Origin of the sequence: Flavobacterium crassostreae (genome assembly GCF_001831475.1) — a bacterium.
GTDB classification, from domain to species: domain Bacteria; phylum Bacteroidota; class Bacteroidia; order Flavobacteriales; family Flavobacteriaceae; genus Flavobacterium; species Flavobacterium crassostreae.
Window position 1 is genome coordinate 57,672 of record NZ_CP017688.1, and the last position, 57,671, is coordinate 115,342.

Annotated in this window: 55 protein-coding genes and 2 tRNA genes (2 of these 57 cut by a window edge); 29 read left to right on the plus strand and 28 right to left on the minus strand. The window is 36.7% G+C overall.

Features of this window, described 5'->3' with window-relative positions:
* From hemL to LB076_RS00300, 5 genes are all read right to left on the minus strand, one after another.
* Positions 1-924, minus strand: partial view of a glutamate-1-semialdehyde 2,1-aminomutase gene (hemL, locus tag LB076_RS00280; RefSeq protein WP_066332669.1) — the 5' portion only. Its footprint begins 363 nt before the window's first position; the window shows 924 of its 1,287 coding nt (coding positions 1-924); its start codon is at positions 922-924; its stop codon lies beyond the left edge, outside the window.
* Positions 925-948: 24 nt separating this feature from the next.
* A complete protein-coding gene (locus tag LB076_RS00285) occupies positions 949-1,845 on the minus strand; it encodes a glucosaminidase domain-containing protein (protein WP_066332671.1) in 897 nt (298 codons plus the stop codon).
* Positions 1,838-2,734, minus strand: a complete 897-nt coding sequence (locus LB076_RS00290) for a 1-aminocyclopropane-1-carboxylate deaminase/D-cysteine desulfhydrase (RefSeq protein WP_066332673.1) — start codon at positions 2,732-2,734, stop codon at positions 1,838-1,840. The genes LB076_RS00285 and LB076_RS00290 overlap by 8 nt, the downstream gene beginning before the upstream one ends.
* A gap of 83 nt (positions 2,735-2,817) precedes the next feature.
* Entirely contained in the window at positions 2,818-4,614 is a 1,797-nt protein-coding gene (locus LB076_RS00295) for a T9SS type A sorting domain-containing protein (RefSeq protein WP_078055250.1), read from the minus strand.
* Between the two features lie 250 nt (positions 4,615-4,864).
* Positions 4,865-5,191, minus strand: a complete 327-nt coding sequence (locus LB076_RS00300; protein WP_066332676.1) for a hypothetical protein — start codon at positions 5,189-5,191, stop codon at positions 4,865-4,867.
* Between the two features lie 154 nt (positions 5,192-5,345).
* Here LB076_RS00300 and LB076_RS13935 point away from each other — a divergent pair, with 154 nt between their 5' ends.
* From LB076_RS13935 to LB076_RS00330, 6 genes are all read left to right on the plus strand, one after another.
* Entirely contained in the window at positions 5,346-5,522 is a 177-nt protein-coding gene (locus LB076_RS13935; protein WP_176699274.1) for a C1orf53 family protein, read from the plus strand.
* 143 nt (positions 5,523-5,665) lie between these two features.
* On the plus strand, positions 5,666-7,702 hold the full coding sequence (hutU, locus tag LB076_RS00305) for a urocanate hydratase (protein WP_066332678.1): 2,037 nt from the start codon (positions 5,666-5,668) through the stop codon (positions 7,700-7,702).
* A gap of 35 nt (positions 7,703-7,737) precedes the next feature.
* Positions 7,738-8,277: a DUF4136 domain-containing protein gene (locus LB076_RS00310; protein ID WP_066332680.1), complete on the plus strand. Its 540-nt coding sequence runs from the start codon at positions 7,738-7,740 to the stop codon at positions 8,275-8,277.
* Positions 8,278-8,604: 327 nt separating this feature from the next.
* The gene (ilvA, locus tag LB076_RS00315) at positions 8,605-9,849 is read left to right on the plus strand and encodes a threonine ammonia-lyase IlvA (protein ID WP_066332683.1); all 1,245 of its coding nucleotides are present in this window, start codon (positions 8,605-8,607) and stop codon (positions 9,847-9,849) included.
* A gap of 61 nt (positions 9,850-9,910) precedes the next feature.
* Entirely contained in the window at positions 9,911-10,294 is a 384-nt protein-coding gene (locus LB076_RS00320) for a group III truncated hemoglobin (RefSeq protein ID WP_066332685.1), read from the plus strand.
* Between the two features lie 620 nt (positions 10,295-10,914).
* A complete protein-coding gene (locus tag LB076_RS00330) occupies positions 10,915-12,675 on the plus strand; it encodes an aromatic amino acid hydroxylase (protein ID WP_066332689.1) in 1,761 nt (586 codons plus the stop codon).
* 133 nt (positions 12,676-12,808) lie between these two features.
* Here LB076_RS00330 and LB076_RS00335 read toward each other — a convergent pair whose 3' ends face one another.
* Genes LB076_RS00335 through alaS form a run of 3 tightly spaced genes read right to left on the minus strand, consistent with a single transcriptional unit; the run spans position 12,809 to position 17,067 of the window.
* The gene (locus LB076_RS00335; RefSeq protein ID WP_066332691.1) at positions 12,809-13,429 is read right to left on the minus strand and encodes a DUF4230 domain-containing protein; all 621 of its coding nucleotides are present in this window, start codon (positions 13,427-13,429) and stop codon (positions 12,809-12,811) included.
* A 2-nt stretch (positions 13,430-13,431) separates the two neighbouring features.
* Entirely contained in the window at positions 13,432-14,379 is a 948-nt protein-coding gene (locus LB076_RS00340) for a GSCFA domain-containing protein (protein WP_066332698.1), read from the minus strand.
* 51 nt (positions 14,380-14,430) lie between these two features.
* Entirely contained in the window at positions 14,431-17,067 is a 2,637-nt protein-coding gene (gene alaS, locus LB076_RS00345) for an alanine--tRNA ligase (RefSeq protein WP_066332701.1), read from the minus strand.
* 384 nt (positions 17,068-17,451) lie between these two features.
* Here alaS and LB076_RS00355 point away from each other — a divergent pair, with 384 nt between their 5' ends.
* From LB076_RS00355 to LB076_RS00375, 5 genes are all read left to right on the plus strand, one after another.
* Positions 17,452-18,429, plus strand: a complete 978-nt coding sequence (locus LB076_RS00355; RefSeq protein ID WP_066332705.1) for a M23 family metallopeptidase — start codon at positions 17,452-17,454, stop codon at positions 18,427-18,429.
* A gap of 38 nt (positions 18,430-18,467) precedes the next feature.
* The gene (locus LB076_RS00360) at positions 18,468-18,800 is read left to right on the plus strand and encodes a MerR family transcriptional regulator (RefSeq protein WP_066332706.1); all 333 of its coding nucleotides are present in this window, start codon (positions 18,468-18,470) and stop codon (positions 18,798-18,800) included.
* A gap of 50 nt (positions 18,801-18,850) precedes the next feature.
* Entirely contained in the window at positions 18,851-19,438 is a 588-nt protein-coding gene (locus LB076_RS00365) for a LemA family protein (protein ID WP_066332707.1), read from the plus strand.
* Positions 19,439-19,557: 119 nt separating this feature from the next.
* Complete coding sequence (locus LB076_RS00370; RefSeq protein ID WP_066332708.1) at positions 19,558-19,995, plus strand: TPM domain-containing protein; 438 nt, start codon at positions 19,558-19,560, stop codon at positions 19,993-19,995.
* Between the two features lies 1 nt (position 19,996).
* Complete coding sequence (locus tag LB076_RS00375) at positions 19,997-20,803, plus strand: TPM domain-containing protein (protein ID WP_066332710.1); 807 nt, start codon at positions 19,997-19,999, stop codon at positions 20,801-20,803.
* 114 nt (positions 20,804-20,917) lie between these two features.
* On the opposite strand, the gene der is transcribed toward LB076_RS00375, so the two are convergent.
* A complete protein-coding gene (gene der, locus LB076_RS00380; protein WP_066332714.1) occupies positions 20,918-22,225 on the minus strand; it encodes a ribosome biogenesis GTPase Der in 1,308 nt (435 codons plus the stop codon).
* A gap of 107 nt (positions 22,226-22,332) precedes the next feature.
* Here der and LB076_RS00385 point away from each other — a divergent pair, with 107 nt between their 5' ends.
* Positions 22,333-22,830 (plus strand): hypothetical protein, encoded by a 498-nt coding sequence (locus LB076_RS00385; protein WP_066332717.1) that lies wholly within the window; start codon positions 22,333-22,335, stop codon positions 22,828-22,830.
* Positions 22,831-23,145: 315 nt separating this feature from the next.
* Here the strand turns inward: LB076_RS00385 and era are convergent, their stop codons facing one another.
* A complete protein-coding gene (gene era / locus LB076_RS00390; RefSeq protein ID WP_066332720.1) occupies positions 23,146-24,027 on the minus strand; it encodes a GTPase Era in 882 nt (293 codons plus the stop codon).
* A 120-nt stretch (positions 24,028-24,147) separates the two neighbouring features.
* Here era and LB076_RS00395 point away from each other — a divergent pair.
* Both LB076_RS00395 and LB076_RS00400 read left to right on the plus strand, forming a co-directional pair.
* A tRNA-Met gene (locus tag LB076_RS00395) sits at positions 24,148-24,220 on the plus strand.
* A gap of 33 nt (positions 24,221-24,253) precedes the next feature.
* Positions 24,254-24,326: transfer RNA gene (locus LB076_RS00400), tRNA-Met, on the plus strand.
* A 95-nt stretch (positions 24,327-24,421) separates the two neighbouring features.
* Here LB076_RS00400 and LB076_RS00405 read toward each other — a convergent pair.
* The 5 genes from LB076_RS00405 to LB076_RS00425 all read right to left on the minus strand — a co-directional run bounded on the left by LB076_RS00405 (position 24,422) and on the right by LB076_RS00425 (position 27,223).
* Positions 24,422-24,955, minus strand: a complete 534-nt coding sequence (locus LB076_RS00405) for a transposase (RefSeq protein WP_232505660.1) — start codon at positions 24,953-24,955, stop codon at positions 24,422-24,424.
* Positions 24,948-25,745: an ISAon1 family transposase gene (locus LB076_RS00410; protein ID WP_425598064.1), complete on the minus strand. Its 798-nt coding sequence runs from the start codon at positions 25,743-25,745 to the stop codon at positions 24,948-24,950. The genes LB076_RS00405 and LB076_RS00410 overlap by 8 nt, the downstream gene beginning before the upstream one ends.
* Positions 25,746-25,914: 169 nt before the next feature.
* Positions 25,915-26,277 (minus strand): ISAon1 family transposase N-terminal region protein, encoded by a 363-nt coding sequence (locus tag LB076_RS00415; protein ID WP_070786662.1) that lies wholly within the window; start codon positions 26,275-26,277, stop codon positions 25,915-25,917.
* 33 nt (positions 26,278-26,310) lie between these two features.
* Positions 26,311-26,877 carry an ISAon1 family transposase gene (locus LB076_RS14015; RefSeq protein WP_083319324.1) on the minus strand — a complete coding sequence of 189 codons (567 nt, stop codon included), beginning with the start codon at positions 26,875-26,877 and terminating at the stop codon, positions 26,311-26,313.
* Positions 26,861-27,223 (minus strand): ISAon1 family transposase N-terminal region protein, encoded by a 363-nt coding sequence (locus LB076_RS00425; protein ID WP_070786662.1) that lies wholly within the window; start codon positions 27,221-27,223, stop codon positions 26,861-26,863. Before LB076_RS00425 ends, LB076_RS14015 begins: the two co-directional genes overlap by 17 nt.
* 191 nt (positions 27,224-27,414) lie before the next feature.
* Between LB076_RS00425 and LB076_RS00430 the strand changes: the two genes are divergently transcribed.
* On the plus strand, positions 27,415-28,311 hold the full coding sequence (locus LB076_RS00430; protein WP_066336403.1) for an IS1595-like element ISFlsp4 family transposase: 897 nt from the start codon (positions 27,415-27,417) through the stop codon (positions 28,309-28,311).
* Positions 28,312-28,342: 31 nt separating this feature from the next.
* On the opposite strand, the gene LB076_RS00435 is transcribed toward LB076_RS00430, so the two are convergent.
* Positions 28,343-28,732 (minus strand): hypothetical protein, encoded by a 390-nt coding sequence (locus tag LB076_RS00435; RefSeq protein ID WP_066336400.1) that lies wholly within the window; start codon positions 28,730-28,732, stop codon positions 28,343-28,345.
* A gap of 298 nt (positions 28,733-29,030) precedes the next feature.
* Here LB076_RS00435 and LB076_RS00440 point away from each other — a divergent pair, with 298 nt between their 5' ends.
* Positions 29,031-30,137, plus strand: coding sequence for a peptidogalycan biosysnthesis protein (locus tag LB076_RS00440; protein ID WP_232505661.1), 1,107 nt, complete (start codon positions 29,031-29,033; stop codon positions 30,135-30,137).
* 6 nt (positions 30,138-30,143) lie between these two features.
* On the opposite strand, the gene LB076_RS00445 is transcribed toward LB076_RS00440, so the two are convergent.
* The gene (locus LB076_RS00445; RefSeq protein WP_066336395.1) at positions 30,144-31,028 is read right to left on the minus strand and encodes a diacylglycerol/lipid kinase family protein; all 885 of its coding nucleotides are present in this window, start codon (positions 31,026-31,028) and stop codon (positions 30,144-30,146) included.
* A 62-nt stretch (positions 31,029-31,090) separates the two neighbouring features.
* Here LB076_RS00445 and LB076_RS00450 point away from each other — a divergent pair, with 62 nt between their 5' ends.
* Complete coding sequence (locus LB076_RS00450; protein ID WP_066336393.1) at positions 31,091-32,059, plus strand: App1 family protein phosphatidate phosphatase; 969 nt, start codon at positions 31,091-31,093, stop codon at positions 32,057-32,059.
* A gap of 161 nt (positions 32,060-32,220) precedes the next feature.
* Here the strand turns inward: LB076_RS00450 and abc-f are convergent, their stop codons facing one another.
* Positions 32,221-34,128, minus strand: a complete 1,908-nt coding sequence (abc-f, locus tag LB076_RS00455) for a ribosomal protection-like ABC-F family protein (RefSeq protein WP_066336392.1) — start codon at positions 34,126-34,128, stop codon at positions 32,221-32,223.
* A gap of 65 nt (positions 34,129-34,193) precedes the next feature.
* Between abc-f and LB076_RS00460 the strand changes: the two genes are divergently transcribed.
* Complete coding sequence (locus tag LB076_RS00460) at positions 34,194-34,589, plus strand: DUF983 domain-containing protein (RefSeq protein WP_066336391.1); 396 nt, start codon at positions 34,194-34,196, stop codon at positions 34,587-34,589.
* Positions 34,590-34,594: 5 nt separating this feature from the next.
* Here the strand turns inward: LB076_RS00460 and LB076_RS00465 are convergent, their stop codons facing one another.
* The 7 genes from LB076_RS00465 to topA form a co-directional block, all read right to left on the minus strand.
* The gene (locus tag LB076_RS00465) at positions 34,595-35,647 is read right to left on the minus strand and encodes an NAD(P)/FAD-dependent oxidoreductase (RefSeq protein WP_066336388.1); all 1,053 of its coding nucleotides are present in this window, start codon (positions 35,645-35,647) and stop codon (positions 34,595-34,597) included.
* Positions 35,648-35,735: 88 nt separating this feature from the next.
* Complete coding sequence (gene porN, locus LB076_RS00470) at positions 35,736-36,629, minus strand: type IX secretion system ring subunit PorN/GldN (protein ID WP_066336439.1); 894 nt, start codon at positions 36,627-36,629, stop codon at positions 35,736-35,738.
* 43 nt (positions 36,630-36,672) lie between these two features.
* Positions 36,673-38,214, minus strand: a complete 1,542-nt coding sequence (gene porM / locus LB076_RS00475; RefSeq protein ID WP_066336382.1) for a type IX secretion system motor protein PorM/GldM — start codon at positions 38,212-38,214, stop codon at positions 36,673-36,675.
* Between the two features lie 50 nt (positions 38,215-38,264).
* Positions 38,265-38,912, minus strand: a complete 648-nt coding sequence (gene porL, locus LB076_RS00480; protein WP_066336379.1) for a type IX secretion system motor protein PorL/GldL — start codon at positions 38,910-38,912, stop codon at positions 38,265-38,267.
* Between the two features lie 52 nt (positions 38,913-38,964).
* Positions 38,965-40,359 carry a T9SS ring complex lipoprotein PorK/GldK gene (porK, locus tag LB076_RS00485; RefSeq protein WP_066336376.1) on the minus strand — a complete coding sequence of 465 codons (1,395 nt, stop codon included), beginning with the start codon at positions 40,357-40,359 and terminating at the stop codon, positions 38,965-38,967.
* Between the two features lie 237 nt (positions 40,360-40,596).
* Positions 40,597-41,748, minus strand: a complete 1,152-nt coding sequence (locus LB076_RS00490; RefSeq protein WP_066336373.1) for a formimidoylglutamase — start codon at positions 41,746-41,748, stop codon at positions 40,597-40,599.
* 1 nt (position 41,749) lies between these two features.
* Positions 41,750-44,281 carry a type I DNA topoisomerase gene (gene topA, locus LB076_RS00495; protein ID WP_066336370.1) on the minus strand — a complete coding sequence of 844 codons (2,532 nt, stop codon included), beginning with the start codon at positions 44,279-44,281 and terminating at the stop codon, positions 41,750-41,752.
* A gap of 252 nt (positions 44,282-44,533) precedes the next feature.
* Between topA and LB076_RS00505 the strand changes: the two genes are divergently transcribed.
* The 9 genes from LB076_RS00505 to groL all read left to right on the plus strand — a co-directional run bounded on the left by LB076_RS00505 (position 44,534) and on the right by groL (position 53,724).
* Positions 44,534-45,754, plus strand: a complete 1,221-nt coding sequence (locus tag LB076_RS00505) for a hypothetical protein (protein WP_066336366.1) — start codon at positions 44,534-44,536, stop codon at positions 45,752-45,754.
* Positions 45,755-46,837 carry a hypothetical protein gene (locus LB076_RS00510; RefSeq protein WP_066336363.1) on the plus strand — a complete coding sequence of 361 codons (1,083 nt, stop codon included), beginning with the start codon at positions 45,755-45,757 and terminating at the stop codon, positions 46,835-46,837.
* Positions 46,838-46,995: 158 nt separating this feature from the next.
* Positions 46,996-48,441: a tRNA (N6-isopentenyl adenosine(37)-C2)-methylthiotransferase MiaB gene (gene miaB / locus LB076_RS00515; protein WP_066336361.1), complete on the plus strand. Its 1,446-nt coding sequence runs from the start codon at positions 46,996-46,998 to the stop codon at positions 48,439-48,441.
* A gap of 81 nt (positions 48,442-48,522) precedes the next feature.
* Positions 48,523-49,782 carry a sigma-54 interaction domain-containing protein gene (locus LB076_RS00520; protein ID WP_066336355.1) on the plus strand — a complete coding sequence of 420 codons (1,260 nt, stop codon included), beginning with the start codon at positions 48,523-48,525 and terminating at the stop codon, positions 49,780-49,782.
* Positions 49,783-49,818: 36 nt separating this feature from the next.
* Positions 49,819-50,322, plus strand: a complete 504-nt coding sequence (locus tag LB076_RS00525) for an LptE family protein (protein WP_066336353.1) — start codon at positions 49,819-49,821, stop codon at positions 50,320-50,322.
* A gap of 25 nt (positions 50,323-50,347) precedes the next feature.
* The gene (locus LB076_RS00530) at positions 50,348-51,199 is read left to right on the plus strand and encodes a tetratricopeptide repeat protein (RefSeq protein WP_066336352.1); all 852 of its coding nucleotides are present in this window, start codon (positions 50,348-50,350) and stop codon (positions 51,197-51,199) included.
* 3 nt (positions 51,200-51,202) lie between these two features.
* Positions 51,203-51,532, plus strand: a complete 330-nt coding sequence (gene secG / locus LB076_RS00535; protein WP_066336350.1) for a preprotein translocase subunit SecG — start codon at positions 51,203-51,205, stop codon at positions 51,530-51,532.
* 142 nt (positions 51,533-51,674) lie between these two features.
* Positions 51,675-51,950 carry a co-chaperone GroES gene (locus tag LB076_RS00540; RefSeq protein WP_047778409.1) on the plus strand — a complete coding sequence of 92 codons (276 nt, stop codon included), beginning with the start codon at positions 51,675-51,677 and terminating at the stop codon, positions 51,948-51,950.
* A gap of 142 nt (positions 51,951-52,092) precedes the next feature.
* On the plus strand, positions 52,093-53,724 hold the full coding sequence (gene groL, locus LB076_RS00545; RefSeq protein ID WP_066336348.1) for a chaperonin GroEL: 1,632 nt from the start codon (positions 52,093-52,095) through the stop codon (positions 53,722-53,724).
* Between the two features lie 104 nt (positions 53,725-53,828).
* On the opposite strand, the gene gldC is transcribed toward groL, so the two are convergent.
* Complete coding sequence (gldC, locus tag LB076_RS00550) at positions 53,829-54,167, minus strand: gliding motility protein GldC (protein ID WP_066336342.1); 339 nt, start codon at positions 54,165-54,167, stop codon at positions 53,829-53,831.
* Complete coding sequence (gldB, locus tag LB076_RS00555) at positions 54,167-55,123, minus strand: gliding motility lipoprotein GldB (RefSeq protein WP_066336339.1); 957 nt, start codon at positions 55,121-55,123, stop codon at positions 54,167-54,169. Before gldB ends, gldC begins: the two co-directional genes overlap by 1 nt.
* Positions 55,124-55,223: 100 nt before the next feature.
* Between gldB and nadE the strand changes: the two genes are divergently transcribed.
* Entirely contained in the window at positions 55,224-56,027 is an 804-nt protein-coding gene (gene nadE / locus LB076_RS00560) for an NAD(+) synthase (RefSeq protein WP_066336336.1), read from the plus strand.
* A gap of 91 nt (positions 56,028-56,118) precedes the next feature.
* Positions 56,119-56,748, plus strand: a complete 630-nt coding sequence (locus tag LB076_RS00565; protein WP_066336333.1) for a response regulator transcription factor — start codon at positions 56,119-56,121, stop codon at positions 56,746-56,748.
* On the opposite strand, the gene dnaG is transcribed toward LB076_RS00565, so the two are convergent.
* Positions 56,749-57,671 carry the 3' portion of a DNA primase gene (gene dnaG, locus LB076_RS00570; protein WP_066336330.1) on the minus strand. It continues 1,045 nt past the right edge of the window, so only the last 923 of its 1,968 coding nucleotides appear in the window; its start codon lies beyond the right edge, outside the window — the gene reads right to left on this strand; the stop codon is at positions 56,749-56,751.

Below are 57,671 nucleotides of genomic sequence, written 5' to 3' on the forward strand. Positions count from 1 at the left end.
TGCCATTGCCAATGGATTTCCGGACAAGGTTCCGGCTTGATACACCGGCCCTAGAGGTGCTAGATAATCCATTATTTCATTACGTGCTGCAAAGGCGCCCACTGGCAAGCCGCCTCCGATTACTTTTCCAAAACAAACCAAATCTGCTTGGATACCAAATAGTTCTTGCACACCTCCTTTGGCTAACCTAAAACCAGTCATTACCTCATCAAAGATTAGTAAAATTCCGTGTGCGGTACATAATGTTCTCAAACCTTCTAAAAAATCTTTTTGAGGAGGAATACATCCCATATTTCCGGCTACTGGTTCCAAAATAATAGCCGCAATTTCGTTTGGATTGGCCTTAATTAATGTTTCAACATTAGTCAAATCATTATACGTAGCAAGTAAAGTATCTTTGGCGGTTCCGGCGGTTACACCAGGACTATTAGGAGATCCAAAGGTCACGGCGCCACTACCGGCTTGGATCAAAAAAGAATCCGAATGCCCATGGTAGCACCCTGCAAATTTTATTATTTTGTCTCTCTTAGTATAGCCACGAGCCAAACGTACGGCACTCATACAAGCCTCTGTACCTGAGTTTACAAAACGTATTTTATCTACATTAGGAACCATCTGTACTGCCAAGGCAGCAATTTGAGTTTCTAACTCCGTAGGCATTCCAAACGACGTTCCTAATTTAGCTTTCTCAATAACAGCTTGTACTACTGGCTCAAAAGCATGACCCAAAATCATAGGCCCCCATGAATTGATGTAATCTATCAAACGGTTTCCGTCTGCATCATACAAGTAAGCTCCTTTTGCTCGTTCTACAAAAATAGGAGTTCCTCCTACGGCTTTAAAAGCTCTTACGGGAGAGTTTACTCCTCCTGGTATTACTTTTTCCGCTTCAGCAAAAAGCTGACTACTTCTTTGGTATCGCATTCTATTTGGTGTTTTTGGATATAATTAATTTACAATGAGTTTTTGCCCTATAGAAATCGTATTTTCTAAAAGATTGTTTTTTTGCTTTAGAGCCGTAATTGGCACTTGGTATTTTTTAGAAATAGAATACAGCGTATCGCCTTTTTGCACCTCATGATACACTGCATTTGGATCATACACCATAGCACTGTTGTTAATTCTGATTGCTGTGTTGTTCTCCGTAGGAATGTAATTATTCCCGAGCACAAAAGCATCATACTGTCCTAAATCATACCGTTCTATATACGATATTAATTTTTCTGGATAACGCGGATCTGTAGCATATCCGGCTTGCCTGAGCCCTTTGGCCCAAGAACGAAAATCATCTTTATCTAAAGAAAACAAATTAGAATAACGGCTTCTTCCGGTCAAAAACAACGAATGGTCTTTGAAGGATTCTGCGGCTTCGGTATATTTTCTAAAACATTCTTGACTTGCATCGTCATCATGCCTTACACTATCTCCAGTCCAACCAGTATGGCATTTTATCCCAAAATGATTGTTAGCCGTTTGTGCTAAATCACCCCTTCCGGCTCCCGATTCTAAAATACCTTGCGCCAAAATTATACTTGCCGGAATTCCGTACGTTTTCATATTATTCATGGCAATGTTTTTGTACTGCAAGATATAATCTCCTATAACATCATTAGATACAACAGTTCTAGAAGTCGATTGAATGACTTCTGTATGGGTGTTTTTTTGAGCTGTCCTCTGTGGGCTTCTGGATGGCGTTTGTCTGGTGCTAGTATGGGTTCTAACATTCCTTGTTACTGGTTTTTTTGCGGATGCAGCTGCTGTTTTTGTAGTCTTTATTGGTGACTTTGTTGCAGTACAACTCATTAAAGTCACTAGGGTTAAAACAAGAATAATTTTTTTAAACATGGCTCTCTATTAGGGGTAATTGTTTGTTTTTTAATGTATTGTTCATTCCTTGTATTCCTTGTAATCCTCCGGTATGAATTAATAAAATTTTGGATTCTGGCGGAAAATAGTTGTTTTGAATCCTTTCTATAACGCCAAAAAACAACTTTCCGGTATAAATGGGATCTAACGGAATGTTATTTTCTTTAAAAAATTGGTTTATAAAATGTATTAATGCTTCGTTTACCTTTGCATACCCTCCAAAATGGTATTCTTCAATTAATTCCCAATTGTTTTTTTTTGCAAAAATACAAATTTCATCCTGTAAAAACGCGCCTTTGAGAGCCGGAAATCCTAAAACTTTTTGATGCGGCAAACTACTATTGATAATTCCAGAGATGGTACCTCCGGTGCCTACAGCGCAACAGATATAATCAAAAGCGGCATCCTCTTGTGTCAAAATTTCTTGGCACCCCTCTACTGCCAACGCATTGGTGCCTCCTTCAGGAATAAGATAAAAATCGCCCCATTTGGCTTGTAATTGGGCTATAAACTCTGCAGAATTTTTATTTCGATATGCTTCTCTTGAAACAAATTCTAGCTGCATACCGCAAGCTTGAGCAAACACTAAGGTAGGGTTTTGTGCTATCTTGTCTCGCAACTCATCTCCTCTAATAATACCAATACTTTGCAGGCCGCTCTCTTGAGCTGCATAGGCAACAGCAGCAATGTGGTTAGAAAAAGCGCCGCCAAAGGTAAGCAAACACCCTTTGTTTTCTTTTTCGGCTTGCAGCAAATTATACTTGAGTTTTCGGAATTTATTGCCCGAAACATACGGATGAATTAAATCTTCGCGTTTGACCGTTACGGTAATACCCAAGGGAAAGGAGGTGGTTATTTGTTGATTCAACTTTTTTTACAAAGATAAAACTTATAAACAAAAAAATGCAATCCATTTAAAGATTACATTTTTTGGAGATTGTTTTAAATAGCTTAATTATGGATACTAATTTTTTGAGTGCTACGGATTTTATCTTTGGTTTCCAACTGAACAATATAAATCCCATCACTCCATCCTGAGCTAGAAAAAGTATAGTTTAAATCCGCTCCCAATTTGGTTTTACTAAAAACAAGTTTTCCTACAATATCATATACCGCGCAAGAAACAAGTTCTTTTTGAAGCGGATTATTAATCGTAATGTTTTTAGTTTCGTTGTTTTGATACATTACAAAATCTTGTTTTGCAAGCTCATTCACCGCTAAAACCCGATCCGTCTTGAAGGTAATTTCAAACTGGGTTTTATTTACACCTGCGGGCAATACCACCTCAAAAAAATTCTCTTTAATATCCAAATACGTATCGGCTATTTTATCATGCAAATAAACCGCATCTAGTTGGTCTAGGTTAAGAATTTGATTTACGCTAATTTTAAAATTGGCCTGCATATTGTTAGAAAACTCCAGCGGAATTTTTTTGTCTAAATCAAACGGTAGTGCATTAACTACTAGCTCATTATCGGCTACTACAAAACAAACATCTGCCACCACATTTAAACCTGCTGGCGCTGCATCCATGGCATGGTCCATACCGTCGGTAGCATTTGGCGCAAATGCGAGTACTATTTGACGCACTCCTTGGTTGTTTAGCAAAGCATTAAACCGGATTTGTGGTGTTATCGCATCGGCGATGGCGGTATCTGTAGCATTCTTTTTTGGGGTTTTGTTTGCGTTGGCATTTCTTTCAAATTCAGACAGATTGGCTTTGGCCTCCTTTACATACTTTCGGTAACTATTTTTCATTTCTACCACACCATCAGCACTACCTCGGATCATAAAGCCTTGTCCAATTGGGGCAAATTTTCTTTCATAAACAGCTCCCATACCAGTTGCAGCAACAGGATTTCCATACCCATCATAAGAATAAAAAGTAGCAGGTGTGTAGACACCGTTACCCGAACCTCCCATGGGAGAATAAGTACCGTAGCCCCCCAAATAATTAGCAATATAATGAGATGCATTGGTTTTATCTTGCTCCCAGTAGTAGGCAATACCTGTTGAATTAGTAGCATCCGTTAAAAATGCTGCCAAATCAATTGCTGAGGGATATGGGTTTCCGGTAAGGACCAGTTGATCCAACAAAACAGGAATAGCTATGGTTCCATCATTGGGTTTTCCTCTAAAGTCATACCGTTGTTTGGCACCAGGATTGTTTTGTACCCCATTAACGGTGTTGGTATTGGTACCTGAGGTTCCTTTCATGGTAAATCCTTCGCCCGCTTGTAGCGTATTGCTAGAACCTACAAATACCCAATTGGAACTTGTTGAAGGGAGTTTCCAAATCCAGTAAGGTGCTATTGCTAACGGCGAAGCAGTTCCGTCATAGTTATTAGAAGCCAAAATAGTCACCGGAGTACTGTTTGTTACAGAAGCCACATCCATTAATTGGGTAATTGTAAAGCCAGAATTTCCTGCCGTAGCCACATTGCCTCCTACAGGAGAGCACCAGTAATTATATTGGTAATTATCACTACTACCCTCTTGGTAAACCGATAGACTTCCGAGTCCTTGGTTGGCACTCAAGGCAGGAGTGGCTTGTACTAATTGCCCATCTTTTCTTAAATAAAAATGGCTAGTAGCCGCATTTAATTCTAAAGCTTGCTGGATATAAACTACTTGATTGCTAACATAAACGCTACTATTTGGGCTAACAAACATTTGAGAACTTGCCGCCGAAACTACAAACAGAAATGGTAAAAGCAGGTACATTGAAGGAGGTAAATTTGTTTTCATAAGCGTAAAATATTTAGTTTACTTAAATTATTTTAATGTTAGAAACCATTCCAAAAAAACTACCCTAAAAAAACAAAAATGCTTCTTTATTGGGTTCTACTAATTTACAAATAATAAACCCAAAAAAATAAAAACACCCAGATAAAGAACGTATTTAAGAGACAAAAAGCATGTTTTTAAAATAAAAATACTATTTATCTTACTTTTTTAATACAAAAAAAATATAATTTCTCTTTTATTTATTCTTTTATTACAAATACTTTAAAAATTCTAAAAATTTTCTGTTTTTTAAGTAATTAAGATCCGTTTCATTACGATATGCCTCTCGTTCAAAACTAAGGTTCAAATAAGCCAATTCCGCATTTTTGTATTGCAGCAATCGAAACAAAAACTCAAACAAATACCAAACAAAAAAAGGAATGATCAGCAAATCCGTCTGTTGGCGTAAATGTATTTTTTCGTGGTTGACAAAAACAGCATCTCCCTTATCTAATTTGCATTTTACAAATACAAAAGGATACATAGTCCATCCTCTAAACCCTTTGGGCACCATCCATTTTACAAACACTAAAAACATACTATTACTTTAAATTTCAGGACTAAATGTACTAAAAAATCCAACATTCTTTCCATTAAATAAATCCGGATACTACGGTACATTGCGTATAAAAGTATAAATTTGTAGGTAGAAACTTCTTTAAAAAAAATAACCAGCCGTTTTATATACCATCATGCCAGAACCAGAGAATCAAAACAAAGTAACCCAAGGAGAGGATTTTTACTACACGCCCGAAGGCTACAAATGTTTTACAGAAAAATACCATTTAAAAAGAGGGTATTGTTGCAAGAATGGTTGCCGTCATTGTCCGTATGGATATGATAAAAAAACCGGGGATTTTAAAAAATAAAAATGGATAGTTTTTCGCAAAAATTTAGGATTGCTATTTACAAATCCTATCATCGGTCGGATATTCGTTATCCTTAACCCTCTTAAAAACAATACCTAAAAAGGCAAGAGGCTTACTAATTATGCACCCAAAACACCCACTACATGAATCCGAAATCTAATTCCATCCCAAACACTACTTTTTCAGACACCGACAAAGCCCTTTTTAAAGAACAAATCCAGCAGGGCATTCCGGCAATATTGCCACAACCAAAACCCTTTGAGTCCAACATAAATCATGCACCCAAACGAAAAGAAATTTTGAGTGCGGACGAAAAAAAACTAGCCCTACGCAATGCCCTACGCTATTTTGACCCCAAAGACCATGCGGAGTTGTTGCCCGAATTTAGAGCGGAGCTAAACAACTATGGCCGTATTTATATGTACCGCCTTCGTCCGGATTACCAAATGCGAGCCCGCCCCATAGACGAATATCCAGGCCAATGCCAGCAAGCCAAAGCCATTATGCTAATGATACAAAACAATTTGGACTATGCCGTAGCCCAGCATCCGCATGAGTTAATTACTTATGGAGGTAATGGTGCCGTGTTTCAAAACTGGGCACAATACCTTCTGACCATGCAGTACCTCAGCCAAATGACCGAAGACCAAACCCTGACCATGTATTCGGGACATCCAATGGGATTATTCCCTTCGCATAAAGAAGCACCAAGAGTAGTGGTTACCAACGGAATGGTTATTCCGAATTATTCCCAACCAGATGATTTAGAAAAAATGAATGCCTTGGGCGTATCCCAATACGGACAAATGACTGCCGGAAGTTATATGTACATTGGACCACAAGGCATCGTACACGGAACTACAATTACGGTTCTAAATGGTTTTAGAAAAATCAAAAAAACACCCCAAGGCAGTTTGTTTGTGACCTCTGGATTAGGCGGCATGAGTGGCGCACAACCCAAAGCTGGAAATATTGCGGGATGCATCACCATTTGCGCCGAGGTAAATCCCAAAATGACACACATTCGTCAGAGTCAAGGTTGGATTAACGAAGTTATTGAAAACTTAGACCAATTGGTTAGCAGAGTTACTTTGGCCAAAGCCAATAACGAAGTGGTATCTCTTGCTTATCTTGGCAATGTGGTAGATGTCTGGGAAAAACTAGACCAAGAAAACATCCATATAGACCTAGGAAGCGACCAAACCTCACTACATAACCCTTGGGCTGGCGGCTATTATCCGGTAGGTATTAGTTTTGAAGAAGCCAATACCATGATGGCTCAAAATCCTGAGTTGTTCAAACAAAAAGTACAAGAAAGCCTACGCCGTCATACGGATGCCATTAATAAACACACCGCCAAAGGAACCTATTTCTTTGACTACGGAAATGCTTTTTTGCTAGAAGCTTCGCGCGCTGGTGCCGCTATTATGGCCAAAAACGCTGTCGATTTTAAATACCCAAGCTACGTGCAAGACATCATGGGGCCTATGTGTTTTGACTATGGATTTGGTCCTTTTAGATGGGTTTGTGCCTCCGGAAAACCAGAGGATTTACAAAAAACAGATACTCTAGCTTGTGCCGTTCTAGAAGAAATGGCCAAAACAGCCCCTACCGAAATTCAGCAGCAAATGCAGGACAACATCACCTGGATCAAAGGCGCACAGGCCAACCAACTAGTGGTAGGTTCACAGGCCCGAATATTATATGCTGATGCCCAAGGACGCGTAAAAATTGCCGAAGCATTCAATCAGGCTATAGCCAAAGGACACATAGGCCCAGTTATATTAGGCCGAGACCACCATGATGTATCCGGAACAGACTCCCCATACAGAGAAACTGCCAACATCTATGACGGCTCGCGATACACTGCAGATATGGCAATACAAAATGTAATTGGAGATAGTTTTCGAGGCGCCACTTGGGTATCTATCCACAATGGCGGTGGCGTAGGCTGGGGAGAAGTAATTAACGGCGGATTTGGTATGGTTCTTGATGGATCTAAAGAAGCATCAAAACGCTTAGCATCAATGCTTTTCTGGGATGTCAACAACGGTATTTCAAGAAGAAGTTGGGCCCGAAATGAAGGAGCTATTTTTGCTATAAAAAGAGCCATGGAAAACGAACCTTTATTAAAAGTAACCTTGCCAAATAGTGTTGCAGATGCTTTATTAGATTTCTAAAACACAAACCCACTTTAACACAAACCCTACGAATTATGAAAGCAATCAAACTTTTTTCGTTAGTATTTATTTTGCTACTAGGATCTTGCAGCAGCATTAGAGTAAATGCAGACTATGATACTCAGGCAGATTTTAGTAAATACAAAACCTATGCCTTCCATAAAAAAGGTATAGACAAAGTGCCCATTTCAGAATTTGACAAAAAAAGAATTCTGCGTGCCATTGATCAAGAACTCAGCAAAAAAGGAATGACAAAAAGTGAAAATCCAGATTTATTAATAAACATCCTTACCAAAGAAAGAGAAAAACTAGAAGTAAGCCAATTTAACGCCACTTGGGGATATGGATGGGGATTTGGATGGAATCCTTACCTATGGGGAGGCCGCAATTACGTAAGTTCCTCGACCGAAGGCACGCTATACATTGACCTAATTGACGCCCAAAAACAAGAATTAGTCTGGGAAGGAGAAGGCGTGGGCTATTTAACCGAAAACAGAGCCAACAAAGAAGCCATAATTACCGATTTTGTAACCAAAATTCTAGCACAATACCCGCCTTTGCCCTCAAAAAAATAGTTTTTTTAAATCCCCTCCTATCCAAAAAAATACTACATTTGTTATCTTAAAAAACACCAACCATGAACCATTTATTACGTATTATTTGCACTACTAGTATTATTTTACAATAACAGCGAGGGCAGCTATAAATACTTATTTTACGATACATTTATGAAACCTCCCATCAACAGGAGGTTTTTTTAATGCCAAAAAACAACCAAACAGAAAAACAAACCATATTGGTATTCCAAAAAAGAAAAAACATTTTATTATCCTAAAAACATTCTGGAGGATCTCATTTTTTAAATTCCAAAATTAGAATTAAAAAATATAACAAATTAAACCATGACTATATTTAAAGAAGTTGAAAAAGCAAAAAAACAATTAGAAGGAGTTGTAACCCCAACGCCTTTGACAATAAACCTAAATCTTTCGGAAGAGTTTGAAGCAACTATTTTATTAAAAAGAGAAGATTTACAAATTGTTCGTTCTTACAAAATAAGAGGTGCCTACAACAAAATGAGTTCTTTAACCACTGCCGAAAAAAGCCACGGCGTAGTTTGTGCCAGTGCCGGAAATCACGCACAAGGAGTTGCCTACTCTTGTAATTTACTGCAAATACAAGGCAAAATTTACATGCCCAAGACTACCCCAAAACAAAAAATAAAACAAGTAAAACTCTTTGGTAAATCTTTTGTAGAAATTGTACTAACAGGAGACACCTTTGATGATGCATACCTCACAGCAATTGCAGATGCCACCCAAAACAACAAAACATTTGTACACCCCTTTGATGACGCCAAGGTAATAGCAGGACAAGGCACCGTAGGTTTGGAGATTTTAGAATCTTTTTCAGAGCCCATAGACTATGTTTTTGTACCCATAGGCGGGGGCGGATTAGCCTCTGGACTCTCTGAGGTTTTCCAACATTTGAGCCCCAACACCAAAATTATAGGTGTAGAACCCCTAGGCGCACCCTCTATGAAAACAGCTATTGCTCAAGGCAAAAACACCCCCTTAGAAACCATTGACAAATTTGTAGATGGAGCTGCAGTAAAACAAGTTGGAGACCTCACCTTCAAAATATGCCAAAAAAACCTAACCGATATTATCCTAGTTCCAGAAGGAAAGGTCTGCACCACCATTTTGCGTTTGTATAACGAAGAAGCCTTGGTAGTAGAACCCGCAGGCGCCCTAACCATTGCCGCTTTGGATTTTTATAAAGACCAAATAAAAGGCAAAAACGTGGTTTGTGTAGTCAGCGGAAGCAACAACGATATTGAACGAACTGCCGAAATCAAAGAACGCTCTTTGCTCTACGAAGGCTTAATGCACTATTTTATGATTCAGTTCCCGCAGCGTCCAGGTGCCCTAAAAGAATTTGTAAGTGACATCCTAGGTCCAGATGATGACATTACCTATTTTCAATTTACGCGCAAAACCAGCAGAGAAGTAGGCCCCGCCATTGTAGGTCTAGAACTAAAAAACCAAGAAGATATTTTATCCATCAAAAACAAAATGACAACCAAGGGATTTGAATACCAATACCTCAATGACAAACAAGACTTATTCACCCAACTAATTGGTTAATTTTTTTTCAAATACTAATTAATGGCCTACCTTTGAGTAGGCTTTTTTTATACCCTAAACTATGACTAATCGTACCGACATAACCACCCTCGAAGACATTAAATTATTAGTAGACCAATTTTATGCACGGGTTCAAAAAGACCCTTTTATAGGCCCCATATTCCAACAAAAGATAGCAAACCACTGGCCAGACCATCTAGAAAAAATGTACCGTTTTTGGCAAACCATCCTATTAGAAACCCACACCTACTCCGGCAGCCCCTTTCCGCCACACAAACACCTGCCTATAGACCACGAACATTTTGAGCGCTGGATGCATTTATTTACCCAAACAGTAGACCATTTGTTTGCAGGAACCATTGCCGAAGAAGCCAAATTCCGAGCCAAAAACATGGCCGAGATGTTCCATCACAAAATAACTTATTTTAGAGATAACGCCCAATAACACCAAAATACAACCCACAAAAGCATACAATTGATCGCCCAAAAAAGCAATTACAAATCCTTTGGGCGTGACCCAAAGTAGCTTGTCGTTCCTCCTTACCACTTTGGGTCGGGCTTTCTGTTCCCGCTTTTTTTGGCACCTTCAAAAAAGGCGCCAAAAAAGAGCTCCACTACAATCCCTCACGCAAATCGCCCTAGCGGGGCAGTGGTTTTATTTTCAATACATTGTTTTTCTATACATTCTATTATTATCAAATTAGCATTAAGGATCAAATAAAGCATAAAATATACTCCAGTTGCGGTCTAATTAAAGCATTTTTGGTTTGTAACGAGTCTAATCCAACAGACCGTTAGTATCAAAGACATTACGATATCCTAAATTACCAATTGCTGAATTATTAAAAAAAAAGCCCATCAATCACCACGCTTCCCTAGCCCCGATTGCAATGGAAAGCTTTTTGAGAAGGCCGTTTTTTGTTTTTCTAGGTGCAGCAGAGCGACCGCAGGAAGCTCCTGATGGAACTTTAGAAAAACAAACGGGCAAACAAAAACTTGGAATGAAAAGCGGGAAATGGCTTCTAAAAATTGTACTTTTATGCTTTAAACTACAATGTTTGTTACATGAACGCAACTTTTGAAAACAATCTCTTATTGGACCGATTGCCTAAGCATTTAAAGCAATTTATCAAACCTCAGGATTATAACAACTATACTCCTATAAATCAGGCAGTTTGGCGTTATGTTATGCGCAAAAATGTGGCATACTTATCTCAGGTGGCGCATCGTTCTTACTTAGAGGGGCTGCAAAAAACGGGTATTGAGGTAGATACCATACCTAGCATGTATGGCATGAACCGTATTTTGACCGAAATAGGTTGGGCTGCTGTTGCGGTAGATGGGTTTATACCGCCCAATGCGTTTATGGAGTTTCAGGCATACAATGTTTTGGTGATTGCATCGGATATTCGGCAGCTGGAACATATTGAATACACACCGGCTCCGGATATAATTCATGAAGGTGCTGGGCATGCGCCTATAATTGCAAATCCAGAATATGCAGAATATTTGCGTCGTTTTGGCCAAATTGGTTGCAAGGCTATTTCGTCTAGCAAAGATTATGAGATGTATGAGGCGATCCGGCTGTTGTCTATTGTTAAAGAAGCTGAAGGAACGCCACAAGCTACTATTGATGCGGCCGAAAAGGCGGTGGAAGACCTACAGAACAATATGGGTGAATTGTCCGAAATGGCACAAATACGTAACCTGCACTGGTGGACGGTGGAATATGGTTTGATTGGAACTATAAAAAACCCTAAGATTTATGGCGCTGGCTTGTTGTCTTCTATTGCCGAGAGTGCCTATTGTATGACTGAAAAAGTGACTAAAATTCCGTATGATATAACTGCTGCATACCAAAATTTTGATATTACAAAATTGCAACCGCAGCTGTATGTCACTCCTAGTTTTGCGTATCTGAATTTGATTTTAGAGGAGTTTGCCAACAAAATGGCATTGCGCACCGGTGGCTTGTCTGGCATTGAAAAGCTCCTGAACTCTGCTGCCTTGGGTACCATTGAGTTGAGCACGGGCTTGCAAATTTCTGGTGTTTTTAGTAAGGTGATTGCCCACCAAGGCAATCCTATTTATGTACAAACTACCGGAAAGACCGCTCTGGCTTATCGAGAAAAAGAATTGGTTGGGCATGGTGCTTTGACCCATCCGGATGGCTTTGGTAGCCCTATAGGAAAGTTACGAGGCATCAATTTGGCTATTGAAGATATGAGCCCTAAAGATTTGGAGGCCTATTCTATCTTAGAATCGGAAACGGTTAAATTGGAGTTTGAAGGCGGTATTACCGTCGAGGGACAAATTGTTACGGGTTCTAGAAACTTGCCAGGAGAGATTGTCTTAATCCGTTTTAAAAATTGTACGGTGACGCATGGCGAAACGGTTTTGTTTCAACCAGAATGGGGCGTTTATGATATGGCAGTGGGCAAAAAAGTAGTTTCGGCTTTCTCGGGACCTGCGGATGCCAGTAGTTTGGATTGGATCACACCGCTTCCGTTGAGTAGCACCATTAAAGCGCAACCAACTGCAGAACGGGATGATTTGGAGGTTTTGTACCAATCGGTGCGAAGCATCCGAAACGCTAAAGACACTACGGCTTGTTTGGTTATTATTTTTGAAGATTTAAAACAAAACCATCCCAAAGATTGGTTGCTTATGGTAGAAATTGCGGAGCTCCTGAATGACCGACAGGATGTGGTTTTTCTATCGGAAGTTTTGGCCCATTTGGAACAATTAAAAACAAACAGACCCGAGATTGCACACTTAATAACTGGTGGTTTGGAATTAATTTTCAACAACAACACCAATGCGTAAATACGGGTATCCGACAGGGTTGGTTACAGGAATTCATAAGCCAACAAAAAACCGCAAATTGAGCTTTAATTTCAGCTTATTTGCGGTTTTTTGCAGCTATTTTGTAGCTATTTTTGGAAAGCAAAAAAACTACTTATAGTTTAATTTGTTGGTCTAGGGCTTTATCATTTGCAATTACATTGCCTTGGTATTTTAAGGTCCAACCTAAATTAGTGGTGGTAAGTAATAGTTTGGATAATTCACTTATTAATCTGTTTTGAGCATTACTCTTTAGGGTAGATTTTTGTATTTTTTGAGTAAGATTTGCCTTTACGGATTTGTTTATTTTATTGTAATCATCTCCTGTAAAAGGATTTAGTTTGCTTTGTTCTACGTCATAAAATTGTATATCTGGACTAATTTTTATTTCTTCTTTTGGGATAGAAACAATGGATATGATTTTGTTTATGGGGTCTATGTCGTATTTCATTTTATGTAAATCATAGGCTACGGTTACATCGGCATTGACAACAATTAATGCTTTTTTGTCAAAAGAAACCATTCCCATCAAGTATTTTTCTTGATTTTTGTAGGTGATCACTTCTGAGAAATGTCCTTCGGTTACAATTAATTTGCCCACGTTTAGAATTTGCTGTTGTATCAAACCCGCACTATCTATGGTGGTGGTGTCAGCTTCTTTTTTGAAATCACAAAACCTAAACCCCAGCACTACTAGTGCTAGTAAACTTACAAAAAGAACGATTTTTTTTATCATAATTAAAATTTCATGTAGGAATATTGCAAAACCATTTGGGCTATTTTGGCCTGTAGATTGGCTTCAAATTTTTGATGGCTTTCTGATGTTGGATTAAATGGGCGGTGTTGTAATGCTTTTTGGATGGTTGCTACAGCCTCTATAGTTGCATAAGCGGATAAATCGATATGGGTTTCTTTAAAACGATCCCAAATATAATTTATTGCTAGCTCGGAGGGGTGTAGCATGTCTTCTTTGTAAAATCGATAATCCCGTAGTTCGTCCATCATGATTTCGTAACTCGGAAAATAACGCATTGGCAAACCTTCAAAATCTAATGCATGTAATGCGCTAATTAAATGGGCTTTGCTGCGTTGGTTCTCTACAAAACCATCTTTGATGTGCCGCACCGGCGAAACGCTAAAAATAAATTTTACCTCTGGATTGATGGATTGTATTTGTGCAATGGTAGCGGCAATACTTTGTGTAATTGTGGCTATGGTTAGCAACTCCTTGCAGAATTGTTTTTGGGATACTTTATGGCAATTGGCTACTATCTCATTGGTTGCAATGGCACGATACACCCAGGAGGTACCATAAGTTATAAGAATATGCGAGGCATGCTGTAGCTGCTGCTTGGTGGTTTTTAAAATGGTATTTAAATGGCGCAGCAATGCTTCTTTGTTAGCAGTGCTTAAGTCCGAGTGGGCATCAAAACAATGCCAACGGTCGTTCTGAAAAAAAACATCTTTTTCGGTGTATTCTTTATCCAAAACTGCAAATCGAACCAGTTTTTCAATTGCTAATGGATGAAACAAAATCCCAAACGGATTGCAATTGTTTTGAAACTTAAAATAATCCAGTTTCTCGGCCATATTTACTGCAAAACAAGAACCCAAAGACACCACTCTTGAAGTATAATCTATCGGATTATTTGTTTTAGAAATGGGTATTTGGGTTCTAAATTGCATTGGTTCTTTTTTTGATACTAATTTTTTAGCTTTTTTTGAAGGGATTTTTAATTACTTCAAAAAATCTTTTGCTTTCTCTAAAGCTGCTGCAATTCCTTCGGGGTTTTTGCCTCCAGCGGTTGCAAAAAATGGTTGCCCACCTCCACCACCTTGGATGAATTTACCTAATTCACGAACCACTTGCCCTGCATTTAGGTTTTTATCGGCTACTAATTCTTTCGAAATATAACAACTCAACATGGGTTTATCTTCTTGGGCGGTAGCCAAAACTAAAAACAGGTTGGTTCCTAACGTTCCTAATTCATAGGCTAAATCTTTGGCTCCTTCTGGGTTTAAATCTACTTGTTTGGCCAAAAACTGCACGCCGTTTATTTCTTGGATTTCTTTAGCCAAGTCGCCTTTCATGTTTTTAGCTTTGTCTTTTAGCAAAGCTTCTACTTGTTTTTTCAGCTTTGCGTTGTCTTCTTGCAGAGCTACCACTGCTTTTAAAGCATCTTGTGGATTTTTAAGAGATAGTTTGATTTCGGCCAACAAACCTTCTTGGTTTGCAAAATATTTCTTAACAGCATCTGAAGTAATTGCTTCAATACGACGGATTCCTGATGCAACTGCTCCTTCCGAAACAATCTTGAAAGACCAAATTTCGGCGGTATTCTTCACATGGATTCCTCCACATAACTCCATACTGTCTCCAAATTTAATAGCCCGAACAGTATCTCCATATTTTTCGCCAAACAATGCCATAGCGCCTTCTTCTACCGCTTGCGCGAAAGGGATGTCTCTGCGTTCTATCAGGGGCAATTGTTGTTGGATTCTTGCATTTACAAAATCTTCAACTTGTTGTAACTCATCATCGGTTACTTTTGCAAAATGCGAAAAGTCAAAGCGTAAATTATTTGGATTTACCAAAGATCCTTTTTGCTCTACATGCGTTCCTAAAACCGTGCGCAACGCCAAATGCATTAAATGGGTTGCCGAGTGGTTTTTGGCAGATGCTGCTCTTAAATCCATATTTACCTTGGCTACAAAAGGTGCATTTAGGTTTTCAGGTAATTGCTTTGTTAGCAATAAAATTAGGTTATTTTCTTTTTTGGTATCTATAATTTGAATGGTCTCGTTGGCCGAAACTAATGTCCCTCTATCGCCTACTTGCCCTCCTCCTTCTGGATAAAAGGGACTGTTGTCAACAACAATTTGGTATAGAACACCGTCTTTTTTAGAATCTACTTTACGGATGCGAGTGATTTTTACATCTGCTTGTGTTTGATCGTATCCTACAAAAGTTTCTGTGTTTCCTTGCACTAGTATTTTCCAATCGTCCGTCGAAACTTCGGAGGCAGCACGAGAACGGGCTTTTTGTTCTTGCATGGCAGTATCAAAGCCAGCTTCGTCTAGTTCTAGCCCTCTTTCTCTTAAAATCAAGGCCGTTAAATCTTTCGGAAAACCAAAAGTATCATACAATTCGAATGCTTTTGTTCCCGAAACTTCGTTTGATTTAGTTTCGCTAATTACATTTTCAAGCAATTGTAATCCTTGATCTAAGGTTCTTAAAAAAGAAGCTTCTTCTTCTCTAATCACGTTAGTGACTAAGTTTTGTTGCGATTTTATTTCTGGAAAAAAAGCTCCCATTTGCTCTGCCAAAACAGCAACGAGTTGGTAAATAAAAGGTTCTTTGGTGTCCAAAAAGGTAAATCCGTAACGAATAGCACGACGCAAAATACGACGGATTACATAACCTGCACCAGTATTGGATGGCAACTGTCCATCGGCTATGGCAAATGCTACTGCTCGCACGTGATCTACAATAACACGTATGGCTATGTTGGTTTTGTTTTGCTCTTCAGAAATGTTTTTTACTGCATCTGAAGTGTAGTTTAAACCGGTAATTGCCTCTACTTTTTGAATAAGTGGTGTAAAAACATCCGTATCGTAGTTGGAGGTTACGTTCTGGATGGCCATACACAAACGCTCAAATCCCATTCCGGTATCTACGTGTTGGGCGGGTAGCTTTTCTAGAGAACCATCGGCTTTACGGTTAAATTCCATAAATACATTGTTCCAGATCTCTACTACTTGAGGGTGGTCTGCATTGACTAGGCTTGCGCCACTTACTGCAGCTCTTTCTGAATCCGTACGTAGGTCTATATGAATTTCGGAACAGGGACCGCAGGGGCCTTGGTCTCCCATTTCCCAGAAATTGTCTTTTTTATTTCCAAGGATGATGCGATCCTCTGGCACAAATTGTTTCCAGATAGCAAATGCTTCTTGGTCAAAAGGAACATTTTCCGCTTCGTTGCCTTCAAAAACCGATACATACAAACGGCTTTTGTCTAGTTTTAAAACTTCGGTCAAAAACTCCCATGCAAATGGCAGGGCTTCTTTTTTGAAATAATCTCCAAAGGACCAATTGCCTAGCATTTCAAACATGGTGTGGTGGTAGGTGTCAAAACCTACATCTTCAAGATCGTTATGTTTTCCGGAAACTCGTAGGCATTTTTGGGTATCGGCTATTCTGTTACTTTTGGGTGTGGCATTACCCAAAAAATATTCTTTAAATTGTGCCATTCCGGAGTTGTTAAACATCAAGGTAGGATCGTCTTTAAGAACAATGGGTGCCGAGGGAACGATTAAATGTCCTTTGCTTTGAAAAAAATCTAGAAATTGTTTGCGTACGTCTTGTGATTTCATTTTTTTAATTTAATTATTTAAAGATTAAAAAAAGGAAAGAGTATTTCAGTTTTAAAATCATGCAACTTTGTGTTTTTATTTATGCCCCAGATTGTCTCACAGGTTCTTAATTTCATCGGAGTTTCCGGAACACTTTGTGTTTGCAAGTGGAAAGCCTTGAAGTTTTGCTGTCTGTTTTTTTTGAGGTCGGTGGCTGAGCGTCCAAAGAAAGCTCCTGCCAGCACTGTAGAAAAAAAAAGATTGCAAGACCAGAACTTGGAACCAATAACTGGAATAGGCACATTATTTTATTTATTCTGCAAAAAGGAGGGTAGCAAATGAAACATTTATTAAATTTGTTCCCCTAACACTTTTATAATGTGCAAAAATAGGGTATTTTAAAATATGGCGAAAGTAAAATATTATTACGATTCTGAAAATCTAGCGTATCGGAAAATTAAAACGAAAAAGAGATGGAAATTTGGCTTTGCTGCACTATTTGTGGTAGCTTCTGCCTTGTTTGGTTTTATCTGTTTTGTGGTTTTACTCAATACTCCGTATTTTAAAACGCCCAAAGATTTGATTCAGGCTCGAGAGATTGAAAATTTGAAATTGAATTATTCTTTTTTAAACAAAAAAATGGACCAATTGGAACATGTAGTTGAGGCTATTGAAGATCGGGATAACAACCTATACCGTACCTATTTTAATACGGCTGCCATTCCAGAACAAGACAGAAAGTCTGGTTTTAAGGCCACGGATCGGTATGCTGCTCTGGAGGGCTATAACAATACGCAGCTGGTGTTGAATACTACTAAAAGAATGGATGTATTGTCTAAGCAATTGGCAATTCAGTCTAAATCTTTGGACTATATTTTGAAATTAGCCCAAGAAAAAGACAAGTTATTGAGTGCTATTCCGGCAATTCAGCCTGTAAAGAATGAGAATTTAAAGCGAATGGCTTCGGGTTTTGGATACCGGACAGATCCTTTTACAAAAGCTCGAAAGATGCATGAAGGCATGGATTTTACGGCCAACACGGGCACTCCTATTTATGCCACTGGAGATGGTGTGGTGGCTAGAGCAGACAATACGGCTTCGGGTTACGGAAACCATGTAGTAATTAGGCATGGTTATGGCTATGAAACCTTGTATGCACATTTGAGTAAATACAATTGTAGGGCCGGAAAAAGAGTTAAAAGAGGCGACATAATAGGATATGTAGGCAGTACTGGTAGATCAGAGGGGCCTCATTTGCATTATGAAGTACATAAGGATGGCAAGGTGGTAAATCCGCTTAATTTTTATTACGGAAATATTTCGGCGGTGGAATATGTTGCCATATCTAAATTAGCAAACCAAGAAAACCAATCTTTGGACTAAAGTGTGGGGTTGTTTAAATTAAAACCAGTACGTATATCATGCACATTGAATTACCTAAAGATAAAAGATATTATAGTATCGGCGAGGTTGCTAAGGCCTTTGGTGTGAATGCTTCGTTGATTAGGTTCTGGGATAGTGAGTTCGCTATTTTAAAACCAAAAAAAAATGCTAAAGGAAATAGGTTGTTTACTCCAGAGGATGTGACTAACTTGCAATTAATTTATCATTTGGTTAAAGAAAGAGGGTTTACTCTAGAAGGAGCCAAAACACATTTGAAGGAAGGTCAAAAAAAGACCCTAGACAAATTTGAAATTATTAAAAAACTAGAAGGTATTAGAGCCCAATTAACAAACATTAAAGAACAGCTTTAAAACGCTACAAATACATTAAAACTAAATATTAAATTTAAAATCAAATAAACATGAAAAGATTTTTGCCTTGGATTATTGGAGCCGTTGTTATTTTAGGAATCTACAGCTGGGCATCCGGAATTTACAATACTGCCGTTACGCTAGATCAAGATGTTAAAGAAAGCTGGGGTAATGTCAATACTGCTTACCAAAGAAGAAACGACCTTATACCAAATATTGTTAGCACCGTAAAAGGCTATGCCGAACACGAAAAAGGTACTTTGACCGCTGTCATTGAAGCTAGAGCTAAAGCAACTGCAGTAACGATAGACCCATCTAATGTAACTCCAGAGCAATTGGCAGCGTTCAACTCTGCGCAATCTGGTGTTTCTTCTTCTTTATCTAGATTATTAGTTAGTGTAGAACAATACCCTAACTTAAAGGCCGACGCAAGTTTTATGAAATTGCAAGATGAACTAGCAAGTACCGAAAATCAAATACTAACTGCCAGAACCCGTTTTAACGAAGCCATCAAACCATATAATAACAACATTAATACTTTTCCTAGAAATATTTTGGCTGGATTATATGGTCTAAAAGAAAAACCCTATTTTGAAGCTGTAGAAGGCGCAGACAAGCCTGTAGAAGTAAAATTCTAGTAAACTAAGTTATTTAAAACAACCATTAAGAAATTGAGATAATTAAACGTAATACCTCTTATTCTTAATGGTTTTTTATTGTAAACTACTTTTTTTTATATCCATTAAAATTAAAACCCATGTCTAAAGTAGAAGATTTTTTAACCTCAGAAGAAGAGCTAGCCATTGTTGAAGCTATCCAAATGGCCGAAAAAAATACCTCAGGAGAAATCCGAGTGCATCTTGAAAAAACAACCCAATTAGATCCTTATGACCGTGCTCTAGAGGTTTTTAAGGAACTAAACATGGACCAGACCCAACTCAAAAATGGCGTATTACTCTATGTTGCTGTTGCAGATAAAACATTTGTAATTTGTGGTGATCAAGGAATTAATGCCATTGTTGGCAGTGATTTTTGGGATAGTACCAAAGACATCATGGTGGCGCATTTTAAAAAAGGAAATTTTAAACAAGGTTTGATAGACGGCATTTTAAAGGCGGGCGAAGAACTAAAGAAACACTTTCCGTGGACTGAAGAAGACACCAATGAATTATCAAACGAAATATCAAAAGGATAATATGATTTTACAAAAAAAGAATACCACCTATTTTATTGTGTTACTTATTTGTCTTTTTACCACACAAATAGGTCTTGCACAATATACCATACCCAAAGCTCCTAGTTTACAAACATCGGTTTATGATTACGCCAACTTGCTTAGTGCCTCCGAAAAAACACAGTTAGAACAAAAGCTTATTAAATATGCCGATACTACAACTACTCAAATTGTAGTAATCACCATTGAAAGTTTGCAAAACGAAGACGTGAGTCAACTTGCAACCAAATGGGGCCATACTTGGGGAATTGGCGGGACAGCTAAAGACGATAACGGGGTTATCATTCTGGTAGCCAAAAACGAAAGAAAAATTGCCATTAACCCTGGTTACGGACTCGAAGACCGATTAACCGCAGGCATTGGCGGAGAAATAATCCGAAATACCATTACTCCAGAGTTTAAAGCCGGAAGTTACTACAATGGTTTAGACAAAGGGACAGATATGCTTTTTGAGGTCTTTAAAGGCAAATACAAAGGCGAAAGAAAAAAGGCACCAGGAAAAGATTTTCCGATTCTGCCTTTTATTATCATCATTATTATCATACTGGTACTTGTGTCCAGAAACAAAGGCGGCGGTGGTGGCAACTCCGGAAACCATCGTGGAGGCCCTAGTTTAATGGATGTTATTATTCTGAGTAGTCTTGGCCGTGGTGGCGGAGGCGGTTTTGGTGGTGGATCCTCTGGCGGTGGCTTTGGTGGCGGTGGCGGCTTTGGTGGTGGCTTTGGCGGAGGTGGATTCTCTGGTGGAGGTTCTAGCGGAGGCTGGTAAAATGCATCAAACGCTAAAGAGTACCTCCTCTTGCAGTTGCCGGTAATAGATTGGTAAAAAATTAAATTAGTTTATATAAAAAAATCCCGATTTGCATCGGGATTTTTTGTGTACTTATTTTTCTCGGATATAGATATCTATTGGTACTCCAGAGAAATCCCAATTGTCGCGAATTTTATTTTCGAGATAGCGCTTGTATGGCTCTTTTACATATTGTGGCATGTTGGCAAAAAACACAAACTGTGGTGTTGGTGTAGGCAATTGCATGCAGTATTTAATTTTTACGTACTTTCCTTTGGTTGCTGGTGGCGGGTATGCCTCAATAACTTTGAGCATGTATTCATTAAATTTTGAGGTAGCGATACGTTGTTGTCTGTTTTCATAGACTTTAACGGTGGCTTCTAGCGCTTTTAGCAAACGTTGTTTGGTTAGTGCAGATACAAAAAGTATAGGTACGTCTGTAAATGGCATCAATTCTTGTCTGATTTTTTCTTCGTAATCTCTGGTGGACATGGTTTCTTTTTCAACCAAATCCCACTTGTTTACTAAGATCACTACTCCTTTTCGGTTTTTTTCGGCCAACCAAAAGATACTTTGATCTTGACCCTCAAATCCACGTGTGGCATCAATGATTAAGATACAAATATCGGCATGTTCTATTGCACGCACGGATCGCATTACGGAGTAAAACTCTAAATCTTCTTTTACTTTGGCTTTACGGCGTATTCCGGCGGTGTCTACTAAATTAAATTCAAACCCAAAACGGTCAAATTTTGTATCAATGGAGTCTCTGGTGGTTCCTGCAATATCGGTAACAATGTAACGGTCTTTTCCAATTAGGGCGTTGATGAAACTGGATTTTCCTGCATTGGGTCTTCCAACTACTGCAAATCGCGGCAAGTCTGCAACTTCTGGAACTTCTGGTTTGTCGGGAAATGCTAAAACTAATGCATCTAATAAATCTCCGGTTCCGCTACCGGATATACTGGCAAAGGTGTAATAATCTCCTAATCCAAGGTTGTAGAACTCTATGGCGTCTTTCTCACGCATGGCGTTATCTACCTTGTTTACTGCCAAAATAACGGGCTTGGTTACTTTGCGCAGTAGTCTAGCAACTGCATCATCCATTGGGGTAATACCTTCTTCTACATCTACTACAAACAGGATAACATCTGCCTCATCGATGGCTAGTTCTACTTGTTTGCGAATTTCTCCTTCAAAAACATCGTCGGATCCACGTACATATCCTCCGGTATCAATCACAGAAAATTCTTTTCCGTTCCATTCACTTTTTCCGTAATTTCTATCTCGGGTTACTCCCGAAACGGAGTCTACGATCGCTTCTCTTCTTTGTATCAATCGATTAAAAAGTGTCGATTTACCTACGTTTGGCCTTCCTACAATGGCAACTATGTTGTTCATAATCCTAATTTCAAATATTGTACAAAGGTAGTGTTAAATACATTGAATTTCAATTTTTTTGATATATTAGCACCTTTACTAATGTGTATCTTTAAACTGAGCTGCTTATGGAAGTGGATAATGAAGTGCGTCTTTTGTTGCGTTTTTATAAAAATGTGCCTCAAAAAACAACGGTTTTGCTAGAAAAATTTGAGAATTTTAAGGCTGTACTACATCCGGATTTTTATGTAAAAACAAGTGGTAATCATGTGTGGCTGCACATTAAAGGGGCACAAAAAAAGTATTACTCGCCTCACTTGCATTTGGAGTTAGAGCATACTGCGGAAGACCAAACGTATATTCGGGGTTTGTTTGGCCCAGATCCTGTTTTGTGGAGTTTTTTTATGTTTCTTCATTTTTTGATTGCTGGGGTTTTTCTGATCTTTTCGGGAATTTTGTATTCTAATTATGTTTTAAAGAATGCGATCACTACGGATTTATGGGTGTTGGGCTTAATGGTTTTTGCTTGGTTTTTGTTGTATTTTATTGCCAGACAAATACGCCATAATGGCACGGATCAGATGCAGGAATTGGAACTTTTGATGTGCCAAATAATGGGTTCTTGAATTTGGGATTCAATCGCTGTTTTTTGTTTAGAAATGGGGATTTGATGGTGTAGTGCGTGAAGGATAGCAGCGAAAATCCTTTTTGGTGGCTTTTGGGGCCTCCAAAAAGATTGTAGCGAATAGCCTGACCCGCTTTTTTTTGGCGGGGCACGCCCAAAGTGGGTTTTTTGTTTGACTTTGTGATAGGTTGTGGGCTATGTTGGGCTATAAAAAAAACCAGTTTTAGAAGATTGGTTCTAAATACTGGTTTTGGTTGGTGGTGTTTGCTATCTTGCTGGAGGCCTGGAATTGGCGGTAGTACTTGTAGCTACGGGATTATTGGTTGTATCCAAAGCGCTTGAGCATGTTGGCGTTGCTTCTCCAGTTTTTGTTTACTTTTACGTAGAGTTCGATATGGATTTGTTTGCCAAAAAACTTTTCTAGATCTTCTCTGGATTCTACGCCTACTTTTTTGAGTGCGGCGCCTTTGTGCCCGATAACGATGCCTTTTTGGGTTTCGCGCTCTACCATGATCAGGGACCTAATTTTGATGATGTCTTGGGTTTCTACAAATTCTTCGGTAACTATTTCTACGGCGTACGGAATTTCTTTGCTGTAATTTAAGAGTATTTTTTCTCTGATGGTTTCGTTTACAAAAAACCGCTCTGGTTTGTCCGTTAATTGGTCTTTTGGATAGTAGGCTGGTGATTCTGGCAATAGGGTCAGAATGCGCTGGAATACTTCTGGAACATTGAAGTTTTTGAGGGCTGCTATTGGGTAGATCTCTGCATTGGGCACTTTTTGGGTCCAAAAGGCTACTTGTTGTTCTAATTGTTCTTGATTGGAGGTGTCTATTTTGTTCAATAGTAACAAAACAGGGATCTTGGAGTGTATTATTTTATTAAAAAAGGCTTCGTCTTTTAGGTCTTGCTCTCCTATTTCGACCATGTAGATCAGAATATCGGCATCTTCAAAGGCTGATTTTACAAAATTCATCATGGATTCTTGCATTTCATAGGCAGGCTTGATGATTCCTGGGGTGTCGGATAAAATGATTTGAAAGTCTTCGCCATTTACGATTCCGAGGATTCTATGACGTGTTGTTTGTGCCTTAGATGTGATGATGGATAATCGCTCTCCGACAAAGGCATTCATTAGGGTTGATTTTCCTACGTTTGGATTGCCTATTATATTTACAAAACCTGCTTTGTGTGCCATTGGTATACTTTTTTTTATGCTGCAAAGGTAGTTATATCAAGTGAATAGATAAAATAAAACATTTTTTAAAATTTATGGTGCTAAATCTAGAAATTGGTTGTATCTTTGCACCCGAAACAACGCGGGATAGAGCAGTAGGCAGCTCGTCGGGCTCATAACCCGAAGGTCACAGGTTCGAGTCCTGTTCCCGCTACTAAGTTAATTTATTGAGATTACAAACGCACATCGCGGGATAGAGCAGTAGGCAGCTCGTCGGGCTCATAACCCGAAGGTCACTGGTTCGAGTCCAGTTCCCGCTACTAAGAAGCTTCACAGAAATGTGAAGTTTTTTTTGTTTCTATATTTTTTTTTGCAAAAATAGGGATCAATCCCAAAACCTGTGGAGCAGCAAAAATTAGGCATAAATATTAGTTAGCCTAAAAAGAAAGAATTCTACATTTCTAACACCTCTAAACTGAGATCTAAAAGCTTTTATTTTGGCGTTAAAGGATTCTGCTGATGCATTAGTACTTCTATTATCAAAATAGTTCAATATGCTTTGATAATGATTGATTATGGTTCGAGATATTGTATTGAAAGACTTAAAACCAGATTGATTTACTTTTTCATGCCATTTAGCTAGTCTGGCAAAACCAATGATTTTATCGGTTGTGTTTTCAAAAATGTTGCGTAATCCTTGAGATAGATTGTAAGCTTCTTTTATGTCGGGATATAAATCAAACAACAATAATGCTCGTTGTAATTGATTCGCCGTCCATTTTGATTTATTCTTGTATAAGAAATACCTACTTCTAGCAAGTAACTGCTTAATAGTATCTCCATTAGTCAATACTTCAGGCTCAAACCTTTTCTGGATCAATCCCAAAACCTGTGGAGCGACAAGAATTGGATCAATCCCAAAACCTGTGGAGCGACAAGAATTAGGCATAAATAGTAGTTAGCCTAAAAAGAAAGAATTCTACATTTCGAACACCTCTAAACTGAGATCTAAAAGCTTTTATTTTGGCGTTAAAGGATTCTGCTGATGCATTAGTACTTCTGTTATCAAAATAGTTTAATATGCTTTGATAATGATTCATTATCGATCTTGAGATTGTATTGAAAGACTTAAAACCAGATTGATTTACTTTTTCATGCCATTTAGCTAGTCTGGCAAAACCAATGATTTTATCCGTTGTGTTTTCAAAAATGTTCCGTAATTCTTGAGATAGATTGTAAGCTTCTTTTATGTCGGGATATAATTCAAACAACAATAATGCTCGTTGTAATTGATTCGCCGTCCATTTTGATTTATTCTTGTATAAGAAATACCTACTTCTAGCAAGTAACTGCTTAATAGTATCTCCATTAGTCAATACTTCAGGCTCAAACCTTTTCTTGTTTTTCTTCGCTTTTTCTATTGCCTGATTTTCTTGGTCTATAGCTTGCCAACGGTATTTAATTCTTATTTCCTGTAAAGCTTCTGTAGCCAATTTTTGAACATGGAACCGGTCGATGACGCGAGTAGCATTAGGGAAACATTTTTTAGCAATCAATCCCATGTTTGCTGCCATGTCAAGAGTTATTTCGGTAACAGAATTTCGTAGTTTAAGCGGTATTTTTTCGATAATAGCAATTACTGTTTCTGCTTTGGTTCCAGCAATCATAGCGACTATAGTTCCTTTCTTTCCCTTTCCAGCTTTGTTGGTCAAAATAGTATAGAGTTCGCCATTGGACAAGGAGGTTTCGTCAATTGATAAGCGTTTGCCTATGTTTTCTGGAAATATAAGCCATTGTTTTGCGTGTAGTTTTTGATCCCATATTTTGAAATCACTTAAGAAATCTTTGTATTGATGTTGTAGATTCTTACCGCTAACGCCATAGAAAGAGGCGATAGCATTGCAATCATTAGGCTTGGAATCTATGGATCTCTTTTAAAAAAGACGCAAACTCCTGTGTCACCCGAGTTCCGTCTGCTACTAAATTCCAATCTCTAAAAACTACTTTTCCAGTATCTTCATTCAGCCATCTTCTTCGAGTGATATGAAGATATACCTGATGCCCACGAATAGGGAAATCCTGAACTGTTATTTCATCAAAGAATCCTTTTGAGCTCAATTTTGATTGTCGATGTTCTTTAGGAATTGAATTAATCTCCTTTAAGTAAAGATGAAGTATCTCTTCCTCTTTTTTATAGGAAGTCAGTTCAAAGTATTCAACTATAATTTCAGGAAGTAACAACTTGAGAAGGTCGACAAAAGAATCTTGCATTTGTATTAAATTTTAAAATGCAAATATCTAAATTTAATATTTCCCCACAACATTTAGACTTGATCCCCTTTTCTTGTTTTTCTTCGCTTTTTCTATTGCCTGATTTTCTTGGTCTATAGCTTGCCAACGGTATTTAATTCTTATTTCCTGTAAAGCTTCTGTCGCCAATTTTTGAACATGGAACCGGTCGATGACGCGAGTAGCATTAGGGAAACATTTTTTAGCAATCAATCCCATGTTTGCCGCCATGTCAAGAGTTATTTCGGTAACAGAATTTCGTAGTTTAAGCGGTATTTTTTCGATAATAGCAATTACTGTTTCTGCTTTGGTTCCAGCAATCATAGCGACTATAGTTCCTTTCTTTCCCTTTCCAGCTTTGTTGGTCAAAATAGTATAGAGTTCGCCATTGGACAAGGAGGTTTCGTCAATTGATAAGCGTTTGCCTATGTTTTCTGGAAATATAAGCCATTGTTTTGCGTGTAGTTTTTGATCCCATATTTTGAAATCACTTAAGAAATCTTTGTATTGATGTTGTAGATTCTTACCGCTAACGCCATAGAAAGAGGCGATAGCATTGCAATCATTAGGCTTGGAATCTATGGATCTCTTTTAAAAAAGACGCAAACTCCTGTGTCACCCGAGTTCCGTCTGCTACTAAATTCCAATCTCTAAAAACTACTTTTCCAGTATCTTCATTCAGCCATCTTCTTCGAGTGATATGAAGATATACCTGATGCCCACGAATAGGGAAATCCTGAACTGTTATTTCATCAAAGAATCCTTTTGAGCTCAATTTTGATTGTCGATGTTCTTTAGGAATTGAATTAATCTCCTTTAAGTAAAGATGAAGTATCTCTTCCTCTTTTTTATAGGAAGTCAGTTCAAAGTATTCAACTATAATTTCAGGAAGTAACAACTTGAGAAGGTCGACAAAAGAATCTTGCATTTGTATTAAATTTTAAAATGCAAATATCTAAATTTAATATTTCCCCACAACATTTAGACTTGATCCCAAAAAAACCCATAAAATACTTTCTATGGGTTTGTTATAAAAATTTTATTAAAGACTGTATTTAAGTAAAAGCCTTTTATAGAGGTGTAAAGATAAATTCTTATCTTTCGTGAAAGAATTTTATTATGGAATCATTCAAAGGAGAAAGTATTATCGATTTTTTTGACACTTTCAAAACAGATTTAACTTGTTTAGAATATTTAGCTTCAATAAAATGGAAAGATGGTTTTAAATGTTCGAAATGTAATCATAAGAAGTTTACTATTCGAAAGTTAAATTTTGCAAGAGATTGCAATTTATGTCATCATGTTGAAAGTCCAACTGCAAATACTATTTTTCATAAAGTAAAATTTGGAACTAGAAAAGCTTTTGGGATTGTTTTTGAGATGAGTGCAACCACCAAAAGTTTGTCTTCTTCTCAAATGGCAAAACGGTATTCTATAAGCCGACCAACGGCATGGTTGTTTATGCACAAAGTGAGATTAGCCATGAAAAGTAGTGCGTTAAATCCGATTGTTGGAACTGTTTATGTTGATGAATTTGTATATGGTGGAAAAGAAGATTTAAAACAAGGAAGAAGTAATGATAGCAAGAAAAAGAAGATAGTAGCTGCTGTTGAAATTGATGACAAAGGCGGGGTGAAAAGAGCTTATTTTAAAAGAATTGACAACTATTCTTCTAGTGAACTTGGTAAAATTTTTGAAAGCCACATTTCAACACAAGCAAATATAAAAACTGATCAATGGACAGGCTATAAACCATTAAAGAATGAATACAACATTGAACAAATTAAGAGTAATACTTCTGATTTTTTTCAAATGAACACTATTATTCATCAAGTAAAATCATGGTTAAGAAGTATTTATTCTTGGATGCACGAACAAAATATAGAAAGGTATTTAGACGAATATAGTTATAGATTAAATAGGTCAATATACAAGGAAACTATTTTTGACAACCTAATTATTAAGATGATGAAGCATAAACACATTGGATTACAAATAATTAAAATAAGTACATAACTTTACACCTCTAACCTTTTATTTTAAAAGACTAGATAGTCATGGAAACTTTTAGCGCTTGATCTGTATGCAACTCCAATATCTTTAGACTCTTTAGCTGCTTTAATGAAGACAATACGGATTGACAAATAGCATTTTTGTAAAAATTTAATTCCTGCAAATCCAACAGTCTAGCAATATCTTTGGTTAATCCTATTGCTGCTGCTTCGTCTTTTGGAAGTGTTGCTATAATTATTTTTTTGGGGTTATTACCCGCTACGTACCAACCAGCAACTGGCACTCCAATAGTATTGGAGGCTAGGTTAGTTTGTTTTACTAATTTAGTAGCAGGCAATACCTTACTTTGGTATGGCAATAGGGTGGTTGCCATAGCACTACAGCTTGCTACTATTGTAAGAAAAAGAGTAAAAATATTTTTCATAATCAATTACGTTTATCTTTTTGTTATAATAGAATAAAAATACATTAAATTTATCATAACTACAACTATTTTGGTCTAAAAAATCTAAAAAAATTACAAATAAAGCTCGTCACTGTTATTTTTATGTTTTAGTCTGTTGGTGTATTTATGTCGGACTAGTTGGCGGTGTTGTTTTAGAAAAAATAATTTTAACGCTTTTTGGGGTGCTATCTAAGTTAAAATAGTATTTTAGAGCTTTTTAAAATCTATTCTTAAATTGCACGCTATTTTTAATTACAAAATTTATAATTCTGTCGGCATGCTTCCTAGTAATTGGGATGCTTTGGCTGCTAAAAATATCTTTTTATCTAGTGCTTATTTGTATGTTTTGGAACATGCTGCACCCAAAAACATGTATTGTCATTTTATTGGTGTTTTTAAGAAAGACCAATTAGTCGGCATTGCTGTATCGCAATTCATTGACTTGAGTACTATTCCTTCTTTTGGGGAGCGCGACACCTGTATTAAAACCAGCATACGTCGTTTGGTGTTTAAGAATACTAGCTCCAAGGTATTGGTCTTTGGCAACAACATGCTTTCTGGAAAAAATGGCTATTGTTTTGAGGAGGTGTTGCCTGTGGAGGTGGGTTTGGGTATTTTAGAAAAGGCAGGACAATCTCTTGAAAAACTTTTTTTGGAAAAAGGCTTGTCTACGCAGCTTACTGTTTTTAAAGATTTTTTGGATACTGAAACCTCTTATTTTGAATCCAAGGAATTTCTATCGTATTTTACGTTTTCTACCCAACCCAATATGCTTTTTGAAATTCCCAATTCTTGGGATAATTTTGAGCACTATATTGCTTCTCTGAGCAAAAAATATCGGGACCAATACAAACGTGCTCGTAAGAAATCCGAAGGAATTGTAAAGAAAAAACTTTCTCTTGAGGATATTCAAAAACTACAAAGTCGGATTTTTGATTTGTATATGAATGTGGCTCAGAATGCTCCTTTTAATACTTTTTATTTAACCCCAAATCATTTTGAGGTTTTTAAGGCTTCGTTGCAAGATAATTTTCTTTTTTATGGGTATTTTAGTAATGACAAACTGATCGGTTTTAATACGCTAATAAAAAATGGTACCGATATAGATACCTATTTTTTGGGATACGATGCGCTTTATCAACGCGAAAACATGCTTTACCTGAACATGCTTTATGACATGATAGCCTATTCTATAAATAAAGGATACAAACGGATTGTTTTTGGTCGCACGGCCTTAGAAATCAAGAGTGCGGTGGGTGCAAAACCAGTAGCTCTACATGGAGCTATGAAACACCACAATGCATTTTTAAATTTAATGGTCTCTAGAACCTTTGAGTATTTAGAGCCTAAAATTGTTTGGCAACAAAGAAATCCGTTTAAATAAGCCGTTTTAAATTGGTGTTGGTTTAGCAATAGCTATTTTCATTTTTTGAGGAGCCAGAATAATATCCAATTGTGTTGTTTTGCCGCAATATTCTCCATCTATTTGAAAGTTTACGGGGCGATTGCTGGTTATTTTTGCTTTTGTTGTGCTTATTATTTCTATATTTTCTGGTGCAATAGAGTTGTTTCCGGCTATTATTTGGCCCAGAACTACTAGGTCTAAATTTTTTAAAATCACTAACTCAAATTTACCATCATCTAGTTTTCCTTGGGGATTGATTACAATTCCGGTTCCATATTTTTTTGAGTTGGCTATCACAATCATTCTGGCCTGGCAGGTTATTAGTTTGTCATTTGCAGTTATGGTTGCCAAAAAGGGTTCTTCTATTTCTATTAGGGTATTTACGGCCTGCAATGCGTATCCTAATTTACCTCTTAGGGTACTGTTTTGGTAATTTTTTATCAATTCGGCATTGAGACCTATATCACTAAGATGCATGCTTTTTTGGCCATTTATACTTATTATATCTAGGGATATATAATGGTTTTGGAAGGCTATTTTTAAACAATCTTCTATTGATTTTGGAAGGTCTAAGTCTGTGGCCAATCCGTTGGCAGATCCGGCAGGAAGCAATCCAAAAATAATATCTTGCTCCTCTAAGGCTTCTGCTACTAGCTTTATGGTACCGTCTCCTCCGGCTATCAATACCCGTTCTGGATTATTTTTATAAAAGAGTTGTTGGATTGCATGTTGGTCGTGCTTACCGGTGGTTTGGTATAGTTGTATTTTTTGGTTTTGGTTGGTTGCAAAAAGTGTTGTTGCTGCAATTATTTCGGATTTATCTAGGTCTCCCGAAATAGGATTGACTATTAATAAAACATTCTTTTCCACTTTTATTTCTTTAATTGATTTTTAATATTTAATTTTCCTATTCTTCAAAAGTATTAAATTAAATGAAACCAATTTTAAAATTATATCGAGGGTACGCAAATGAGCAGGAGTTAATTGTGATGGGGCATGTGTTTAAGCCTACTACCAAGAAAGATTATGATTTTTTGGGTAGTAATTTTAAAAATGCTAGTTCTATTATTACTATGTATCGTATTAAAACAGATGCTAATGCAGATGTTTATTTACGGTATGATGGTACTGAAATTCATACTAAAACGCTTCGGGATGGGTATTTTAAATTTTGCATTCCTGTTGCGTCTTCGGTACGTCATGGTTGGCTTAGTTATGAGGTGAGTATTATCTATGAGAACCAACGTATTGTAGCTCAGGAGCGTTTTATAAAACCCTACAAGGGGGATTTGGGGATTATATCGGATATTGATGACACGTTCTTGGTTTCGTACACCTTGAATCCTTTAAAGAAACTCTACCATCTTTTGTTTAAAAATGTTAATTCTAGAAAAATATTTGAGGATGTCACGGCACATTATCAGGCTTTGAGTCAAGCCGGCCGCAGGAATAGTGAGGAGAACAATGCTTTTTTTTATGTCTCCAGCAGTGAATGGAATTTGTATCGGTTTTTGGTCAAATTTACTGAAATACACCATTTGCCTAAGGCGGTTTTGCTCTTAAAGGATATCAAGACGAGTTTGTTTCATTTTTTGTGGTCTGGTAGAGGACAGCACAATCATAAGTTTGAAAAAATTAAACATATTTTGGAGTTTTATCCGGATTTGAAATATGTGCTGCTTGGGGATGATTCGCAACATGATCCGTATTTGTATGAATCTATTTGTAAAATTTTTCCGTTGAGCGTTAGGGCTGTTTATATTAGACAGACGGGTCAGAATAAAAAAGCTAAAGTGGTGGCGGTGTTAGATAATATAGCTTCTTTGCAGGTTTCTGTTTGTTATTTTAAGAATAGTGCTAGGGCTATTGCGCATTCTAAAGAAATAGGTTTGATTGTATAGTGGGTGTACTCAATGGTTTGTTTAGCCCAGATAGAAATGAAAATCCTTTGCCTAAAAAAAACCCTTTTTTGCTAGCACTACAGAGCGACCAAAGGAAGCTCCTGTAGGGGTTTGCAAAAAAAGGTTTTTTGGGCAAAGATTGTAATGTATAGCTGGATTGGCTACAGATTATCTATTTCTTCTTGGACGGTTTCCCAATCGAATAATAATTGGTCTAGGTCTGTTTTCTTTTTGTTGTAGGCGGTAAAAAAAGTGGCGTCTTCTAGGTGTTTATCATAGTTGGAGGCTAGTTTTTTATCGTCATTTTGAATGTCTTTCTCTAGTTGTTTGATTTGGCTTTCAATTTTGCTTAATCGGTTTTGGAGTGACTTGCTTTTTTTTTGATCTTCGTAGGAGGCTTTGTTGCTTTCTTTGGGTGCTGCGGCTTTTGTGGCTTCTTTTTGCTCTACTTCGCGCATGTTTTCTAGATTGCGTTGCTCTAAGAAATAGTTGATGTCTCCGAGGTATTCTTTGACTTTTTGGTCTTTGAATTCGTATACTAAATTGGACATTCCTTGTAAGAAATCTCTATCGTGAGAAACTAACAATAACGTACCTCCAAATTTTTGTAGTGCGGCTTTTAGTACATTTTTGGATTTTATGTCTAGGTGGTTGGTTGGCTCATCCATAAGCAGAACATTGATGGGCTGTAGCAATAATTTACACAATGCCAAACGGTTGCGCTCGCCCCCTGAGAGTACTTTTACTTTTTTCTCTACGTCGTCTCCACGGAATAAAAAAGAACCCAACATGTCTCGAACTTTCATGCGGTTGGTGTCTGCTGCTGCGTCTTCCATGGTTTGCAGTAGGGTGATTTCGCCGTCTAGATATTCTGCTTGGTTTTGTGCAAAATAACCCAATTGTACGTTGTGCCCTAGTTTTATGGTGCCTTGGTATTCAAATTCATCAACAATGGCTTTGATAAAGGTGGATTTTCCTTGTCCGTTTTGCCCTACAAATGCTATTTTGCTTCCGCGTTCTACTAGTAGGTTGATGTCTTTTAGTATGGTTTTGTCTCCGTAGCTTTTGGTCACGTTTTGGGCCTCTACTACTACTCTACCTGGCTCTTTGGATACCGGAAAGGAGATGTTCATCACAGAGTTGTCGTCTTCGTCTACCTCTATGCGCTCTACTTTGTCTAATTTCTTGATTAAAGACTGTGCCATAGAAGCTTTGGAAGCTTTGGCGCGAAACTTTTCAATTAGTTTTTCGGTCTCTTCAATTTTTTTGGTTTGATTTTTTTGAGTGGCTAACTGTTTTTCACGAATTTCATGACGCAGTTCTAAATATTGGGAATAGGGTTTGTTAAAGTCGTAGGCTTTACCAAGGGATATTTCAATGGTTCTATTGGTTACGTTGTCTAGAAACATTTTATCGTGGGATACAATTACTACTACTCCTGGATAGTTGCGCAAAAAGCTTTCTAACCAAATAATACTTTCTATATCTAAGTGGTTGGTTGGCTCATCTAATAGCAATACATCATTGGCTTGTAGGAGCAATTTAGCGAGCTCTATACGCATTCTCCAACCTCCTGAAAAGGTTTCGGTTTGGTTGTTGAATACGTCGCGTTTGAATCCTAGACCTAAAAGAATTTTTTCTGTATTTCCAACGTAGTTGTATCCTCCTAAGAGTTCAAATCTATGGGTATAATCGGATAAATCTTCTATTATCTGGCTGTAGGCGTCGCTCTCATAATCCGTACGGGTAACTAGTTGGTGGTTGATTTCTGCAAGCTTTTTTTCTACGATTTTTATGTCTGTAAAGGCTTCGTAGGCTTCTTCCAAAACGGTTCTTCCTTGTTCAAAATCGATATCTTGACGCAAAAAACCCAAACGGATATCTTTTTCTTGAGAGATCACTCCGGAGTCTGGAGCAAAATCTCTTGCCAACATTTTGAGCATGGTAGATTTACCCGCACCGTTTTTGCCAACCAGACCTACGCGGTCACCTGCACCCAAACGAAATGTGACTTCTTCAAATAAATATGTACCTCCAAAGGAAACCGATAAATTGTGTATATTAAGCATATATTGTGACTGATGTTACATTAGCAGCAATTGAAAAATTGTACCTTTGTTAAAAATTTATACAAATGTTAAAAAAAGGATCCAAACTAAATAGTATTTTAACAGGAAGTTGTCCTAAATGTCAAAATGAAAGCATGTATAAGGACAAAAACCCACTACATTTAGCTTCTACTTTAAAAATGAATGACAATTGCAGCCATTGTGGGTTCAGATACCAAATTGAACCTTCGTTTTTTTATGGCGCGATGTATGTAAGTTATGGTCTTAATGTTGCCGTTGGGGTAGCTGCTTTTATTATTTCTTTTGTGTTTTTTGGCACAACGTTACCAACAGCTTTTATTAGCATTATTGTTGCACTTATTGTTTCTTTCCCTTTTGTTTTAAGGCTGTCCAGAAATATATATATCAATATGTTTATTAGCTATGATCCAAATTTTAAAAAAACAGATTTAGATAAATAGTGTGTTTACCTTAGGTTTTTAGATTTGACTCTTTGTATGTCTATCTCTTTATCTAAAGGAATGTGGTTTTCTATGGCGTTAAATAAAGCTTGTGCCATAGATGGACCTAACAGCACCCCTCTGGTACCCAAACCGTTGAGCAAATGAACACTGTTATGAACACTATGGGTTCCTAACAAAGGCCTCCGATCGTACACCGTGGGCCGTATTCCTGCAAAATGGGATACAATTTCAAATTTGCAATCTATAATTTCATTAATCCTTTCTAACAGTTCTTGTTTTCCTTCTGTGGTTGGTAGCGCCGTTTTATCTTTCCAATTGTAGGTGGCTCCTACCTTAAATAAACTATTGCCCAAAGGCAAAATAAAAACACTGGTATTGACAATTACGTCAAGGTCCAGTTCCGCTGCTCGGATAATAAAGAGCTCTCCTTTGGTTCCATCTAAGGGCAACGATTTAAAAAATGGATTGGCGTGCATCCCAAAACCTTCGGCAAAAACAATATTTTTGGCATGGATGTTTTTGTAAACTACGCTATCCTCTTTAATTTCAAGCAAATCATAATCAAATGCTTCTTTATAAAATATATTTTTTTGACTTAAATAAGCACGATATTTCTCTAAAAGCAAAGCAGTATCTACATAACCAGTGTGTAAAACTTCTCCATAATGAAAGGGAGACAAAATACCAGAATATTTTTTGGTAACCAACGTAGTGGACAAAAACGGGGCTAATCCAGCTTTATCTGAGGCCGAAAACCAATTATTTTGTTCTTCTATTGAAAAAAATTTTCGTAAAATAGGGATTGAAAAATTGAACTTGGTCTGGAGCTTGTTCTCTAGTTCGGCATAAAAATTAGTCATAATTTCTAGTTGTGCTTCTGCATTCCAGACTTCACTAAATCGTTTGAGAATAACTGGATTATACAAACCGCCCGCAATTTTGGAAGAATTCTGAGACTCATTGTCAAAAACAACAATGGATTTGTGGTTTTTTAGAGCTACTTCCGAAAAGGAAATTCCTGCCAGTCCACATCCAACTAGTATATAATCTATCATAATATAGGTTGCTACAATTTTTATTAAATACAAAAAACTCTTATCGATTAGGATAAGAGTTTTTTGGTGTTACAAGTTACAATAGTTGTTAGTAATTCCACATATCGGATTCAAAATCACGAATCTTTTCTTTTACTCTATTGGATTCTAATAATTGATTTTGAGAATTATCTTTCATGTATTCATCAATTGCTCTATCGCCATAAACATTCTCTTCTTTATAAATAACACTATTAAAGCGTCTAGAATTTAATATCTGATCAAAAGAGATTGGCATTGCAGAGTTCCCGTCATTAAAAGCTTTTGCTTTATGCAAAATTTCTCTGGCAGATGGAAAAAACACCCAAAATAACTCAATATAATCTTTTACTTCACTGTTCATCGTGTAAACATCTGGAGTTACTGGGCAAATACCCAATAATCGGTACTTCAATTCACTTTGACGTTTGTCAAAATACCAGTATCCTTTAATTTTGTACTCGCTAACATCTTGAGCAGTTAAATCAGATCGTAGTATGTATTCTGGCGAAACACTACCCATACCAGCATTCATTTGCTCTCTACCAGCATCTGTAGTATCAATTCTGCTCAAAGAAGACTGTATGTCTTTATAAGACTTTTTGGTGTTAAAATAACTGTCCGAATACACTTCGGTTAGTTCTCCACTTCGCATTGCCTTAGTTAGCACATCATACAAAGAACGTCTGTCTGAACCTATGTTTGCTGTATCAATAGGAAAGTAAAGTGGAAAATTTATCTTTTCATTCAAATCAATAATCTCCCATGTTGTTTTTCCCATCAAGATATCTCTATCATGAACATAACCATAAGCCAATGGCTTATCATTATCTGAAATAAGTTGCGCTGCAGTTTTTAAACCGATTTGGTCTGGGGTTTTTGCATTAAGCAAATTAGATTGTGCCGAAGTAGCTAAACTCCCAACAACAGAAAAAACAACTATTAAAAAATTTCTTAAATTCATCATGGTATCATTGGATATTAAAATGCCTAAAAGGCATTTTGTATTATTGTATTTCAAAAATAACTGGAGCAGTTCTTGGCAATAAATAACTACCAGCACCTACTAATTTCGTTTTAATTTCAGAAATGGTAACTTGATCTCCTCTTCCTGCTCTAGAAAGAACCGCTTTACATTGGGAGTTTAATCTGTTTCCAGAAACTACTACTGTAGCTTGTCCAGAAACTTTTAGGTTAAATCCTACAACGTCTAAACCAACTTCAAAATCAAAATCTTCGAGTTTAGCACCAATAGTAGCAATCTCAAGGTTAGATTTAGGCCCTTTTACAATACCTGTTTCTCCTCTAATTGTTCCTGTTGGACCTGGAATTCCTTTAATTCTAAATGCTTTTCTGTCGGAAGCAACTTTACCATCATTCATTTTTCCGGTAACGTTGATAATAACTTCGTTTCCTGAGCCTGGGCTCATTACGTATTTTCCATTTCCTACTTTAGACAAACCTGGAGCAGACGCATTGACTTGGTTATCAGCAATACCAGCAAACGAAATTGTCATTGGATTTTTAACTCCTCTATACACTACGTTCATCTTGTCTGCAGAAATAGTTGCAGAATTTGGTCTTGGAACAACTACATATTTTCCTTGAAATTTAAGTGGAATATTTTTTCCATCTTCTAAGAATGTAAATTGCCCGTTAATTGTTTGTTCTCCAATACTACCAGCTGTCATACCGATTACCGCTTGTCCGTTTACAATTTTACCTGGTCCTGAGAAAGAGGTAGGTGTTGTATTGGCATCGTATCTACCTAAAACAACTTTTCCGGTTACTTGCTCACCTTGAAAATAGGCGTTTTTATCCAAAACAACAATTGCTTCGTAGTTGCTATAAGATGCTGCTGCAACTGCCGCTTTACCTAATAAGGTATTGTAAACATCTGTTTCTAATTTTTTAACATCATTTTGCCAAGCAGATAATTTTGCTAAAGAAGCTACTGCTGGAAAACCTTTAAAATGATAATCTAAATAAGGTATAGAGATACCGTCTTTGTTTTTAACATCTGTTAAGTCAAATTTTGCGTTTACTTCAGAAAGTATAGGGGATAATTTTTTGTTGTCTCCTAGAACCGATTTCATATCGGATTTGTACTTTTCAATGGTACTCAAAACTTCTTTTCCTTTGGCGGAATAACCCGCAGGACTAAACCAAGAATTATCTAGTTTATCTCCCTTGTCCATTGCTTCGTAAGGTAACTTGCCTGTTTCTGGATCTACCTCAGTTCCAACAAGAACTTCGGATTTTATTGCTGCAATATAATTGTAGAAATTTTTTGTAATTCCTTCTACTTTATGTGCTGTTGTAGATGCTGCTGCAAACTCTCCACCAGCTTCTGCTGCTTTGGCATCTAAGCCTAACAACATTTGTGCATTTGATTGTACTGCCGATGTATTAGATCCCTCTAATTTTTCATTCATTAATCCAAAAGCCGACAAAACTTCTTTGGACATATTTAATGCTAACATTGAGATAAAAACCAAGTACATTAGGTTAATCATCTTCTGTCTAGGGGTTTGTTTTCCTCCTGCCATATTTTCTACAAATTAGTTTATTAATTATTTAATTATAGTTTAAAAACTAATTATTTAGTACCCATTGCAGAAAGCATTCCTCCATAAACTGAATTCAAAGAAGACAAGTTAGATGTAAGAGATAGCATTTGCTCTTTTAATTTTAAATTATTCTCAGCAACTTCTTCGTTGATTTGTGCATTTTTAGAAGCGCTTTGTAATTGTACTTTATATAAACTATTCAAAGATTCCATTTGAGTAGCTGCTAAGGTTAATTCTTCGCTGTATTTTTTTGTTGAAGCTATAGAATCTACAGTAGGTGCAATTCCTTTTGCAGCAGATTCAAAGTTTTTAATACTTGTACCTAAACTTGACATTAATTCGCCGTCAATTTTAGCCTCTTTCAACATTACATCTAATTTTTGAGATAATAAACCTTGTGCTTCTGATTTACTTTCTTCTACTTTTACCGTTTTCTTTCTAGCTTCTCCGTTAGCTAATTCTGGATAAACTAAAGACCAATCTAATTCTTCATCAACTGGCTCAAAAGCAGAAAGTGCAAAAATTAATGCTTCTACAACTAATCCAATAGTTAACATTAAATTTCCTGTTATAGGACCAAATTCAATATGTGTGATTTTGAATAATGCTCCAATGATTACAACTGCTGCACCCATTCCGTACGCGAAATTCATTGCTTTTTTGTTTAATACTGCCATAATTTTAATTTTTAGTTTTTAGTTTAAAGTTTTAAATAGATTGAGGTTATAATTATTTTCTTTTATTTCCGGTTGTTTGTAATCCCATGTAATCTTGAACGGTTCTAAACCCGATAAAACTTCTGGCAGAATCAGCGTATTCAAAATCTCTTGTACTTACCTGCAGGAAGTAAGCTACATCTTTCCAAGAACCGCCACGTACTACTTTACGTTTGTTAGACGCATCTAGCACATTTGGATTCATGGTAGAAACATATTCGTAAGCGTTTGGATCATAAGACGAATCAGTCCATTCGGAAACATTACCAGCCATGTTGTATAGATTATACCCGTTAGGATCATACGATTTAGCCTCTACAGTATACAGAGCGTCATCCGCAGCATAATCTCCTCTATTAGGTTTAAAATTAGCTAAGAAACATCCTCTATCACTTTTGGTATAAGGACCTCCCCAAGGATAGGTTGCAGACTCTAACCCTCCTCTTGCAGAATATTCCCACTCTGCTTCGGTAGGCAATCTAAAAGAATTGACTAAGTCACGACCTTTCTTTTTGGATTTGATGTAAGCATTTTTATTTAAGGTTCTCCAAGCACAGAATGCCTTAGCTTGGGTCCATTTTACTCCCACAACTGGATAATCTCCGTATGCTTTGTGCCAAAAATAATCGTTATGCATTGGCTCATTGTAAGAGTAAGCAAAATCTTTGATCCAAACGGTTGTATCTGGATATACTTTTACTTCTTCTGTTTTAACAAAATCTTTTCTTTTGCCAACTTTAGCTTTAGCTGCAGCTTGAATATCCATCCATGAATAACGGAATTTCAATTTATCGACATCAATAGTTCTTAATCCATTATAGGATGCTTCTATGGGTAGGTACATAGAGTCCATAACTTCAGTATAGTATTCGTCTGGGTATAATTTGGTGTCTTTTATCAACTTAACTTTTTTGTTAAGCTTTCTACCCGCATAAGGATCATCGGACGTACCTACACTATAGTAGTTGTCATACATGTATTTATCATACGCAGTCATTTTTTCGGGATCGGAGTCATTAAAAGCAAAATCGCCAATACTTCCTCCTTTTTTTCCTTTTCCATCACCGCCTTTTACACCCGTTTCGTCAGCAAGAATTGCTAACCTAACACGCATTGTAGAGTCTTTAACCCAATCCACAAATTGACGGTACTCGCTATTGGTTATTTCTGTTTCGTCCATATAGAATGACCTAACTGTCACCGTTTTTGTAGGCGCGTCTTGTACATTGGCAACATCCTGATCGGATTTTCCCATGATAAAAGATCCACCAGGAACTAAAGTCATACCGTAAGGCTTTTCTGGATGCCATTTTCCACCGTTGACTCCGACTAATTCACCTCTGTCGCCTGATTTACCACAGCTGTTTAATAATGTCAAAATTGCAACAAACGCAACTAGATTCTTCATATAAATTTGGGGTTATAAGTTCAATATAATTTAAAGGATGTAAACGTATTTATTATTTTAATAAAAAACAATTTTTATACATAAAACCATCTTGATTTTTAAAAAAGAAATATACTATCAAAAACAATTAACAAAATATTAGTTTATTTGTACAAACGTAAATAAATATTTTTAAATAAAAAAACATTTATTTTGATGTTCTATCATATATTTTATATTTAGCAAAACAAATAAGGGTTAAACACTATTTTTTCTTTGTGCTTTCCACCATCTCTCAGGCAATTCTTGATTGCAAGCTCCTAAATACTCATCGTAAGAACAAGGTAATAACGTATTTCTTTTTAATTTATTGTTGCCATTTGAAATAAAAGGGATTTCGATCCACCAACGATCTGTTTTATCGCTTTTGTAAAACACCAAAACCTCTTCGTCTATTGGCACTATGTATTTTATATAATTATCTCTGGTTCCAAATGGATATTCGTAAGATCTATAATGAAATCCTTCTATAAAATACCAAATTATTTGCGCTATTAAAACACCTTCTGAGGGCTGGTTGTTTTGATTGAACACTCCAAAGATGGATACTTTATCACTTATACCGGCGTATCTGGAGAGAGCACAAATTTCTTTGCCATTAAAACCATTGGGAGCAAAGTTGGTGAAATTTCCGGAGTCTGCGGATTTTACGGCATGTAAATCCAAACTTACAATATCGGCATCTCTAAATACTGGTTCTGCCAAAGCAATATTATTAGAAATTTCTCCTAATCGGTACCCATCAAAAAATAGTTTTTCAATTAAATCAATCTCTTCTTGCGAGTTATAATACGTTTGATACCCTATATTACAGTAGTTAAAAAGGTTGTTTGGCGCATCAATAATCATCTTTGTTAAATAAGAATCTACCAACTCACCGGCTTCTTCTTTTCCAAAATCAAATTTGCTGTCTATGGCAACTAGATTTACCATTTGCTCTAACGCATCATAGGCTCTATAAAGCGCATAGGTTAAATCTTGAGATCCTCCTATCACTATTGGAATCACCTTGTTTTTGAGCAGTTTGCTCACTACTTTGCGCAAAGCAAAATAGGTGTCGCTAACGGTGTTTCCGGCGGGTATATCTCCCAAATCTGCAATAGAGGCATCCCAATTTCCGGGAAACATGCTGTAGAGTTCTTCTCGGACGGATACTAAATCCACACCACTGCTTGCCTCTACTGATCCTCGATTTTCTGCTACACCAAGTATTGCTAGTTGTATCTTACTTATGTCCGGAAATTGCTCTGTTGTATGAAAAACAACTTTACTGCCTAGCTGTTGCGAAGTTAGTGTTTTTAGCTTTTCTATAATCGGGGCAGCAACGGGCTTTAAAAAATCAAATTCCATTTTATTTCTTTTTAGCAACTGGTTTCTTTACTACCGTTTTCTTAGCTGCTGGCTTTTTGGCGGGTGCTTTTTTGGCTGCTGTTTTTTTGGCTGGCGTTTTTTTGGCAATCATTTCTTGCACTTCGGCCAAGGTTAATTTTGCTGCCTCAACTTCTTTACCTAATTCAATTTTTATTTTTCCTTTTGTAATTACGGATCGTCCCCAACGGGCTTTTTCGACCAAAATACCTTCTTCTTCCCAATTATGGATAACTTTATCTATATTTTTCTGTATTTTTTCTTCAATTAAAGTCTCAATATCTTGTTGGGATAAATTATCAAAATCATACTTTTTATTCACGTTGATGAACATGCCGTTCCATTTTATAAAAGGACCAAATCGCCCCACTCCTCTTTGCACACCTTCTCCTTTATAAACTGCAATAGGCGCATCTGCAAGTGCTTTTTCGTCTATTAATTGTTTTGCACGTTCTAGGTCTACATCTAGGGGATTTTCTCCTTTGGGCAAGGATATAAAAATAGCTCCATGGCGTACGTAAGGCCCATAACGACCGTTACTTACCTCTACTTCATCGTCTTGATAGGATCCTAAATTTTTGGGCAACAAAAACAAATTTAAAGCTTCTTCAAGATTAATTGTACCAATGTTTTGGTCTCCCATCAAACTGGCAAATTTCTTCTCCTCATCATCTGCAGCACCTATTTGAGCCATTGGTCCAAATTTACCCAAACGTACGGATACTGGTTTTCCGGTTGTAGGATCGGTTCCTAAAATTCGTTCGCCGCTCTCTCGTTCTGCGTTGGCCTCAACATCTTTTACTGTTGGATGAAATTGATCGTAAAATTCTTTCATCATAATTGCCCAATCTACATTTCCTTCGGCAATTTCATCAAAGTCTTGCTCTACCTTTGCTGTAAAATTATAATCTAAAATAGCCCCAAAATTTTTAACCAAAAAATCTGTAACTATAGTACCAATATCTGTAGGGACTAATTTTCCTTTATCAGAACCAGTGTTTTCTTTGAGTAATTTTTCAACTACTGCATTGGCCTGTAGCGTCAATTGGGTATAATTGCGCTCTTGACCATCTAGGTTTCCTTTTTCTACGTAATTTCGGTTTATAATTGTAGAAATTGTTGGCGCATACGTAGAGGGACGACCAATACCCAACTCTTCGAGTTTTTTTACCAACGAAGCCTCTGTATAACGTGCTGCTGGTCTGGTATATCTTTGGGTTGCTGTGATGTAATTGTTTGCTAATTTTTCGTTCACTTTCATGGCCGGCAACATGCCTTCCTGTTCTTCTTCGTCGTCATCATGCCCTTCTAGATATACTTTCAAAAATCCTTCAAAGAGCAATACCTCTCCAGATGCGGTGAATAATTCTGCATGATTGTCTGCCTCAATTTTTACGTTAGTTCGCTCTAATTTGGCATCGCTCATTTGAGACGCCAGCGTTCTTTTCCAAATCAAATCATACAGGCGTGCTTGATCTCTATCAATATTTACCGTATGTCTGGACATATCTGTAGGTCTGATCGCCTCATGCGCCTCTTGAGCTCCTTTGTTTTTGTTGGTAAAGGTTCTGGGTCTAGAAAACTCTTTTCCATAAGACTTGATGATTTCTTCCTCGGCAGCCTCCATGGCGTCTTTAGATAGGTTTACACTATCGGTTCTCATATAAGTTATCAATCCCGCCTCATACAAACGTTGTGCTAACTGCATGGTTATCCCTACTGGCAAATACAATTTACGAGCTGCTTCTTGCTGTAGCGTAGAGGTCGTAAAAGGCCCTGTGGGTGATTTTTTGGTGGGTTTGGTTTCTAAATCCGAAACCGTATAAGTAGAACCTATGTTTTTATTTAAAAAATCTTCGGCTTCTTTTTTAGTATTAAAATTTTTAGGCAATTTGGCTTTAAACGATTTACCTGCTAGATTAGTAAACTCGGCCACTACAGAATAACTTGCTACGGCATTAAAGTTCTGAATATCTCTTTCTCGCTCTACAATCAAACGTACGGATACCGATTGCACTCTTCCGGCCGAAAGACCACCTTTAATTTTTCTCCAAAGCACTGGAGACAGCTCATAACCTACCAATCTATCCAAAACCCTACGTGCTTGTTGTGCATTGACTAAGTTATAATCAATTTCTCTAGGATTTTCAATAGCTTTTAAAATTGCTGATTTGGTAATCTCATGAAAAACAATTCGTTTTGTTTTTTTAACATCTAGTTTAAGTTCTTCAAATAAATGCCAAGAAATAGCCTCACCCTCACGATCCTCATCACTCGCCAACCAAACCATTTCGGCTTTTTTGGCCAAGCCTTTCAACTTGGTCACTAATGCTTTTTTATCGGACGAAACCTCGTACTTGGGTTTAAAATTATTCTCTACATCTACCCCTATTTCTTTTGAAGGTAAGTCTGCTATGTGACCATAACTGGATTCTACTTGAAAATCACTACCCAAAAATTTTTCTATTGTTTTTGCTTTTGCCGGGGACTCAACTATCACTAAATTCTTTGCCATTGCTCTATTTTTCTCGGACAAAAGTAGAAGTTTTTTTTAAATATTGGGCTTTTCAGAATTTTAAAAATATTTTTGACCTTAAGAACCGCCTTTAAAAACCCTTCCAGAAAACAATATATGCGATCTGCTGTATGATGGTTGGCAAATAGTTGACTGAAATTATCTCTGAAAATACATGCTTTACGGAATCCCGTAAAACACAAACGAATAATACAATTACCTTTACCCTTGTAAAAACAAATTTTATTAAAAATGGCAGAAGAATTAACACAAAATCCAAAAAAATCTAAAACCGAGAATGACAAGCTAAATTTCAATCAATATGGTTTCAGGTCAGCAAGTAAAGTATTGTCAAATTCAGACTCTTTGGAAGGGTTTTTAGATAATGTTTATGATAGTTTTTTAAACGAGCAAAAAATTGATGAGCAAGGTTTAAAAGACAGAATTTCAAAACTTAAAGCAGAAGTGCAGCAAGAGAAAGTCAGTAAAAATGATTCTATTTCGGAAATATCTTCATGCAAAAGACAAAAAGAGGATAAAGAAAAAGAAATAGAAGAATTAGAAATAGAAAAAATTGAAATTAAAAACGAAGGAGGAGAAACTTCAGATACAATGCCATTTGTTATAGGTGCATTCATTACATTATTATTAACAATGTATCTTTTTGTTTTTTATTCCTCTTCTGGATACTCTGCTTTTTACGGAATTAAACAAGGAAGTTTAGGTTTTATAAACCCAAATGTTTTTTCAGACGCAATGAATCGAGGTGGAGGTGTTATTGCTCTTATCGTACTTTTTCCAGTTATATTTTTAGGATTAGGCTTTTTAATTCACGATTCATTAGAAACAAATAAAAAACTTGTTTCAGAAAAAAAACCAAAAACATTTTTAGTAATTATAACTTTACTTTTTATAACATTAATTGCTGATATGTTCATTGGTTATAAAATATCACAAGGAGTTCATACAAATGAATTTAATGCTGGTTTAACTGATAAAATATGGGAATTCTCTATGATATTTTCAGATATAAATTTTTATTTAGTTATAGTTTTAGGTTTTGTAGTTTATGTTATTTGGGGCTTTTTATTAAATTATGTACTAAGTCATCCTTATTTAAAAACTGAAAATGAACGAATAAAATTAATAATTGAAAATTTAAATATTAAGATTAATGAAAAAAGAAATGAATTAACCAATATAATTTCAAAAATTCAGAAAAAAGAAGGAGATGTCGAAAGTTCAGAAAGCAAAATATTAGAAAAAGAAAATGATATTATTGGTTATCAAAATGGCGTTATTCCTGTCAATATTCCACTATTAAAAGCATCTGTTGGAGAATTTATGGGAGGTTGGGAAAACTTCACTAATGGACATTATGGCAATAATATTGGCAATTTATTATTAGAAGCAAACAAAGAAAAAGAGAATTGGTTACAAAACAAATTGATAAATTTAAAGTTCGATAATTAGATGACAGAATTACAAAAAAGAAAAAAGAAAACAAAAGAAAAAAAGCCAATTTACATTCTTTTAGGATTTATTATATTTTTCGGTTTATTTATTTACGGAATTACAAGGCCATCTGAACAAAGTAAGGCGATTAAAGAACTAACGACAAGTTTCAATAAAAAAGATGTTGAAATGGTTTGGTATAAATATAAATCTGAACTTTATCAAGATGATGAATTCTTGTTAGAAGTAAGAAAAAAACTTTCTACATTTAACTTATCAGAAAGTGAAATTAAAGATTGTATTAGCTGGCTTCCGCCAGCTAATACAAATCTTAATTTAATTGTTATCCCAGATTTATCTCGTAGAATTACTGATACAATAAATAATCCGAATCAGATTAATAATGATATTTTATTATTAAAGACTATTTGGGAATCGTTTGTTTCTAATTCAAAACTTAAACAAGATACGAAAGATAGATTAATAATTGATGTTACAGACATTGACGCAGCAAAAGGACAGTTTGGAAAAGTTGCAAACAACTTACAATTTGATTTGTCAAATCACAAAGGAAAAAGTAATAGATTATTTTTCACAAACGAGAAGAATAATACTTTTGAAAAAAACATAATTGAAATGTATGCATTAGCCAAACAAAAACCTCTTGGAGCAGACTATAGGTTTTATTTAAGACGTTATTTGGAAAATAACCTAAAAAAATCAACGCTTTTTGATAATTATAAAAACAAAGTAATAATAATAACCGATGGATATTTAGAGGCCGAAAATAAACCTTCTGACACTAAAATTTATGGATTTCAAAAACAATTATACAATGCAGTAACAATTGGAAATATTTCACAAGTAATAACAAATAACAATTTAAATATTCCAAAAGTTAATATTGACTTATCAAATACAGAATTTTTTGTATGTGAAGTGAACGAAAGAAAAACAGGAAAAACTTTTGACTTTGAAATATTAAAAGCATACTGGGAAGACTGGTTTAAGAGAATGGACGCAAAAAAAATAGAATTTTATCCAAGAGAAAAAGCAAATGACATATCTATTAAAAGAGTAAGTGAGTTTATAGCAAACTAAAAGATAGTAAAACCAAGATAACAGCACAATACCTACGGCCCGAAATTGCTCCATACAAAAGTAAAACAATGTTAAATCTCAGGCTGACATCTTGTCAGATTGCTAAAAATAATTGTACCTTTGCTTTCTTATTAAAAAAACACTTTTGAAAGTGCCCTATGGAAAAGATTATTGAAGAAGACAAACAAGGCCAAGCGCTTGTTTTAGATAATAAATCTGGAAATACTAAAAAACTATTTATAGAGAGTTATGGTTGTGCCATGAATTTTTCGGATAGTGAAATTGTAGCCTCTATTTTGTCTGAGAACGGATACAACACCACCCAAATTCTAGAAGAAGCAGATTTGGTTTTGGTAAACACCTGTTCTATACGCGATAAAGCAGAACAAACTGTACGCAAACGCTTAGAGAAATACAATGCCGTAAAACGCAGCAACCCTAAAATGAAAGTTGGCGTTTTGGGCTGTATGGCCGAAAGGTTGAAGAGTCAATTTCTGGAAGAAGAAAAAATTGTAGATCTTGTAGTTGGCCCAGATGCGTATAAAGATTTGCCTAATTTGTTAAGTGAAGTAGAAGAAGGAAGAGATGCCATCAATGTAATTTTGTCCAAAGACGAAACCTACGGAGATATCTCGCCCGTGCGCCTAATGAGCAACGGTATTACTGCCTTGGTATCTATCACTCGGGGTTGTGATAACATGTGCACGTTTTGTGTGGTGCCGTTTACCAGAGGCCGAGAACGCAGCCGGGAGCCACAAAGTATCCTGAGTGAAATTCAGGATCTTTGGAACAAAGGGTTTAAAGAAATCACTCTTTTGGGACAAAATGTGGATAGTTACTTATGGTATGGTGGTGGTCTAAAAAAAGATTTTGCCACAGCATCTGATATGCAAAAAGCAACCGCGGTAGACTTTGATCAATTGTTAGAAATGGTAGCTGTTGGTTTTCCAAAAATGCGAATTCGGTTTTCTACCTCAAACCCGCAAGACATGCACGAGAGTGTGTTGCACGTAATTGCAAAACACAACAATATTTGCAAACACATTCACCTACCTGTACAATCAGGAAGCAACAGAATTTTGAAAGAAATGAACCGTTTGCATACTCGTGAACAATACATGAACTTGATTGATAAAATACGCAGCATTATCCCAAACTGCTCCATATCTCAGGATATGATTGCTGGTTTCCCAACCGAAACGGAGCAAGACCATCAAGACACCTTGAGTTTGATGGAATACGTAAAATATAATTTTGGCTACATGTATTCTTATTCTGAGCGCCCAGGAACACTGGCAGGAAGAAAAATGGAAGACGATGTTACCGATGCCATTAAAGCAAGACGTTTACAAGAAATTGTAGACCTGCAGCAAAAACATGCTTGGGCACGTTCCGAAGAATTTATTGGTCAAACGGTAGAGGTTTTGGTCGAAAAAGTTTCTAAAAAATCTGCCGAAGAATTCTCTGGAAGAAATTCGCAAAGCATTACTGTAGTTTTTCCAAAAGAAAAGTATAAAATAGGTGACTTTGTAAAGGTAACAATCACCAGCTGTACCAGCGGAACCTTAAAAGGAAAAGCGGTAGGTTGGAGTGACATGAACTAAAAGGGGATTGCCGTTTGCGATTTATGCTCTGCCATTGCGCACGACTTAAAATCGCAAACAAAATTTAAACAAATTAAGAAGATGGAGTCTGTTCAAAATATAAAACAACGATTTGAGATTATTGGTAACGATCCAAAGCTAAATCGCGCCATTGAAAAAGCAATTCAGGTAGCCCCTACAGATATTTCTGTTTTGGTAGTTGGCGAGAGTGGTGTTGGAAAAGAAAGTATTCCTAAAATAATCCACTCCTTATCGCACCGAAAACACGGAAAATACATTGCCGTAAACTGTGGCGCCATACCCGAAGGAACCATAGACAGCGAATTGTTTGGGCACGAAAAAGGCGCTTTTACAGGAGCCACAAGTACTCGTGAGGGGTATTTTGAAGTGGCAGATGGCGGCACTATTTTTTTGGACGAAGTAGGAGAATTGCCATTAACCACTCAAGTAAGACTCCTACGGGTGTTAGAAAACGGCGAGTTTATAAAAGTAGGATCCTCACAGGTTCAAAAAACAGATGTCAGAATTGTGGCTGCCACCAATGTCAATTTGTTTGAAGCCATTGAAAAAGGCAAATTCAGAGAAGACCTTTACTACCGCCTAAGCACCGTAGATATTTTATTACCTCCGTTGCGAGAAAGAAAAGAAGACATCCATTTGCTGTTCCGAAAATTTGCCGCAGACTTTGCTCATAAGTACAAAATGCCTCCTTTAAAGTTGGACGAAGGCGCAGTTCAGGTTTTGCAAAAATTTCGCTGGAGCGGAAACATACGACAATTGCGTAATGTTGCAGAACAGCTCTCCGTTTTAGAAACCACCAGAGACATTACCGCTGCCGCACTACAGTTGTATTTGCCCCAAGAAGGAAGCAATCTGCCTTCGGTAATTAAAAACAAAAAAGAAGATAGCGATTTTAGCACGGAACGAGACATTCTATACAAAGTACTTTTTGACATGAAGAGTGATTTGAATGATTTAAAAAAACTAACCTTAGAGTTGATGAAAAATGGGTCCAATAAAACCCAGGACATCAATCCCAATCTAATCCAGAAAATATACGGCTCTAAAGAAAGTGATAGCGAAATTGATTACGAAGAAACGCCCAGAACCTCCTTGTTATCTGCAGCAGCCACCAAAGAAGAAGCATACCAAGAAACCGAAGAAAATTATCTTTTTGCCGAAACCATCGAAGAAGAAGAAATCTTGCGCTTAGAGCAAAAAGAAATTGAAATGATCAAAAAATCATTAGAAAAAAACAAAGGAAAACGAAAAGCAACCGCGGATGAATTAGGCATATCCGAACGAACCTTGTACCGAAAAATCAAACAATTTGATCTCTAAAAAAACAACCGTCTGTTAGCCCAAAAAACAAACCCAATGAAAAACAGCTATTTAATCATTGCCCTAACCTTGCTTTTTGCCTTGAGCGGATGCTCGGTTTATAACTTTACAGGAACCGGAAAAATTGATGCAAAAACATTTCAGGTCAATTTTTTTCAAAACAATGCCGAATTAATAGAACCCGGAATAGACCGAACCTTTACCTTGGCATTACAGGATCTTATCCAAAACCAAACCAACCTAAACTTAGTTAAAACAGCGGGAGATTTAACCTACGAAGGCGAAATTGTAAGTTATAGAGTAAGCCCGATGACTGCAACAGCAGACCAGCAAGCTTCCCAAAATCGATTAAATATCCGAATAAACGTTCGGTTTTCTAACCAAAAAAAAGAAACCGATGATTTTGAAAGAACCTTTGAGTTTTATTATGACTATCCGGCCGCACAACAGCTAACAGGAGCTCCTCTAGATGCTGCACTAAAAGAGATTTTTGACCGGATTACACAAGATATATTTAATGAATCACTTGCTAAGTGGTAAAAACTAACCTACGCGCACCTAAATTATGAATGTATCCAATTATATTTGCTTGCTTAATAAGCCAGATATTGTAACCGAGCAAAATGTACTGGAATTAGGCTCTGTTTTAGACGAGTTTCCGTATTTTCAAAGTGCTAGAGCCTTGCGGCTAAAAGGGCTTTATGACCTAAATAGTTTTAAATATAATTATGCCCTAAAAGTTACTGCAGCACACACCACCGATAGAACCATTTTATTTGATTTTATTACCTCGGATAACTTTACCATTATTCCAAATCCATCTCAGGACCAAAAAGAACCTGCAACTCAAGACACAGTAACAAAAAGTAGCCGTATTGTCCCTGATGCTGCTGCGGTTGTCACCAAAAAAGAAACCCTAGAACAGGTTTTGGAAACCTCAATCAAAAAAGCCGCTAGTGTGACACTCCAAAAAGAAGCCCAAATAGCTACTCAAAACCTAGCCATTGGACAACCTCTTGATTTTACAACCAAGGAAAAACATTCTTTTCAGGAATGGCTGCAATTATCCAAAACCAAACCCATTAGCAGACCCGAGACTTTAAAAACAAATACACTTAGGCCAGAAGAGCTAGAAGAAAAAAAGAAGCAAGCCTTATTAATTGATCAATTTATACAAACCAGTCCTAAAATTTCTCCTGTAAAACAAGGGGTTAGTCCGGTGGTACAAATAGACATCAATAAAGACGAAAGCTCGTATTTGATGACCGAAACACTAGCCAAGGTATATTTGGAACAAAAAAAATATCAGAAAGCCATACAAGCATATGATATATTAATTTTGAAATATCCAGAAAAAAGTAGTTTCTTTGCAGACCGTATCTCGGATATTAAGATTTTACAACAAAATAATAATTAAACAATGAGCACATTTTCAATTTTTTTAGTTTTGATCACAATAGTTTGTTTTCTATTAATAGTAGTCATTATGGTTCAAAACCCTAAAGGCGGTGGATTATCCTCTACATTAGGTGGTTCTACTCAAATGGGTGGCGTACAAAAAACGACCGACTTTTTGGACAAAAGTACCTGGACACTAGCTACTATTTTAATTGCACTTATTTTATTATCTAGTTTAAGTTTTACCGGAACATTAAGCGACACCGATTCTAAAATTATTGACAATACCCAAGTTGCTACACCTGCAGCACCAGTACAAAACACTCCTGCTCCAGCTACACCAGCAAAATAATATTATTTTACTTATATATACCTAATGCCAGCCTGTCAAAGCTGGCATTTTTTATAGGCAAATATGGCAGTTAAAATAGCATGGCACAGTTTCTGAAACCAGATACATATCATTATAATAAAACAAATAAAAACCTATAATTATGGCTTTAAACATCAAACCTCTTTCAGACAGGGTTCTTATTGAACCAGTAGCTGCCGAAACTAAAACAGCTTCTGGAATTTTTATTCCAGATACCGCAAAAGAAAAACCACAAAAAGGAACCGTAGTAGCTGTAGGTAACGGGTCAAAAGACCACACCATGACTGTAAAAGTTGGAGATACCGTACTATACGGAAAATATGCAGGCACCGAATTAAAACTAGAAGGCACCGATTACTTAATCATGCGTGAAGAAGATATTCTTGCAATTATCTAAAAAATTCTTTTGGCAATAAGCCAAGAACTAGTAGCATAAAAACAGTAAAAACTAATTATTATTAACTCCTTTGGTTTTTGTTTTATAAAGAAACAAACAATCCTAGTAAGGCCAAAAACCAAAAGATAAAAGCTGAATTAAAATGGCAAAAGATATAAAATTTGATATTGAAGCTCGCGACGGATTAAAACGCGGTGTAGACGCATTAGCAAATGCAGTAAAAGTAACTTTAGGACCTAAAGGACGTAACGTAATTATTGGAAAATCATTTGGTGGCCCTAATGTAACCAAAGATGGAGTTACGGTAGCCAAAGAAATTGAATTGAAAGACCCATTAGAAAACATGGGAGCTCAAATGGTTAAAGAAGTAGCCTCTAAAACGAATGACTTAGCTGGAGATGGTACTACAACTGCTACCGTTTTGGCACAAGCAATCGTAAAAGAAGGTCTAAAAAACGTTGCTGCAGGTGCAAACCCTATGGATCTAAAACGCGGAATTGACAAAGCAGTCGAAGCCATTGTAGCAGATCTAGCGAAACAATCTAAAGTAGTTGGTACAGACTCAGACAAGATCAAACAAATTGCTTCTATCTCTGCAAATAATGACGAAGTTATTGGAGAGTTAATCGCTACGGCTTTTGCCAAAGTAGGAAAAGAAGGTGTTATCACGGTTGAAGAAGCTAAAGGAACAGACACCTACGTAGATGTAGTGGAAGGAATGCAATTTGACAGAGGATACCTTTCTCCGTATTTTGTAACCAACTCTGAAAAAATGGAAGTAGAGCTTGAAAATCCTTACATCCTTTTGTATGACAAAAAAGTATCTTCTTTAAAAGAATTACTACCGGTATTGGAGCCAGTGGCACAATCTGGAAAACCATTGTTAATCATTGCCGAAGATGTTGATGGAGAAGCATTATCTACCTTAGTAGTAAACAAATTGCGTGGTGCTCTAAAAATTGCAGCTGTAAAAGCACCTGGATTTGGAGACCGAAGAAAAGCAATGCTAGAGGATATTGCTATCTTAACCGGTGGAACTGTGATCTCTGAAGAAAGAGGATACACTCTTGAAAACACAACTCTAGAAATGCTTGGTACCGCCAAAAAAGTAACTATTGACAAAGACAACTCTACCATTGTAAGTGGTGCTGGCGAAGCAGACATGATCAAAAATAGAGTAAACCAAATCAAAGGTCAAATGGAGGCTACAACCTCTGATTATGACAAAGAAAAACTACAAGAACGTTTGGCTAAATTAGCCGGTGGTGTTGCAGTACTTTATGTAGGAGCAGCCTCTGAGGTAGAAATGAAAGAGAAAAAAGACCGTGTGGACGATGCCTTACATGCTACTCGTGCCGCTGTCGAAGAAGGTATTGTTGCTGGTGGAGGAGTTGCGCTATTGAGAGCCAAAGCTACCCTAAGCAGCATTATCGCAGAAAATGCAGACGAAGCTACTGGAATACAAATTATCTCTCGCGCTGTAGAAGCTCCCTTAAGAACTATTGTTGAAAATGCAGGTCTTGAAGGCTCTGTAGTTGTTGCAAAAGTTGCCGAAGGATCTGGAGATTTTGGATACAATGCCAAAACAAATGAGTACGTAGATATGTTAAAAGCAGGAATTATTGATCCTAAAAAAGTAACGCGTGTAGCTCTTGAAAATGCTGCTTCGGTTTCTGGAATGATCCTAACCACAGAATGTGCTTTGATTGATATTAAAGAAGAAAGTCCAGCTGGCGGTATGCCAATGGGAGGCGGTATGCCAGGAATGATGTAATACCATTTTCTTTAAAAAAACAAAATCCGTTTCCTGTTGTTTAGGGAAACGGATTTTTTTTATGCGTGGCATTTTGTGGTACCAAACACTACTTTTAGCAGGTATTACTTACTAGTTAATTCTAATTTTTCTGCAAAATAATCGCAAAAATCTTTCATGGTAGCTGCCATTTTTTCATCGCCCGTTGCTCTATGAAACGTATCAGACATTGCAACTAATGTTTGGTGAAAGAAAATCTTCATTTCGTCCACTGGCATTTCTTTGGTCCATAAGTCAATACGCATGCTCTCCTTGGCTTTGCTGTCCCAAACCGAAAGCATAATAGCCTTGGCTTCTTCTAACTCTACGCCTCCATCTTTGGCAGACCAAAGTAGTTTTTCGGGTACTCGGTTAGTATCTAATTCTACTAAAAATTTAATTTCGGATCTATTTTTATCTGACATTACTTTTTGGGTTTATATTTTGATTTTTCAAATAATTCTTTTGCATTTGTATCCAACAATTGCTGCAAAGAAACTTCATTATTATTACTATAAGAACGTACAATTTGCCATCCAATCCAAGCTCCAACACGCCCTGGAGATTCATTATCTATTTCTAAATAAAACTTAGAGAAAGGCGCTGGGTTTATAAAACGAGAATTTAATTTATGGTCTTCGTTATAAAGCATTTCTTTTTCAATAAAATAACGCCACATGTATTCTTCGTTTTCTTGACACCATTTGATTTGCTCTGGGGTGTACCCTATTTTTTCGGAATCAGAATACTCTGGAAGCAATAGGTCTTTCAAATACAGTTCTTTTCCGGCAAGGATCATCCTAGACAAAAAGTTCTTGTTATTCTCTGGCGCTATTTTTGTTTTCGAAAAACTCGAAACTACATCGGGCAGGATTTGTCTTTCTTCGAAATTTTGCTTGATATAATCCGGGAATTGATAAAACCGATGTTCTTTGCCTAAATACATCTCTAGAGCAACTACCACCAAACTATCGGCATAAATTGCCTTATTGTTGTAGTCCATTTCCGAGATAACCGTAAGCAATTTAGGCGTTTTGGTCTTAGGGAAATAGTACTTTACATGTTGCATCCAAGTACGGATGTCTTTTTTGACGGGTTCTATATCTGCATATTTTTTTTGTACCTCTTGGTACAATTCTCGCCATTGTGGATCTGTCATTTTTTCTAACCAAACAGCATCGGGCTCTGATTTTGGAAAGAAATAAGGAAACTCTTGTTTTACTTGTTCTAAATCTTTGGGCGGAGTTTCAAAAAATATTTTATCAAAGCGCACTACCTCTACCGTTACGGGTATTTGCGCAATCTCCTGCTCCATTTTATCTTTTTTCCCACAGGAAACAAAAATCAAAGACAGCAACGCGGTATAAATATATAGTTTCATTTTTTTTGATTAAATTTGTTTTACAAAAAATAGCCCTAACAATACTTTCTTATTTGTATGGTGCAAATATACATTCCTTGTTTTTAAAAGTTAACCTATTATGCCTAAAAAAAGTACTCTCAACCTTGAAAAAGTAACTACTCAAATTGTAAATTGGTTAAAGAGCTATGCCGAAAACGCAAACGTTAACGGATTTGTTATCGGAATATCCGGAGGAGTAGACTCTGCCGTTACCTCTACACTTTGTGCTCAAACGGGTTTAGACGTTTTGTGCCTAGAGATGCCAATCCACCAGCATGAAAGCCACGTAAATAGAGGCAAAGAACACATTGCTTTTTTGAAAAAAAACTATCCTAATGTGTCTAGCACCACCGCAGATCTAACCACTACTTTTGAGACTTTTAAAACCCAAGTGCCAAGCGAAGGTGTTCCTGAAAGCAAACTAAACCTAACCCTAGCCAACACTAGGGCGAGATTGCGCATGACTACGTTGTATTATTTTGCAGGAATACACGGATTGTTAGTTGCTGGAACAGGCAATAAGGTAGAAGACTTTGGTGTAGGATTTTATACTAAATATGGAGATGGTGGCGTAGACTTAAGCCCTATTGCAGATTTAATGAAATCGGACGTATTTGCTTTAGGGGCATATTTAAAAATTCCAGAATCTATCCTGAGAGCCGCACCCTCAGATGGCTTGTTTGGAGAAGACAGATCAGACGAAGACCAATTGGGTGCTAGTTATGATGAATTAGAGTGGGCAATGGAAATGGACCAAAACAAAGCCAGCATGGAGAATTTTTCTGAAAGAGAAAAAGTTGTTTTTGCTATCTATAAGCGACTAAACAAAATGAATCAACATAAGATAAATCCGATACCAATATGCGTAATTAATCGGAATTAATAGTACTTTTAGCCTATAAAGTTGGTTTTTTGTGTTTATTGAAGTAGTTTTAGTACATAAAATTATAAACAATTCTTAAAAACCTGTAATTATGATAAAAGTTTGTTTAGCCGATAACTATCCCGTAGTGCATTATGGAGTAAAATCTTACTTTAAAGACCATGCTGAAATTGCCATAGCTGCCAATGTAGGCAGTTTTTCAATGATTAGAGACATACTCTTGACCAAAGAAATAGACGTATTGCTTTTAGATTTAGAATTAGAAGGTCTGGCGAGTATTTTTGAGGTAAAATCCATTTTAAAAAGTTTTCCTAAAACTAAAATAATTATCTTCAGTGGTCTTTCGGAACAAATTTATGCTCCAAACGCTATTAAAGCAGGCGCCTCTGGATTTGTCCATAAAAGAGAAAAACTAGAAACCTTAGGGCACTCTATTATTAAAGTACACCAAGGAACTATTATTATTAATGAAACCGTTAAGAAAAACTTAGCCTTGATTGCCAAACAAAGCAAAAGCGACCGTTTGTATCGCAAACTATCCAATCGAGAAGTGGAAGTTTTGCGCTATTTGAGTGATGGCAAAAAAAACCATGAAATTGCTACCATTTTAAATCTTAACGAAAAAACGATCAGTACCTATAAGTTGCGCTTGTTGACCAAATTGAACGTAACCAATTTAGTAGATCTAGTCAATAAAGCAAAAACGTTAGAAATAGTTTAATTAAAACCGAGACATTACCCTTCCTAGTTTTTTTGAGAAAGCAAGAATCAAACTATTATAATCCTGAATTAGAGTCATGGACTCTGTATTGTCAACATCTGGTGCTATAGTACTTTTTAACGATTCTATGATGCCACCAACAAGGTACCAACGTAGGGTTAAGATCGTTTCTGAAACATTTTGTACTATAGTATCGGTTTTGGATTTTGGAAAAATATTTTGCCCTTCCCAATTATGCATTACCAATCGTTCTTCTTCCATTAACACATCTGTGACTTCTTGAGCAAATTCTGGTTGCAAATGCATTAAATACTGTTCTAAATTAAACGAATCGTTTTGTAAATAAAAATGGATCAAGTCATTGAATATGGCTCTGAATAATGGATTAGCCAATTCTACCTCATCTTCTTGCAGGCTTAGGTAAATTTTTTGGAAAACTTTGTATTCTTTCATTTCGGTGACCATCTCTATCTCACCGTCTGGATTTGTTCTCATAAAAGTATCCTCAAACGCTTCGGTTTTATCCCCATAGAGCAACAAAATTTCTATAATTTTTCTTTCCAGCCTATAGAGAATATCTACTTTCTCCATAGCTGCTGGGTTTTCATTTTTAACTACCTGAAATGCTTTTTGCTCTTTTTGGTGTTTTTTGGTTTCTTCTATTTCGCCTTTTTGTTTTAGTTGTGCCAAAGTACTCACCAAAACCTGCTCCGAAATATCCATTATTCTGGAACATTCTTGAATATAAATTTCTCGTTGTATGCGGTCTGGAATTTTAGAAATACTAAAAACCATGTCTCTAATAAGATCTGCTTTTTTTATTGGATCGTTTTTGGCCTCATCCATCAAAAGAGACGCTTTAAATTGTATAAAATCTTTGGAGTTGGCTTCTAGATAAGCAACTAAAGCCTCATGCGAGTTGT

Coding starts and splice junctions, on each gene's coding strand:
- LB076_RS00435 (WP_066336400.1), bottom strand. CDS start 28,732: ATGAAAAATATTTTTACTCTTTTTCTTACAATAGTAGCAAGCTGTAGT.
- LB076_RS00295 (WP_078055250.1), bottom strand. CDS start 4,614: ATGAAAACAAATTTACCTCCTTCAATGTACCTGCTTTTACCATTTCTG.
- LB076_RS00320 (WP_066332685.1), top strand. CDS start 9,911: ATGACTAATCGTACCGACATAACCACCCTCGAAGACATTAAATTATTA.
- secG (WP_066336350.1), top strand. CDS start 51,203: ATGAGCACATTTTCAATTTTTTTAGTTTTGATCACAATAGTTTGTTTT.
- LB076_RS00415 (WP_070786662.1), bottom strand. CDS start 26,277: ATGCAAGATTCTTTTGTCGACCTTCTCAAGTTGTTACTTCCTGAAATT.
- era (WP_066332720.1), bottom strand. CDS start 24,027: ATGGCACACAAAGCAGGTTTTGTAAATATAATAGGCAATCCAAACGTA.
- alaS (WP_066332701.1), bottom strand. CDS start 17,067: ATGAAATCACAAGACGTACGCAAACAATTTCTAGATTTTTTTCAAAGC.
- porN (WP_066336439.1), bottom strand. CDS start 36,629: ATGAATTTAAGAAATTTTTTAATAGTTGTTTTTTCTGTTGTTGGGAGT.
- hutU (WP_066332678.1), top strand. CDS start 5,666: ATGAATCCGAAATCTAATTCCATCCCAAACACTACTTTTTCAGACACC.
- gldC (WP_066336342.1), bottom strand. CDS start 54,167: ATGTCAGATAAAAATAGATCCGAAATTAAATTTTTAGTAGAATTAGAT.
- porM (WP_066336382.1), bottom strand. CDS start 38,214: ATGGCAGGAGGAAAACAAACCCCTAGACAGAAGATGATTAACCTAATG.
- LB076_RS00490 (WP_066336373.1), bottom strand. CDS start 41,748: ATGGAATTTGATTTTTTAAAGCCCGTTGCTGCCCCGATTATAGAAAAG.
- LB076_RS00525 (WP_066336353.1), top strand. CDS start 49,819: ATGAAAAACAGCTATTTAATCATTGCCCTAACCTTGCTTTTTGCCTTG.
- LB076_RS00375 (WP_066332710.1), top strand. CDS start 19,997: ATGATTTTACAAAAAAAGAATACCACCTATTTTATTGTGTTACTTATT.
- LB076_RS00520 (WP_066336355.1), top strand. CDS start 48,523: ATGGAGTCTGTTCAAAATATAAAACAACGATTTGAGATTATTGGTAAC.
- LB076_RS00460 (WP_066336391.1), top strand. CDS start 34,194: ATGTTAAAAAAAGGATCCAAACTAAATAGTATTTTAACAGGAAGTTGT.
- LB076_RS00405 (WP_232505660.1), bottom strand. CDS start 24,955: ATGCCTAATTCTTGTCGCTCCACAGGTTTTGGGATTGATCCAATTCTT.
- LB076_RS00355 (WP_066332705.1), top strand. CDS start 17,452: ATGGCGAAAGTAAAATATTATTACGATTCTGAAAATCTAGCGTATCGG.
- LB076_RS00285 (WP_066332671.1), bottom strand. CDS start 1,845: ATGTTTAAAAAAATTATTCTTGTTTTAACCCTAGTGACTTTAATGAGT.
- der (WP_066332714.1), bottom strand. CDS start 22,225: ATGAACAACATAGTTGCCATTGTAGGAAGGCCAAACGTAGGTAAATCG.
- LB076_RS00310 (WP_066332680.1), top strand. CDS start 7,738: ATGAAAGCAATCAAACTTTTTTCGTTAGTATTTATTTTGCTACTAGGA.
- LB076_RS00300 (WP_066332676.1), bottom strand. CDS start 5,191: ATGTTTTTAGTGTTTGTAAAATGGATGGTGCCCAAAGGGTTTAGAGGA.
- LB076_RS00365 (WP_066332707.1), top strand. CDS start 18,851: ATGAAAAGATTTTTGCCTTGGATTATTGGAGCCGTTGTTATTTTAGGA.
- LB076_RS00430 (WP_066336403.1), top strand. CDS start 27,415: ATGGAATCATTCAAAGGAGAAAGTATTATCGATTTTTTTGACACTTTC.
- LB076_RS00565 (WP_066336333.1), top strand. CDS start 56,119: ATGATAAAAGTTTGTTTAGCCGATAACTATCCCGTAGTGCATTATGGA.
- LB076_RS00540 (WP_047778409.1), top strand. CDS start 51,675: ATGGCTTTAAACATCAAACCTCTTTCAGACAGGGTTCTTATTGAACCA.
- LB076_RS00465 (WP_066336388.1), bottom strand. CDS start 35,647: ATGATAGATTATATACTAGTTGGATGTGGACTGGCAGGAATTTCCTTT.
- LB076_RS00370 (WP_066332708.1), top strand. CDS start 19,558: ATGTCTAAAGTAGAAGATTTTTTAACCTCAGAAGAAGAGCTAGCCATT.
- topA (WP_066336370.1), bottom strand. CDS start 44,281: ATGGCAAAGAATTTAGTGATAGTTGAGTCCCCGGCAAAAGCAAAAACA.
- nadE (WP_066336336.1), top strand. CDS start 55,224: ATGCCTAAAAAAAGTACTCTCAACCTTGAAAAAGTAACTACTCAAATT.
- LB076_RS00360 (WP_066332706.1), top strand. CDS start 18,468: ATGCACATTGAATTACCTAAAGATAAAAGATATTATAGTATCGGCGAG.
- ilvA (WP_066332683.1), top strand. CDS start 8,605: ATGACTATATTTAAAGAAGTTGAAAAAGCAAAAAAACAATTAGAAGGA.
- LB076_RS13935 (WP_176699274.1), top strand. CDS start 5,346: ATGCCAGAACCAGAGAATCAAAACAAAGTAACCCAAGGAGAGGATTTT.
- groL (WP_066336348.1), top strand. CDS start 52,093: ATGGCAAAAGATATAAAATTTGATATTGAAGCTCGCGACGGATTAAAA.
- abc-f (WP_066336392.1), bottom strand. CDS start 34,128: ATGCTTAATATACACAATTTATCGGTTTCCTTTGGAGGTACATATTTA.
- miaB (WP_066336361.1), top strand. CDS start 46,996: ATGGAAAAGATTATTGAAGAAGACAAACAAGGCCAAGCGCTTGTTTTA.
- LB076_RS00425 (WP_070786662.1), bottom strand. CDS start 27,223: ATGCAAGATTCTTTTGTCGACCTTCTCAAGTTGTTACTTCCTGAAATT.
- porK (WP_066336376.1), bottom strand. CDS start 40,359: ATGAAGAATCTAGTTGCGTTTGTTGCAATTTTGACATTATTAAACAGC.
- LB076_RS00510 (WP_066336363.1), top strand. CDS start 45,755: ATGACAGAATTACAAAAAAGAAAAAAGAAAACAAAAGAAAAAAAGCCA.
- LB076_RS00330 (WP_066332689.1), top strand. CDS start 10,915: ATGAACGCAACTTTTGAAAACAATCTCTTATTGGACCGATTGCCTAAG.
- LB076_RS00505 (WP_066336366.1), top strand. CDS start 44,534: ATGGCAGAAGAATTAACACAAAATCCAAAAAAATCTAAAACCGAGAAT.
- porL (WP_066336379.1), bottom strand. CDS start 38,912: ATGGCAGTATTAAACAAAAAAGCAATGAATTTCGCGTACGGAATGGGT.
- LB076_RS00530 (WP_066336352.1), top strand. CDS start 50,348: ATGAATGTATCCAATTATATTTGCTTGCTTAATAAGCCAGATATTGTA.
- LB076_RS00385 (WP_066332717.1), top strand. CDS start 22,333: ATGGAAGTGGATAATGAAGTGCGTCTTTTGTTGCGTTTTTATAAAAAT.
- LB076_RS00335 (WP_066332691.1), bottom strand. CDS start 13,429: ATGATAAAAAAAATCGTTCTTTTTGTAAGTTTACTAGCACTAGTAGTG.
- LB076_RS00440 (WP_232505661.1), top strand. CDS start 29,031: ATGCTTCCTAGTAATTGGGATGCTTTGGCTGCTAAAAATATCTTTTTA.
- LB076_RS00340 (WP_066332698.1), bottom strand. CDS start 14,379: ATGCAATTTAGAACCCAAATACCCATTTCTAAAACAAATAATCCGATA.
- gldB (WP_066336339.1), bottom strand. CDS start 55,123: ATGAAACTATATATTTATACCGCGTTGCTGTCTTTGATTTTTGTTTCC.
- LB076_RS00450 (WP_066336393.1), top strand. CDS start 31,091: ATGAAACCAATTTTAAAATTATATCGAGGGTACGCAAATGAGCAGGAG.